This window comes from Neisseria sp. HMSC078C12 (assembly GCF_001838065.1).
GTDB lineage: Bacteria > Pseudomonadota > Gammaproteobacteria > Burkholderiales > Neisseriaceae > Neisseria.
Genome location: NZ_KV835608.1, coordinates 207455 through 265125 on the forward strand (window position 1 = coordinate 207455; position 57671 = coordinate 265125).

Annotated in this window: 54 protein-coding genes and 1 other RNA gene (1 of these 55 cut by a window edge); 38 read left to right on the plus strand and 17 right to left on the minus strand. The window is 51.1% G+C overall.

Features of this window, described 5'->3' with window-relative positions; translation table 11 throughout:
* Positions 1–317 precede the first annotated feature (317 nt).
* Entirely contained in the window at positions 318–1730 is a 1413-nt protein-coding gene (dacB, locus tag HMPREF2596_RS06050; RefSeq protein ID WP_070850253.1) for a D-alanyl-D-alanine carboxypeptidase/D-alanyl-D-alanine endopeptidase, read from the minus strand.
* A 70-nt stretch (positions 1731–1800) separates the two neighbouring features.
* Entirely contained in the window at positions 1801–3228 is a 1428-nt protein-coding gene (locus HMPREF2596_RS06055) for an MFS transporter (RefSeq protein WP_070850255.1), read from the minus strand.
* 136 nt (positions 3229–3364) lie between these two features.
* On the opposite strand from HMPREF2596_RS06055, the gene HMPREF2596_RS06060 reads away from it, so the two are divergent.
* From HMPREF2596_RS06060 to HMPREF2596_RS06070, 3 genes are all read left to right on the plus strand, one after another.
* Positions 3365–3931 carry an NADPH-dependent FMN reductase gene (locus HMPREF2596_RS06060; protein ID WP_070850257.1) on the plus strand — a complete coding sequence of 189 codons (567 nt, stop codon included), beginning with the start codon at positions 3365–3367 and terminating at the stop codon, positions 3929–3931.
* Positions 3932–4075: 144 nt separating this feature from the next.
* Entirely contained in the window at positions 4076–4753 is a 678-nt protein-coding gene (locus tag HMPREF2596_RS06065) for a response regulator (protein WP_070850259.1), read from the plus strand.
* A 29-nt stretch (positions 4754–4782) separates the two neighbouring features.
* Positions 4783–6096 carry a sensor histidine kinase gene (locus tag HMPREF2596_RS06070; protein ID WP_070850261.1) on the plus strand — a complete coding sequence of 438 codons (1314 nt, stop codon included), beginning with the start codon at positions 4783–4785 and terminating at the stop codon, positions 6094–6096.
* A 129-nt stretch (positions 6097–6225) separates the two neighbouring features.
* On the opposite strand, the gene aroB is transcribed toward HMPREF2596_RS06070, so the two are convergent.
* The 7 genes from aroB to pilM all read right to left on the minus strand — a co-directional run bounded on the left by aroB (position 6226) and on the right by pilM (position 13071).
* Positions 6226–7305, minus strand: coding sequence for a 3-dehydroquinate synthase (gene aroB, locus HMPREF2596_RS06075; protein ID WP_070850263.1), 1080 nt, complete (start codon positions 7303–7305; stop codon positions 6226–6228).
* Positions 7306–7326: 21 nt separating this feature from the next.
* Complete coding sequence (locus tag HMPREF2596_RS11615; RefSeq protein ID WP_070850423.1) at positions 7327–7839, minus strand: shikimate kinase; 513 nt, start codon at positions 7837–7839, stop codon at positions 7327–7329.
* A 130-nt stretch (positions 7840–7969) separates the two neighbouring features.
* Positions 7970–10102: a type IV pilus secretin PilQ gene (gene pilQ / locus HMPREF2596_RS06085; protein WP_070850265.1), complete on the minus strand. Its 2133-nt coding sequence runs from the start codon at positions 10100–10102 to the stop codon at positions 7970–7972.
* Between the two features lie 20 nt (positions 10103–10122).
* A complete protein-coding gene (locus tag HMPREF2596_RS06090) occupies positions 10123–10665 on the minus strand; it encodes a pilus assembly protein PilP (protein WP_070850266.1) in 543 nt (180 codons plus the stop codon).
* Between the two features lie 15 nt (positions 10666–10680).
* Positions 10681–11352: a type IV pilus inner membrane component PilO gene (gene pilO / locus HMPREF2596_RS06095; protein ID WP_070850268.1), complete on the minus strand. Its 672-nt coding sequence runs from the start codon at positions 11350–11352 to the stop codon at positions 10681–10683.
* Complete coding sequence (locus HMPREF2596_RS06100; RefSeq protein WP_036492821.1) at positions 11352–11975, minus strand: PilN domain-containing protein; 624 nt, start codon at positions 11973–11975, stop codon at positions 11352–11354. Before HMPREF2596_RS06100 ends, pilO begins: the two co-directional genes overlap by 1 nt.
* A 4-nt stretch (positions 11976–11979) precedes the next feature.
* Entirely contained in the window at positions 11980–13071 is a 1092-nt protein-coding gene (gene pilM, locus HMPREF2596_RS06105; RefSeq protein ID WP_070850270.1) for a type IV pilus assembly protein PilM, read from the minus strand.
* A gap of 152 nt (positions 13072–13223) precedes the next feature.
* Between pilM and HMPREF2596_RS06110 the strand changes: the two genes are divergently transcribed.
* The 30 genes from HMPREF2596_RS06110 to murU all read left to right on the plus strand — a co-directional run bounded on the left by HMPREF2596_RS06110 (position 13224) and on the right by murU (position 43220).
* Positions 13224–15620 carry a penicillin-binding protein 1A gene (locus HMPREF2596_RS06110; RefSeq protein WP_070850272.1) on the plus strand — a complete coding sequence of 799 codons (2397 nt, stop codon included), beginning with the start codon at positions 13224–13226 and terminating at the stop codon, positions 15618–15620.
* A 60-nt stretch (positions 15621–15680) separates the two neighbouring features.
* The gene (locus HMPREF2596_RS06115; protein ID WP_070850273.1) at positions 15681–16517 is read left to right on the plus strand and encodes a PHP domain-containing protein; all 837 of its coding nucleotides are present in this window, start codon (positions 15681–15683) and stop codon (positions 16515–16517) included.
* A 135-nt stretch (positions 16518–16652) separates the two neighbouring features.
* Positions 16653–17495: a class II glutamine amidotransferase gene (locus tag HMPREF2596_RS06120; RefSeq protein WP_036492810.1), complete on the plus strand. Its 843-nt coding sequence runs from the start codon at positions 16653–16655 to the stop codon at positions 17493–17495.
* Positions 17496–17694: 199 nt separating this feature from the next.
* On the plus strand, positions 17695–18147 hold the full coding sequence (nrdR, locus tag HMPREF2596_RS06125) for a transcriptional regulator NrdR (RefSeq protein WP_070607152.1): 453 nt from the start codon (positions 17695–17697) through the stop codon (positions 18145–18147).
* A 14-nt stretch (positions 18148–18161) separates the two neighbouring features.
* The gene (ribD, locus tag HMPREF2596_RS06130; protein WP_070850275.1) at positions 18162–19265 is read left to right on the plus strand and encodes a bifunctional diaminohydroxyphosphoribosylaminopyrimidine deaminase/5-amino-6-(5-phosphoribosylamino)uracil reductase RibD; all 1104 of its coding nucleotides are present in this window, start codon (positions 18162–18164) and stop codon (positions 19263–19265) included.
* Positions 19266–19816: 551 nt separating this feature from the next.
* The gene (locus tag HMPREF2596_RS06135; RefSeq protein WP_036492804.1) at positions 19817–21124 is read left to right on the plus strand and encodes a nucleotide sugar dehydrogenase; all 1308 of its coding nucleotides are present in this window, start codon (positions 19817–19819) and stop codon (positions 21122–21124) included.
* A gap of 167 nt (positions 21125–21291) precedes the next feature.
* Positions 21292–22719, plus strand: coding sequence for an oligosaccharide flippase family protein (locus HMPREF2596_RS06140; protein ID WP_070850277.1), 1428 nt, complete (start codon positions 21292–21294; stop codon positions 22717–22719).
* Positions 22720–22761: 42 nt separating this feature from the next.
* Positions 22762–24072: an O-antigen ligase family protein gene (locus HMPREF2596_RS06145; RefSeq protein ID WP_049322610.1), complete on the plus strand. Its 1311-nt coding sequence runs from the start codon at positions 22762–22764 to the stop codon at positions 24070–24072.
* On the plus strand, positions 24069–25139 hold the full coding sequence (locus HMPREF2596_RS06150) for a glycosyltransferase family 4 protein (RefSeq protein WP_070836776.1): 1071 nt from the start codon (positions 24069–24071) through the stop codon (positions 25137–25139). Before HMPREF2596_RS06145 ends, HMPREF2596_RS06150 begins: the two co-directional genes overlap by 4 nt.
* A 13-nt stretch (positions 25140–25152) precedes the next feature.
* Complete coding sequence (locus HMPREF2596_RS06155; protein ID WP_070850278.1) at positions 25153–26325, plus strand: glycosyltransferase; 1173 nt, start codon at positions 25153–25155, stop codon at positions 26323–26325.
* A complete protein-coding gene (locus HMPREF2596_RS06160; protein WP_036492790.1) occupies positions 26318–26935 on the plus strand; it encodes a sugar transferase in 618 nt (205 codons plus the stop codon). Before HMPREF2596_RS06155 ends, HMPREF2596_RS06160 begins: the two co-directional genes overlap by 8 nt.
* Positions 26922–27896, plus strand: a complete 975-nt coding sequence (locus HMPREF2596_RS06165) for an ATP-grasp domain-containing protein (RefSeq protein ID WP_070836774.1) — start codon at positions 26922–26924, stop codon at positions 27894–27896. Before HMPREF2596_RS06160 ends, HMPREF2596_RS06165 begins: the two co-directional genes overlap by 14 nt.
* Positions 27889–28581, plus strand: coding sequence for an HAD family hydrolase (locus HMPREF2596_RS06170; RefSeq protein ID WP_036492784.1), 693 nt, complete (start codon positions 27889–27891; stop codon positions 28579–28581). Before HMPREF2596_RS06165 ends, HMPREF2596_RS06170 begins: the two co-directional genes overlap by 8 nt.
* A 13-nt stretch (positions 28582–28594) precedes the next feature.
* Positions 28595–29374, plus strand: a complete 780-nt coding sequence (locus HMPREF2596_RS06175) for a methionyl-tRNA formyltransferase (protein ID WP_049333556.1) — start codon at positions 28595–28597, stop codon at positions 29372–29374.
* Positions 29367–30542 (plus strand): DegT/DnrJ/EryC1/StrS family aminotransferase, encoded by a 1176-nt coding sequence (locus HMPREF2596_RS06180; RefSeq protein ID WP_003748998.1) that lies wholly within the window; start codon positions 29367–29369, stop codon positions 30540–30542. The genes HMPREF2596_RS06175 and HMPREF2596_RS06180 overlap by 8 nt, the downstream gene beginning before the upstream one ends.
* Positions 30543–30653: 111 nt before the next feature.
* Complete coding sequence (locus HMPREF2596_RS06185; RefSeq protein ID WP_070850280.1) at positions 30654–32555, plus strand: polysaccharide biosynthesis protein; 1902 nt, start codon at positions 30654–30656, stop codon at positions 32553–32555.
* Positions 32556–32598: 43 nt separating this feature from the next.
* Complete coding sequence (locus HMPREF2596_RS06190) at positions 32599–33726, plus strand: polysaccharide export protein (RefSeq protein WP_049322616.1); 1128 nt, start codon at positions 32599–32601, stop codon at positions 33724–33726.
* A 169-nt stretch (positions 33727–33895) separates the two neighbouring features.
* The gene (locus HMPREF2596_RS06195; RefSeq protein WP_004520878.1) at positions 33896–34345 is read left to right on the plus strand and encodes a low molecular weight protein-tyrosine-phosphatase; all 450 of its coding nucleotides are present in this window, start codon (positions 33896–33898) and stop codon (positions 34343–34345) included.
* Between the two features lie 26 nt (positions 34346–34371).
* Positions 34372–36531: a polysaccharide biosynthesis tyrosine autokinase gene (locus tag HMPREF2596_RS06200; protein WP_070850282.1), complete on the plus strand. Its 2160-nt coding sequence runs from the start codon at positions 34372–34374 to the stop codon at positions 36529–36531.
* Positions 36532–36666: 135 nt separating this feature from the next.
* A complete protein-coding gene (locus HMPREF2596_RS06205) occupies positions 36667–37656 on the plus strand; it encodes an NAD(P)H-dependent glycerol-3-phosphate dehydrogenase (RefSeq protein ID WP_070850283.1) in 990 nt (329 codons plus the stop codon).
* Positions 37657–37730: 74 nt separating this feature from the next.
* The gene (locus HMPREF2596_RS06210) at positions 37731–38054 is read left to right on the plus strand and encodes a hypothetical protein (RefSeq protein WP_036492772.1); all 324 of its coding nucleotides are present in this window, start codon (positions 37731–37733) and stop codon (positions 38052–38054) included.
* Positions 38055–38065: 11 nt separating this feature from the next.
* Positions 38066–38368, plus strand: coding sequence for a cell division protein ZapA (gene zapA / locus HMPREF2596_RS06215; protein WP_003681511.1), 303 nt, complete (start codon positions 38066–38068; stop codon positions 38366–38368).
* A 7-nt stretch (positions 38369–38375) separates the two neighbouring features.
* Positions 38376–38556: non-coding RNA, 6S RNA (gene ssrS, locus HMPREF2596_RS06220), on the plus strand.
* A 178-nt stretch (positions 38557–38734) separates the two neighbouring features.
* Positions 38735–39166, plus strand: coding sequence for a 50S ribosomal protein L13 (rplM, locus tag HMPREF2596_RS06225; protein ID WP_003684605.1), 432 nt, complete (start codon positions 38735–38737; stop codon positions 39164–39166).
* Positions 39167–39178: 12 nt separating this feature from the next.
* A complete protein-coding gene (gene rpsI / locus HMPREF2596_RS06230; RefSeq protein WP_003681515.1) occupies positions 39179–39571 on the plus strand; it encodes a 30S ribosomal protein S9 in 393 nt (130 codons plus the stop codon).
* Positions 39572–39663: 92 nt separating this feature from the next.
* A complete protein-coding gene (locus tag HMPREF2596_RS06235; protein WP_070850285.1) occupies positions 39664–40173 on the plus strand; it encodes a protein disulfide oxidoreductase in 510 nt (169 codons plus the stop codon).
* A gap of 340 nt (positions 40174–40513) precedes the next feature.
* Positions 40514–40951 (plus strand): homoprotocatechuate degradation operon regulator HpaR, encoded by a 438-nt coding sequence (gene hpaR / locus HMPREF2596_RS06240; RefSeq protein ID WP_003681518.1) that lies wholly within the window; start codon positions 40514–40516, stop codon positions 40949–40951.
* Between the two features lie 10 nt (positions 40952–40961).
* Positions 40962–41462, plus strand: a complete 501-nt coding sequence (hpaC, locus tag HMPREF2596_RS06245; RefSeq protein WP_070850286.1) for a 4-hydroxyphenylacetate 3-monooxygenase, reductase component — start codon at positions 40962–40964, stop codon at positions 41460–41462.
* A gap of 18 nt (positions 41463–41480) precedes the next feature.
* Complete coding sequence (locus HMPREF2596_RS06250; RefSeq protein ID WP_003749018.1) at positions 41481–42431, plus strand: ketopantoate reductase family protein; 951 nt, start codon at positions 41481–41483, stop codon at positions 42429–42431.
* A 93-nt stretch (positions 42432–42524) separates the two neighbouring features.
* Positions 42525–43220: an N-acetylmuramate alpha-1-phosphate uridylyltransferase MurU gene (murU, locus tag HMPREF2596_RS06255; RefSeq protein ID WP_070850288.1), complete on the plus strand. Its 696-nt coding sequence runs from the start codon at positions 42525–42527 to the stop codon at positions 43218–43220.
* 89 nt (positions 43221–43309) lie between these two features.
* Here the strand turns inward: murU and rarD are convergent, their stop codons facing one another.
* The 5 genes from rarD to HMPREF2596_RS06280 form a co-directional block, all read right to left on the minus strand.
* Positions 43310–44215 (minus strand): EamA family transporter RarD, encoded by a 906-nt coding sequence (gene rarD, locus HMPREF2596_RS06260; protein WP_070850290.1) that lies wholly within the window; start codon positions 44213–44215, stop codon positions 43310–43312.
* 176 nt (positions 44216–44391) lie between these two features.
* Positions 44392–45462, minus strand: coding sequence for a tRNA (adenosine(37)-N6)-threonylcarbamoyltransferase complex transferase subunit TsaD (gene tsaD / locus HMPREF2596_RS06265; RefSeq protein WP_070850292.1), 1071 nt, complete (start codon positions 45460–45462; stop codon positions 44392–44394).
* 99 nt (positions 45463–45561) lie between these two features.
* Entirely contained in the window at positions 45562–46749 is a 1188-nt protein-coding gene (gene ccsB / locus HMPREF2596_RS06270; protein ID WP_070850294.1) for a c-type cytochrome biogenesis protein CcsB, read from the minus strand.
* The gene (locus HMPREF2596_RS06275) at positions 46742–48694 is read right to left on the minus strand and encodes a cytochrome c biogenesis protein ResB (RefSeq protein ID WP_070850296.1); all 1953 of its coding nucleotides are present in this window, start codon (positions 48692–48694) and stop codon (positions 46742–46744) included. The genes ccsB and HMPREF2596_RS06275 overlap by 8 nt, the downstream gene beginning before the upstream one ends.
* Before the next feature lie 268 nt (positions 48695–48962).
* A complete protein-coding gene (locus HMPREF2596_RS06280; protein WP_036492747.1) occupies positions 48963–49586 on the minus strand; it encodes a c-type cytochrome in 624 nt (207 codons plus the stop codon).
* 215 nt (positions 49587–49801) lie between these two features.
* Between HMPREF2596_RS06280 and yihA the strand changes: the two genes are divergently transcribed.
* Entirely contained in the window at positions 49802–50443 is a 642-nt protein-coding gene (gene yihA / locus HMPREF2596_RS06285; RefSeq protein ID WP_003749033.1) for a ribosome biogenesis GTP-binding protein YihA/YsxC, read from the plus strand.
* 344 nt (positions 50444–50787) lie between these two features.
* Entirely contained in the window at positions 50788–51267 is a 480-nt protein-coding gene (locus HMPREF2596_RS06290) for a PepSY domain-containing protein (RefSeq protein ID WP_283140409.1), read from the plus strand.
* A 104-nt stretch (positions 51268–51371) separates the two neighbouring features.
* On the opposite strand, the gene HMPREF2596_RS06295 is transcribed toward HMPREF2596_RS06290, so the two are convergent.
* Positions 51372–51590 (minus strand): hypothetical protein, encoded by a 219-nt coding sequence (locus HMPREF2596_RS06295; RefSeq protein WP_070850300.1) that lies wholly within the window; start codon positions 51588–51590, stop codon positions 51372–51374.
* Positions 51568–51801, minus strand: a complete 234-nt coding sequence (locus HMPREF2596_RS06300) for an RNA-binding S4 domain-containing protein (protein WP_002221492.1) — start codon at positions 51799–51801, stop codon at positions 51568–51570. The genes HMPREF2596_RS06295 and HMPREF2596_RS06300 overlap by 23 nt, the downstream gene beginning before the upstream one ends.
* Positions 51802–51967: 166 nt before the next feature.
* Between HMPREF2596_RS06300 and dnaE the strand changes: the two genes are divergently transcribed.
* Complete coding sequence (gene dnaE / locus HMPREF2596_RS06305) at positions 51968–55402, plus strand: DNA polymerase III subunit alpha (protein ID WP_070850303.1); 3435 nt, start codon at positions 51968–51970, stop codon at positions 55400–55402.
* Between the two features lie 351 nt (positions 55403–55753).
* On the opposite strand, the gene HMPREF2596_RS06310 is transcribed toward dnaE, so the two are convergent.
* On the minus strand, positions 55754–56089 hold the full coding sequence (locus HMPREF2596_RS06310) for a hypothetical protein (RefSeq protein ID WP_070850305.1): 336 nt from the start codon (positions 56087–56089) through the stop codon (positions 55754–55756).
* A 288-nt stretch (positions 56090–56377) separates the two neighbouring features.
* Here HMPREF2596_RS06310 and HMPREF2596_RS06315 point away from each other — a divergent pair, with 288 nt between their 5' ends.
* Together HMPREF2596_RS06315 and HMPREF2596_RS06320 are read left to right on the plus strand one after the other, a co-directional pair.
* Positions 56378–56872 carry a restriction endonuclease gene (locus HMPREF2596_RS06315; RefSeq protein ID WP_070850307.1) on the plus strand — a complete coding sequence of 165 codons (495 nt, stop codon included), beginning with the start codon at positions 56378–56380 and terminating at the stop codon, positions 56870–56872.
* Positions 56873–56893: 21 nt separating this feature from the next.
* Positions 56894–57671: the 5' portion of a mechanosensitive ion channel family protein gene (locus HMPREF2596_RS06320; protein ID WP_070850309.1), read on the plus strand. 86 nt of this gene lie beyond the right edge of the window; the window shows 778 of its 864 coding nt (coding positions 1–778); its start codon is at positions 56894–56896; its stop codon lies off the right edge, out of view.

Consider the following 57671-nt stretch of genomic DNA (forward strand, 5'->3'; position numbering starts at 1 on the left):
GTCGCGGGTTCGAGCCCCGTCCGCCGCGCCATCAAGTTAAAAATAAAAAATACTGGTTTTTACCGGTATTTTTTTCGTCTGTACCCTATGCCTTTTCGTAAAGAGCCTGATTATTTAGACAAGAGAAGCCGGAAATAAACTTAAAACATACGTCTTCAATACCAAAGATAAAACCATCCATCTCAAGCTGATTCACACCAAACGCTTATTCATCCAATCCCTGAATCATCCTTCAAAATAGACATAAATACTTGCCCCTCTTACACAAAGGCCGTCTGAAACGTCAATACATTTTCAGACGGCCTTTTTTTAGCTTATCAAGCCTGATACCTAATCATGCAGGAGGCTTTAGCATCAATCCAATGATCTCCGCCCGGCTGAACGATTTTAGACACCAGCTTATCCAAGTCGCGTAGATAATCGGTTGATTTCTGGCTATTGATAATGACGACAACCAACAACGGTTTTTCGCCCAACCAATACCCAGCCAGTGCGCGGACATCTTTGAGCGTACCGGTTTTGAGGCGCAGGTTTTCACCGGGCTGTTTCAAGCGCGTTTTAAGCGTGCCGTCTTTACCGGCAATCGGCAGCGTACTGATAAACTCGTTTTTAAACGGGCTGAAGTAGGCTTTTTCCAACATTTGCGCCATCATTCGCGCATTGAGCCGTTCTACGCGGGACAGGCCTGAGCCGTTTTCCAACACCAGCCCTTCCGTATTGATACCGGCAACCGCCAACTCGCTTTTTACGATAGAGGCAGCCTTGGCCTGCGCCTGCTGGTAATCAGATATATGTCCGGCAAATTTAAGGAAAACCGAACGGGCAATCAGATTATTGGAATGCTTGTTCATATCGGTGAGGATATCGGCAAGCGGTTTGGATAGATGGCTCGCCAACACATGCGCGTCATGAGGCGCGACACCTGTCGTCAGGCCGTCTGAAACCGTGCCGTCTTGTTGACGCCATTGGTTGACAAAACTTTTGCCGACAAATTCTTTCATGCTGTACATATTCAAATACAGCTCTTTGCCCAAGCAGCTTTCCGGCAGCTTGCCCGATACGGTCAGCGTATTGTTTTTATAGGAAGTCTTCATGTGGTTTTTTAAAACGCTGCACTTCCCTTCCTTATCTTCAAGCGTCAATTTATTTTGAATATTCAGATTCGGCAGCGGCGGATTGGTACGGATGACCAAGCGTCCGTCTGCTTCTTTTTCGGCGCTAAGTTCAACGGTTTTATACGCCAACATATTAGGGTCGGGCGGCGTCATAAAGCTTTCGGCAGAATCGGAAGCAAAATCATCCGGATTCTTCACATCGCCCCAGAGACTGCGGTCGAGTATCAGATGTCCGTCAATATGGCGTATGCCCTTATCGCGCATCTGTTGCTGCATTTGCACCAGATCATGCTGGTCAAACACAGGATCGCCGCTCCCCACCCAATACACATTGCCTTTCAGCGTATCGCCTTTGATTGCGCCGTTGGTTTTAAACTCGGTTTTCCAACGATAATCACCGCCCAGCATACGAAATGCGGTAAACGCCGTTACCAGCTTCATGGTTGAAGCAGGATTGCGCAACTCATCGGCACGGTGTTCCACAATCACTTTACCGCTGTCCAGTTCCTGCACATAAACGGAAATTTCATTTTCAGGAATACGGCCGAAATCCAAAGCCCATGACGGACACGCCGCCACCATCAGGCTGATTAATAAAATATTTTTTAACTTCATTGTGTTACGAAAAATTGATACATCTGTACGAGGTACTGAGGCCGTCTGAACGTTTCAGACGGCCTGTTATTTATTTCTGGTGCGCTTTCAAACGCAAAGCAAACATAACGACAACGACACCGACAACCAAGGCGCAACCCATCGCCAAATGGATACCGTCCAACATTGCCTGTTGCGGCATATTTGCACCGGAGAGCTTCTCGCCGATATTGGTTGCACCGACAAAAAACGCCGCGCCGATGGCACCGGCAATCGGATTGATGGTAGTCAAAATTGCTGCGCCGTGCGGATTGAGCGTTTTCGGTAATGAATTCAGACCATGGGTTTCACCGGTTACGCAGGCAGACACGGACACCGCCAACAGCGTAAACATCGCTGTCAGCATCATCACTTGCGTGTCAATCCGTAAAAACAGCCACAATACCGCCAATGACACCACCAGCATCACGGTTGCCGGCAAGACTACAAAGCGTCCGCCCTTTTTGTCCAACAATTTGCCGAACAAAGGCGCGGCAACCGCTTGGGCAATGCTGGCGGGCATCAGGATCAGGCCGGTTGCCGTACCGGTCAGCATCAGCACTTGCTGCGTGTACATCGGCACCATCAGTTCCAATCCCAAAAACAGGAATACCGCGCCGGCCAAAATCACAACGCAATATCTGAACTGCTTGTATTCAAACGCACGAAGGTTCAACAAAGGCGTCGCCAAACGGAACTGACGGTGTGCAAACCAACCCACCAGTAAAACGGAAGCGACAAAGAGCAGGATGAATTCCACCAGCGGCAAATGGGCGAAATTACTGCTCGCATACACCAGCCCGCCGAAGCCCGCAATCGACAGCACAGCCGACAACATATCGATTTTCGGACGGCTGATGTTGCTCAAATTAACCGTCAAATATTTGCCCACCAACAGCATCGCCGCCAACATAAACGGCGCGGTAAAACCGAACAGCACGCGCCAATGCGTGTGGTCGATGATGATGCCCGACAGCGTCGGCCCCATCGCGGGCGCGGCGGTGAACATCATGGTAATCACGCCCATCGCCGTTCCGCGCTTGTTGGGCGGGTAAATCGACAAAATGCCGTTAAACAGGAGCGGGACGAAAAACGCGGCAGACACCGCCTGCACCATCCTCCCCACAACCAAAATTCCGAAAGTCGGCGCAAACGCGCAAATCATCGAACCGGCCAAAAACGTTGCCTGCGTAAACAGCACCATTTTGCGCGTTTCAAACCATTGAATCACGCCTGCCGTAATCGGCGTAAACGCGCCCATCACCAGCAAAAAGCCCGTCGTCAGCCATTGAACCGTCGTCTTATCGACCCCGAAATCCTTCATAATCGGCGTAAGCGCGACATTCAGCAGAGTATCGTTGAGATAGCCGAAAAATGCACCGATAAACAGCGTCGCCACAATGGTTTTAGCAGGAAAATCAGGATTGTCGGCGTGGTATTCGTGCGCCGTATCATTTTCTTGAAAATCAGAAGCGTGCATAATAATTTGAAATATCAGCGAAACTGTTATTTTAGCATAAACTGTTTTGACAGGCCGTCTGAAACCTTGACCGCATCCATAGACAACACTAAAATCTAGAATAGTCTTCATTTTTATTATCAAACAGGAGAAAAACATGTCAAAAAAAGTCAGCATCTTGGTCGGCAGCCTGCGTAAAGGTTCGTTCGCACGAAAAATTGCACAAAACGTCATTTCCATGTTCCCCGAAGGCTACGAAGCGCAAATCGTCGAAATCGGCCATTTACCTTTGTATAACTTCAACTACGACGATCCTGCCGTTACCGACTTCCCCACTCCGCCCAGCTATACCGAGTTCCGCGAAACCATCAAAGCCTCTGCCGGCGTATTGTTCGTGACTTCCGAAAACAACCGTACCGTCCCTGCCTGCCTGAAAAACGCCATCGACATCGGCTCCAAACCCAATGCCGATGTTGCCTGGAAAAAAACACCGGCCGGCATCATCAGCCATTCCGTCGGCAAAATGGGCGGTTATAGCGCGCAAAAAAATCTGCGCCTTGCTCTCTCATATTTCGATATGCCGCTGACCGGCCAGCCGGAAGTGTTCCTCGGCAACTCGCCCACCCTGTTTGACGACAACGGCCGACTCATCGAATCCGCGCGCGGCTTTGTTCAAGGCTATATCGACCAACTGGTTGCCTTGATTGAGAAAAACCCTAAATAATCGGGATTGAAGCATACAGGCCGTCTGAAAACCGAATTTCAGACGGCCTCATCGTTTGCAAAAATCAGTTTTTCAACCCTTCCTAAATTTTTACTAATTGAGTGCGGTTATAATCACTGTCCGCCCATCCTTTGGAGAACTTCCATGCGCGTATTATTGATTGAAGACGATGCCATGATTGCCCAAGCCGTCAGCGCCAATCTGAAAGACGCCGGCTACGCTGTCGATTGGGTCAGCCGCGGTTCGGAAGTGGCCGCGGCAGTGGCGGCGCAGGCATACGATTTGCTGCTCTTGGGTTTGGGTTTGCCCGGCAAAGACGGTTTGGACGTATTGGCGCAAATCCGCAACGGCGGCTGTACCGTTCCCGTCTTAATCGTAACCGCGCGCGATGATTTGCACAGCCGCCTCAACGGCCTGGACGGCGGCGCAGACGACTACATCGTCAAACCCTTCGACATGGCGGAACTGCAAGCTCGTATGCGCGCCGTATTGCGCCGACACGGCGGACAGGCGCAAACGCTGCTGACCAACGGCATCATCACGCTCAACCCTTCCACCCATCAGGCGGAAGTAGTCGGACAGGAACAGGCCGTCATGCTCAGCAACAAAGAATTTGCCGTCCTCCAAGCCCTGCTGCTGCGTCCGGGCATGATTCTGTCGCGCAGCGATTTGGAAGACAAAATCTACGGCTGGGGTGAAGAAGTCGAAAGCAACGCCGTTGACTTCCTGATTCACGCCTTACGCAAAAAACTCGGCAAAGAAGCGATTCAAAACGTCCGCGGGGTCGGCTGGCTGGTTGCACAAAACAACCAGGCCGTCTGAAAAACCACAACTATATCAATACACAAACCATGCAACGCCTTATCCACACCATCAAACAATCCCTGCAAGTCCGAATCAGCCTTGCCCTGATCTGCATGCTCCTGCCCCTCTCCATCCTTGCAGGCATATTTTCTTATTACGATACTTATCACGAGACCCAAGAGGTTCAAGACGACCTGTTGCGCCAAGTCGCTAATTATCTCGACCCGAGCGATGCCGATGACGAGAAACACTCGCTCGACAACGACAACAAGATTTCCGTTCAATTTCCCAATACGCCCAACCCCATTGTCAGCCTGCCTGAGAAGATTTCAGACGGCCTGCACACCATTCAGGCCGACGACGACGACGATTACTACCGCGTTTACACCCGCACCACCAAACAAGGCCGCATTGCCGTCATGCAGGAAAGCGACTACCGCGAAGAGCTGGCCGAAATGGCCGCCGTGCAGAGCATCCTCCCCATGCTCCTCGCCCTGCCCCTGATTATCCTACTCACCGTCTGGATTACCCACCGCACCATGCGTTCCGTCAAAACCCTGTCCAACGATTTGGAACAGCGCCAAATCAACGACCTCTCGCCGATAGACACGCAAGACATTCCCAGCGAAATCCAAGGCTTTGTCATCGCCATCAACAACCTGTTGCAACGTACCGACGAAAACGTCCGCCAACAGCAACGCTTTATCGCCGATGCCGCACACGAATTGCGCAGCCCCATGACCGCCCTTTCCCTTCAGGCAGAGCGGCTCAACAATATGCAGCTGTCCGCCGAAGCGCGCGAGCAGTCCGCCCTGTTGCAACAAAGCATACAGCGCAACCGCCACCTGCTCGAGCAACTCCTCTCCCTCGCACGCGCCCAAGCACCCGAAACCCAACGCCCCAAAACCTTGATCAGCCTGCAAAACCAGTTCCGCCGCGTCTTGCAGGAACTCATGCCGCTGGCGCTGGCCAAAGGTCAAGACATCGGCGTCGCCGTCGAAAACGACTGCCAAATCCACGCCGACGACACCGAAATCTACACCCTTATCAAAACCTTTACCGACAACGCCATCCGCTATACTCCCAAAGGCGGCCGCATCGATTTGGGCTTTGACGAAACCGCCGAATACCTCAACATCTGGGTGGAAGACAACGGCCCCGGCATTCCCCCAAGTGAACGCCAACGCGTTATCGACCCTTTCTACCGTATTCTCGGCACCGAACAACAAGGCACCGGTCTGGGGCTTTCCATCGCAGACACCATTGTCAAACGCCATCAAGGCCGTCTGAAACTGGCCGACAGCCGACGCTTTGACAGCGGCTTGCTGATCATTGCCGAGTTGGATAAAAAGACGCTTTAAATAATTGACCCGCTCAAATTGGTTTATCTAGCTTTAAGCCGATAAATGAAAACGCTTTAAAACCAAAGGCCGTCTGAAAATGACTTTCAGACGGCCTTTTTATCTTTTAAAGCAAACCTACTTCATTCCTCACAAATACGGCAGCAAGGTTTGGCGGAGGATTTCCATATCGGTAATTTCAGTGATATTGGCTTTGCCCAAGTATTCCAAGCCGACAAAACGCATGATGCCGCTGCTGACTTTTTTGTCGTGGCTCATGTGTTCAATCCATTTTTCAAATGAGAAAACAGGCGGCGCAGACGGGAGGGAGGCGGCTTTCATTAAAGCGGCAATGCGGTCGGTATCGGCCTGTTGGGTTTTGCCCAAAATTTGCGACAAACGGGAAGCAAGGACGCAACCGGCGGCAACGGCTTCACCGTGCAGCCATACGCCGTAGCCCATTTCGGCTTCGATGGCATGGCCGAAAGTGTGGCCGAGATTCAGCCATGCGCGGATGCCCTGCTCGGTTTCGTCTTGGGCAACAATATCGGCCTTCATTTTGCAGCAATGGTAAACGGCTTCCGCCATTTTTTCTTGATGTTGCGCCATCAGGTCGGCCATATTTTCTTCCAACCAAGCAAAAAATTCGGCATCGCCCAATGCGCCGTATTTGATGACTTCGGCCATGCCTGCGGAAAGTTCGCGCTGCGGCAGCGTTTGCAAGGCGGTCAAATCAGCCAAAACGGCTTGTGGCTGATAAAATGCGCCAATCATGTTTTTGCCGAGCGGATGGTTGATGGCGGTCTTACCGCCGACCGAGGAATCAACCTGGCTGAGCAATGTGGTCGGTACTTGGATAAAAGGTGCGCCACGCTGATAAGTTGCCGCGGCAAAACCGACCATGTCGCCTATCACGCCGCCGCCCAAAGCGATTAAAGTGGTTTTGCGCTCGGCACGGTTTTGCATCAAGCCATCGTAAATCAGGTTGAGCGTCTGCCAGTTTTTATATTCTTCGCCGTCGGGAAGGATAATGCTGAAATGCGGCACGCCCAGTCTGTCTAAGGCCGTCTGAAGTTGCTTGAGATAAAGCGGCGCAACGGTTTCGTTGGTAATGATGGCCGCTTTTTTGCCTAAATAGGGCTGAAGCAGCGTATCGACCTGCTCGATCAGTTTATACCCGATAAAGATGGGGTATTGATGGGACAGGGTTTGGACAGTCAGGGTGCGCATGGTGTTCCTTTGTAAAGCGTGTTATTCGCTCAATATTTCAATCAGCCGTTTGAGCGTTTTGTGGCAGCTGTCGGATTCGATAACGAAATGGGCGGTTTGACGGTACAGCGTATCGCGCTGGTCATACAGATCTTGCAGTTTGGCCAAAGGATCGGCAACTTGCAACAGCGGCCGGTTGCTGTCGTAACGGGTACGCTCCAGCAAGGTTTCAGGGCTGGCATGCAGATAAACAACCGTACCGTTTTGGCGCAGAATCTGTCTGTTTTCACTGCGTAACACGGAGCCGCCGCCGGTCGATAAAACGATGTTGCGCCGGGAAGCGAGCTTTTTCAGCATATTGGTTTCGCGGTTGCGGAAGCCTTCCTCCCCTTCCATCTCAAAAATGGTCGGAATGGATACGCCCGAAGAAGTGCAGATTTCGTAGTCGCTGTCGTAAAACGGGCATTCAAACATTTGGGCAAGCTGCTTGCCCAAAGTGGTTTTGCCCGCGCCCATCAGCCCGATTAAAATTAAATTGCCGTTGATTTTTTCCATGAGGGTCATTTTATACGATATGGCGGTTTCTTGGAAAAGTTCGTGGTTTTTCAGACGGCCTGAAACGAAAGGCCGTCTGAAAACGAAAACAGGCATACCTTTGCAGATATGCCTGTTTGTCATTCTAAAATCAATAACGCAGATTGTTACCTACATTATCCATAATGCGCGGCGTGATGAAAATCAACAGCTCACGGCGGTTTTCACGCTTGCCGCGTGATTTGAACAAATTGCCGACAACGGGAATATCGCCCAAAACGGGGACTTTGTTCACTGCATTGGTGCTTTCTTCTTCGTAAATACCGCCGACAATCAGCGTACCGCCATCTTCAACCATGGCTTGGGTATTCAAGTGTTTGGTGTTGATACACTTGGTTGTCAGAGAATCTACGGTACAGTCGATCGGGGTATCGCGATTAATCTTCACAGTCATGATGATTTGACCGTCAGGCGTAATGTTCGGCGTTACGGTCAAGCCCAAAACGGCTTTCTTGAAGGTAATCGAAGTCGCACCGCTGGAAGAAGCTTCTTGGTAAGGGATTTCCGTACCGGATTCAATTTTGGCTTCTTTACGGTCTTGTGTCAGCACGCGCGGATTGGAAATGGTTTTGCTCTTACCTTGTTCTTCAGACGCGCTGATTTCCAAACCCAATGCGCCGGACGAGAACGCACGCACCAGCGCAATGCTGTTGACTGCGGCTGCGGTCGGCAGGCTGACGTTCGGATCCAAAGACCATGTGCGGTAGCCTATGTCGCCACGGTTAAACGAGGCATTGGTATTGTAATTGGTTTGTGCATTGCTCCAGTTGCTGCCCCATGCCGTACGGCCGCTTGCGCCACCGGAACCGAATTTAACGCCCAAATTGCGGAAGAAGGTATCTTCTGCTTCGACAATGCGCGCTTCAACCATCACTTGACGGGTCGGAACATCCAATTCATCAATCAGTTTGCGGAATTTCTCAATCACGCCGCGGTTGTCGGTTACGATCAGCGTATTGGTGGCCGGATCGATTAAGGCGCTGCCTCGGTTGCTCAACAGAGTATTGCGGGTATTGGAATTATTGCTGTCGTATTCTTCCAAACGCAAAATTTTGCGGAATTCTTCCACGTTTTTGTATTTCAACTGGAAGGTTTGAGAATACAGCGGACCCAATTCGGCAATCTCTTTTTCAGCCTGCAAGAAGGCTTTGTCTTTTGCTAACAATTCATCGCGAGGTGCGATATTGATAATGTTGCCTTGACGGCGCATATCCAAATTACGCGCCTGCATGACCAAATCCAATGCCTGATCCCAAGGTACATCTTTCAGGGACAGGGTCATGGTGCCTTTGACAGTATCGCTGGCAACAATATTCAAGCCGGACTCTTTCGCCAAAATCTGCAAAATGGTACGGACTTCTACATCTTGGAAATCCAAGGAAATTTTACGGCCTTTAAACGATTTGTTTGCATTTTGGTTCAAGCCGCCGGATTCGGTATTGGCGGCTTTAGGCGATACTTCAAATACAAAACGGCCGGAAGAGGCTTTGGTATTGATGTCCCAATTCGCATTATTGTTGCGGATAATGAGCTGGGTAGAATTGCCGATACGTTTGAGCGTAACGTTTTGTACAGGCGTATTGAAGTCAGCCACATCTAAACTGCGTTGCGCTTGTGTCGGCAGCGTATGGTTTTTCAAGGTAACAACGACGCGGTCGCGTTGCTGTTTGATGTCCGGCTGTCCGCTGAAACCCGGAGCAGACAGTTCAATAATGCCGGAATTGCGTGCGCCTTTGCGGAAATCGATATTGGCGGCCGAAACGGCTTGATAAGCCTGAGTAGCGCGCGCGGTAGACGGTGTAGCTGCACGTTCATTTACAACGGCCGCATTGGTTTGGTCAGTAGATTCGTTTACGAATACCCAAACTTCGTTGCCGCGAATTTCAGTATTGTATTGGCTGATTTTGTTCAAACCCAAAACCACGCGTGCGCGGTCGTTGTTTTGTGCCGCAGTAATTTGATTCAGCAAGGGGTCGGCATATTCCAAAACAGGCTGGGGCAAACGGATATTGGTGTTAGCAAAATCCAATGCAATACGCGCCGGAGTAGATGTTACAAAACCATGAGGTGTGGTGACGTCTTTGTCGAAACGGATTTTGATGATTTTTTGGTTGTCAGGCAAAGTGGAAACGTTGATATCGGTAATATTGCCTGCAAAGGCCGTCTGAACAGCGAGGGCAACGCTGAAGCCGGCAAATAATTTTGTCATGTGCTTGGTTTTCATAATCGAGTGAGACCCCTAAATTAATTTGAATTCGAACTATCTGAGCTATCGGAAGAATCCGCGTCTTTGCTACTCAACGGCAATTCGGCCTTCCGGTACACCCAGTTGCCGTAGCTGTCTTCAACTTGCTCGGTCAGGATAATTTTATCTTCAGTAATACTTTGGATTCTGCCGTAATTCTGACCGATGTAGTTTCCGGGATAAACGGTATAAACATGGTCGTTGACTTTGATAAATCCGGAAACTTTACCACCGCTTTGAAGCGTTCCGACAAAAGTCATGTTTTCCAGACTGAAGGCTTCCAAGGTTTCTTTCGGACGGTTTACATCCGGCGCATTACCGCCTTTGGGGGCAGTATCCAAACGGCGTGAATCAAACGCATTCAAGCCTTTAAAATTTGGAGGGTTATACGGCTTGGGCAATGTAACAGTCGGCTCTTCAAACGGAATAATCTTGGATTTCGCTTCCTGACGGGTTTGCGTCATCCATTGAGTCAAATCTTCATAGCTTTGCGTGCAGGCTGCCAAGGGAAGAAGACTTAAGAGTAAGATGATTTTTTTCATGATTTCCCTATTCTTTTATTTTTGCTCATTCTCGGCAGATTTGCCTTCTTCCTGCGCCTGTTGCGCAGCCAATTCAGCGGCAATCTCTTCGGCCGGACGGGCTTTGTAAGTCGTTGCAATCGCGCTCAATGTCAATTCGCCTTTATTGCCTTTGCCTTCTTTATCCTCGCCTGCGTTTACGAGCTTCAAAGAATCCAGCGTAATAATGCGCGATAAATCGCCTACGTCACGGGTAAATTGGCTGATCTGTGAGTATTTGCCTGTGATGGAAATCTGATACGGCAGTTTTTGGATCGGGCCATCGTTTTCAGGTTGGAGCGGTGCAACGCTGTCCAAACGCAAGCCGTTGGTCGAACCTGCCTGATGCAATTCTTGAATCAGGTTCGGAATTTCCGCGTCGGTCGGCAATTGTTTCAACAAAACGTCGAATGCAGAACGAATCGAAGCCAATTCGGCCTTCAGATTGTTCAAGCTTGCGGCCTGAATGCTTTTACGCGTAAAGGTTTCCTTCAGCTCATCTTCTTTAGCTTCCTGCGTATTCAAGGTTTCAATCTGATCTTTAAAGACGCTGACATAGCCCAAAGCCAACATGCCGACAATCAATAAACCTGCCAGCAAAAGTTTTGAAGGCATATTGAGCAGGTACAGGTTTTGTACGTCCAATTGTTTTAGGTTTTTAGATGCCATTATTGAGCCTCCGGAGCAGGTTCGGCCACAGGTTCGGCCATTTCACCGCTGCTTTGGGCAGTCGGTGCAGGAGCCGGCGTATTCACCTGGTTGATTGAAGATTTCAAAGTAAATTCTTGGTAATTATCTACTTTTTTAATGCTCAACAATTCAGGCTGCAAGAAAATACCTGTACTTGGCAGGGAGCGCATCATAACGGCAATTTTATTGTCACTGATGGCATGACCGCTGATTTTATAGCTGGTCGGGCTTTCGGCTTCCAACGCGGTCAAATAAGTATTATCGGGCGTAAGCGTATTCAAAGAATCAAGGATATAGGCCGCTTGATAGCGTTTTTCCTGCAATTCTTCCACTTTCAGCTTTTTAGCCAAGAAGGCTTCTTTTTCTTGCTGAAGTTTATCGATTTCGCCCAATTCCCTATCGAGTCTGTCGATTTCGGTTTGCAGGAAGTTGTTGCGCCCTTCTTGATTACTGATGGCGTTGTCAATACCGAGATAGGTTGCAGCCGCCAAGCCCAAACCCACTGCAAAGGCGCCAAGCATCAATACTTTGAATTGCTGCTGCTTGCGCTGTTTAATCTCTTCCCGATACGGGAGAAGGTTGATTCTGGTTAATTCAATCATGTTCTCAAAGTCCCCTTAATGCCAATCCGAACGCCAAGGTCAGTGACGGTGCATCAATTTGAAGCTGCGGCAATTCTACTTTTGCACTGCGTTCCACATATGAAATCGGATGCAGATATTCTGTTGCCGTATTGGTTTGCGAGAAAATACTTTCCGCCAAACCTGCCTGCTGCGCGGTAAAGCCGGTCAGCAGGATGTGTTTGATATTGGAGAAAGAATCAGTGGCTTGCGTGGTATAGTAAAATTGCAAAACACGCTGAACTTCTTGTGCAACCTGTACGTTAAAACGGTCGGCAATCTGAGATTGGTAGTCGGAAGGCTTGTTTTGAGAAGCCATCATTTGCGCGGCTTTTTCTTCCGTTACCTGATAAGTCCGCTGAATCAGCTGATTGAGCTGCTCTGTGCTGACCGGCGTTTCTTGTTTGTAAAGAATACGGCCGTTTTGCAGGATCAGGGCATACATTTGCGTCGCATGAATGCCGAACACGGCAACTTTTTCCTCTGCCATCTCGGGGGCATGCGTATTCATCCAATAGACGAAGGCATTGCGTTGCGCCAGCAAGTCCAAATCCAAAGCAGACAAAGGCAGGCCCGCATTCTCGAACATTTCAATGCGCGGCTCGACATCGTCTTTTTTGGCGGCAACCGCTAAAACATGCTGACCCGAACCGACTTCTTCGGCTTGAAAGTCGTAGTTCATTTCTTCAATCGGCGCAAATTGGCCGACTTCCGCTTCGACAAACTCTTCCAAGTCCAAATCGGTATCACGCGGGTTGTAAATAATTTGTTCGACTGTCGCCAAGTTTTGTGGCACGGCCGCAACAATATTTTTGCAAGAACTGCGTAATTGTGCGTAAGTATGCTGGATGTAGGTAGCAAGCTGATCGTAGTCTTGAATTTTGTTGCCTTTGACAATATTTTTAGGCAATTTGGTAATAACGTATTTTTCCAGCTGAATTTGGTTTAAACTACGGCCTGTCAGTTGTACCATCTTAATGGCATGTTGGCTGATATCGACGCCGATGGCAGAGCGGTTGTTCAATCCACTAGAAGCCTTGCCTGTTTTGGTATCTTTCGTGCTTTTAAATAAGCGCATGATTTGACTTCCCTGTATCATTTAGGAGTGAGTAACTGTTTCGTTATCCGTAAAGGACTTCTTATTCTTTGCACAGTATTGACTGTGGCTGATAGAAATCGTTTCCCATTTTACTTTATTTATCGCCATTAATGGCAAATTATTACTTAGTCATGATTAAAAAGATTATAACGACCTGCCTGGGTCTCTTATTGGGACTGGCTCTTTTCGGTGTGGGGCTGCTTGCAATTGCAATTTTGGTCACCTATCCGAAGCTGCCGTCTTTGGACACTTTACAACACTACAAACCCAAAATGCCGCTGACGATTTATTCTTCAGACGGCCAAGTGATTGGCGTTTACGGCGAGCAACGGCGTGAATTCACCAAAATCGGTGACTTTCCCAAAGTTTTGAAAAATGCCGTGATTGCCGCCGAAGACAAACGCTTCTACGACCACTGGGGCGTGGACGTTTGGGGTGTGGCGCGCGCCGCAATCGGCAACGTCATGGCCGGCGGCGTTCAATCCGGTGCCAGTACGATTACGCAACAGGTTGCCAAAAACTTCTACCTGAGCAGCGAGCGTTCGTTTACCCGTAAGTTCAACGAAGCCCTGTTGGCCTACAAAATCGAGCAGTCTTTGAGCAAAGACAAGATTTTGGAGCTGTACTTCAACCAAATCTATTTGGGTCAACGCGCTTATGGTTTTGCATCTGCCGCCCAAATTTATTTCAACAAAAATGTTAACGAGTTAACATTGGCCGAAGCCGCCATGTTGGCCGGCTTGCCCAAAGCCCCTTCCGCCTACAATCCGATTGTAAACCCTGAACGCGCCAAACTGCGCCAGGCTTATATTCTGAACAATATGCTGGAAGAAGGCATGATTACCCTGCAGCAACGCGATCAGGCTTTGAAAGAAGAGCTGCATTACGAGCGTTTTGTACAAAACATCGATCAAAGCGCCCTGTACGTTGCCGAAATGGTGCGCCAAGAGCTGTTTGAAAAATACGGTGAAGATGCCTACACGCAAGGCTTCAAGGTATACACCACCGTCGACACCGCACACCAGCGCGTGGCCACCGAAGCCCTGCGTAAAGTCCTGCGCAATTTCGACCGCGGCAGCAGCTACCGCGGTGCAGAAAATTACATCGACCTGAGCAAAAGCGACAACGTAGAAGAAACCGTCAGCCAATACCTTTCTACACTTTACACCGTCGATAAAATGATTCCGGCGGTTGTATTGGAAGCCTCCCGCAAAGGTGTACAGATTCAGTTGCCGAGCGGCCGTAAAGTGACGCTGAACAGCCACGCTTTAGGCTTTGCCGCCCGCGCCGTCAACAACGAAAAAATGGGCGAAGACCGCATCCGCCGCGGCTCCGTTATCCGCGTTAAAGGCAGTGGCGATACCTTTACCGTCGTTCAAGAGCCTTTGCTGCAAGGCGCATTGGTGTCTTTAGATGCGAAAACCGGCGCAGTCCGCGCATTGGTCGGTGGCTACGACTACCACAGCAAAACCTTCAACCGCGCAACTCAAGCCATGCGCCAACCCGGCTCGACGTTCAAACCGTTCGTTTATTCCGCCGCCTTGGCAAAAGGCATGACTGCTTCCACCATGATTAACGATGCGCCGATTTCCCTGCCGGGCAAAGGTGCAAACGGCAAAGCGTGGAACCCGAAAAATGCAGACGGCCGCTACTCCGGTTACATCACGCTGCGTCAGGCTTTGACCGCTTCGAAAAACATGGTGTCCATCCGCATCCTGATGTCTATCGGTATCGGTTACGCGCAACAATACATCCAACGCTTCGGCTTCAAGCCATCTGAAATTCCTGCCAGCCTGTCTATGGCTTTGGGTACAGGCGAAACCACACCGTTGCGTATTGCAGAAGGTTACAGCGTCTTTGCCAACGGCGGTTACAAAGTGTCCGCACACGTCATCGACAAAATCTACGACAGCCAAGGCCGTCTGAGAGCGCAAATGCAGCCTTTGGTAGCCGGTGAAAACGCGCCTCAGGCCATTGACCCGCGCAACGCCTACATCATGTACAAAATCATGCAAGACGTTGTCCGTGTCGGTACAGCACGCGGTGCAGCCGCACTCGGCCGCGCCGACATCGCCGGTAAAACCGGTACCACCAACGACAACAAAGACGCATGGTTTGTCGGCTTCAACCCTAGCGTTGTGACTGCCGTCTATATCGGCTTTGACAAACCGCGCAGCATGGGTCGTGCAGGTTACGGTGGTACAATCGCCGTACCGGTATGGGTAGAATACATGCGCTTCGCCCTGAAAGGCACCGGCGTCAAACCGATGAAAGCCCCTGAGGGCGTGGTTTCGAACGGCGGCGAAGTGTATATGCGCGAACGCATGACCACCAGCTCCGACCTGGCCTTGGACAACAGCGGCGTTGCACCGCGCCCCGCTCAACCTGCCCGTCGCGCGGTTCCGAATGAAAACCGCCGTCGCACCGAGAGCGGCAATGCGCCAGCCCGTGAAGAATTAGACGAAACCCCAGTTCTGCCAAGCAATACCGGCAACAATAACAAACAACAACTGGACTCTCTGTTCTAACAAATCAAGGCCGTCTGAAACGTTCAGACGGCCTTTTTTGAGAAAATTCAAAGCAAAACCATGATTGATTTACACTGCCATTCGACCGTTTCAGACGGCATGCTCTCCCCAACCGAAGTCGTCCGACTCGCCCGTCAAAACGGTTGCACCCTGCTCGCCCTGACCGACCACGACCACACCGGCGGACTGGCCGAAGCTCGCGCCGAAGCCGATACCCTCGGCCTCCCCTTCGTCAACGGCGTGGAAATATCCGTCACTTGGCGCGGCCGTACCATCCACGTTGTCGGCTTGGACTTTGACGAACACAACGAAACCCTGCAAAACCTGCTTGCCGAAGTCCGCAAAGGCCGTCTGAAACGATTGGAAGCCATCGCGGCCAAACTGGAGAAAAAAGGCATCACAGGCGCGTATGAAGGCGCACTGGCATTGGCCGCCAACAAAGAAATGGCCAGCCGCACCCACATTGCCGAATTCCTCATCCGTGCAGGCCATGTCAAAAACAAACAGCAAGCGTTTACCAAATACCTGGGCGACGGCAAATCCTGTTCCGTCAGACACGAATGGGCCACACTGGAAGACTGCGTAGCCGCGATTACAGGCGCAGGCGGCATGGCCATTATTGCCCACCCGATGCGCTATGAATTATCCGCCACCGCCAAACGAAACCTGTTTCAAGAATTCAAAAATCTCGGCGGCGCGGGGATTGAAGTACACAGCGGCAACTGCTGCAAAAACGACCGCCTCAACTATGCCCTGCTTGCCGACCGCTTCGACTTTCTCGCCAGTGCAGGCAGCGACTTCCACCGCCCCAACGACTTCAGCGGCGGCATACTCGGCGCCTGCCCCGACCTACCCGAACAATGCCGCCCGGTCTGGGAACACTTTAAGGCCGTCTGAATTTTTGACAGCAATTTTTCAGACGGCCCGCCAAGTATGAGACAGTTATAAACATATCACACTCTACATATTGAAACTGCCTGCCCGATACACCATAATAACCCTATAAATACCCCAAAAATAAAGGTTAACACCATGTGCCAACTGCTCGGCATGAATTGCAACACTCCCACAGACATCATGTTTTCTTTTGAAGGCTTCCGCCGTCGCGGCGGCATTACCGACCACCACGCCGACGGCTTCGGTATCGGCTTTTTCGAAGGCAAAGGCGTGCGCTTGTTTCACGACGACAAACCCAGCGCCAACTCGCCCGTTGCCGACTTGGTACGCGCCTACCAAATCAAATCTGAAAACGTTATCGCCCATATCCGCAAGGCCTCACAAGGCCAGACCTCATTGGCGAACACTCATCCCTTCATGCGCGAGATGTGGGGCGAATATTGGCTGTTTGCCCACAACGGCCATTTGATTGATTTTTTCCCCGAGCAGGGTGAGTACTACCATGCCGTCGGCTCAACCGATTCCGAACGCGCGTTCTGCTTTATTCTCAACCGCCTGCGCAGCCGCTTTGCCACCAAGCCAGAACCTGAAGTTTTGTTTGACGCCATTGCCGGCCTGACCCATGAAATCCGCCGCTACGGCTTGTTTAATTTCGTGATGTCCAACGGCGACTGCCTGTTTGCCCATGCCAGCACCTTGCTTCACTACATCGTGCGCAAAGCCCCGTTTGGCAAAGCGCGTTTGCTGGACGATGATGTCATGGTCGATTTTTCAGAAGTAACCACCCCGAACGATAAAGTCTCCGTTATCGCCACCCTGCCTCTGACGCGAGATGAGACCTGGTCGCAATTGGCAGTCAATGAATTGGTGATGTTTCAAGACGGCGACATTGTCCTCAGCGACCGCCCCGACAATCCGGTTTACATGAGCGCGGAAGAAGGTTTGGAAATCGCCCGTGCCGTCGGCGTATCGGTTTGACGTTTGATTGACTGAAAAACACAAGGCCGTCTGAAAGCCCGACTTCGCCAAAGTTGCCCTTTCAGACGGCCTTTTTATACCTAAATTCTACGCAAAAGCCTTTACTATACGAAAATAACGCAATCCGCTACAATAATAGTTCACAAACAATAAATTCAATTGCTTAGCGACCTTGCCGAGCGTATGACAAGGAAACCCGATGAAGTGCCCGTTTTGCCAACACCCCAACACTCAAGTAACCGACTCGCGATGGCTGGAAGACACCAACAGCATCCGCCGTCGCCGCAAATGCTTGGAATGCGGACAACGCTTCAGCACTTTTGAAACCGTTGAAATGCGGATGCCGCAAGTCATCAAATCCAACGGCACACGGGTTCCCTTCAATGCGCACAAACTGCAGACCAGCCTTGAGCGCGCGCTGCACAAACGCCCTGTCACGCAAGAACAAATCGATGAAACCGTTGCCCTGATCGAGCAGCGCCTCTACCGTTTGGGCAAAAAAGAAGTCGCTTCGCGCATCGTCGGCGAAATGGCGATGGAGGAGCTGGCAAAAATCGACCAAGTTGCCTATGTCCGCTTCGCGTCCGTCTATAAAAGCTTTAAAGACGTTTCCGAATTCACCCAAGTCATCGCCGAATGCAAAGCCAAATAAGGCCGTCTGAAACCATGTTTTCCGCACTTGATACCCAAATGATGCAAACCGCCCTCGAGCTGGCCAAGCTTGGGCGGTTTTCTACTTCCCCCAATCCCCGCGTCGGTTGCGTCATTGCACACGGCGCCCAAATCGTCGGACAAGGTTTCCACGTCAAAGCAGGTGAGCCGCACGCCGAAGTTCACGCCTTGAGGCAGGCCCAAGCGGCGGCAAAAGGCGCAACAGCCTATGTCACGCTGGAACCTTGCAGCCATTACGGCCGCACGCCGCCATGCGCCGAAGCGCTGATTCATTCCGGCGTAGCGCGCGTGGTCGCCGCCATGACCGACCCTAATCCATTGGTCGCAAGCAAAGGTTTGTCCATGCTGGAAGCCGCCGGAATCCGTACCGAAAGCGGTCTGCTGGAAGCGCAGGCGCGCGAGCTCAACCGCGGTTTCCTGTCGCGTATCGAACGCGGCAGACCGTTTATCCGCCTCAAATGCGCCGCCAGTTTGGACGGCAAAACCGCCCTTTTAGACGGCCGCAGCTTTTGGATTACCGGCGAAGCGGCGCGCGAAGACGTACAGATTCTCCGCGCCGAAAGTTGCGCCGTTTTGACCGGTATCGGTACCGTACTTGCCGACAACCCGAAACTCAACGTCCGCAGCTTCCCCACCTTGCGCCAACCTGCGCGCATCGTCTTAGACAGCCGGCTGCAAATCCCTTTGGACTGCCACCTCGTGACCGATACCGACAGCCCGACCGTTATCGTTACCCTTTCCTCAGACGAACAACGTTTGCAGGCGCTGGGTAAATTTGAACATATCCGCATCATCAGGCCGTCTGAACACATCAACGGCCGCATCAATCTTCTTTCGCTCATGCCGCAACTGGCAGAGCTTGGCTTTGGCGAAGTTCTGGTAGAAGCCGGCTCAACACTTGCTTCAGCCTTCCTGAAGGATGACTTGGTGGATGAAATCGTCCTCTACCAAGCACCGAAACTGTTAGGCGCAGGCAAACCTCTTTTCTCCCTTCCTGAAAATCCGGCCGCCCTACTTTCAGACGGCCCCTGGCTGAGTCAATCGGTAGAAATCATCGGGCAGGACATTAAATGGGTTCTACGGAAAAAATCCGTCTGATTGCTTGTCATAAATAATTTAATTATTTTCAATAGAGTTATTCTATTGTTTATATAGCAATAAATGTGATTTTTTCATCAATCTATTATAATGACTATAGCGTATTTCAATTTAAACCTTTGACTTAGGCTCATTATAATTAACCTAATTGTCAACAAAATTCTTTTTTTCTTCACGAAATAATAAACTTTTAAAATAAGTTAAGCCGAGAAAATTTATTAAAAGTTTTTATTCTAAAAGGGTTTTAAACGGCATAACCGACAGCTTGATTTCATGAACCAAGCATTTGACAGAAAATTATCCAAAATTAAAACATGTAGTTGCATAAAACCTTTTAAAATTAAATATTCAAAATTACCGTTTCCATACCTCAGAGGCCGTCTGAACGACCGTTAAACTTTTTTGATTGAGACGAATCTGATAAATGCTTATGATTTCGTCTGCTGGGATTATAAGTACGGTTTTGAGGCTTCACACGATACGGCAGCAGCAAACAACTCAGGCATCGGGCAAACACTCCCGATTTACTCATTCATTACACGAAAGACATCATGAAAAACATTACGATACAAAAATTTGCCGATAAGACCGCAAAAATCGGCATCGTCGGCTTAGGCTACGTTGGTTTACCACTGATGCTGCGCTATGTGGACATCGGTTACCAAGTTTTGGGTTTCGACATCGACAAAACCAAAGTCGACAAGCTCAACAAAGGCGAAAGCTACATCGAGCATATCCCTTCCGACAAAATTGCCGCTGCTTCCAACAGCCTGTTTGAAGCAACGACCGACTTCTCCCGCATCGGCGAAGTAGAAGCCGTGATTTTGTGCGTACCGACTCCGCTGAACAAATACCGCGAACCGGACATGAGCTTTGTGATCGACACTACCGACGCGGTCAAACCTTACCTGCGCGCCGGTCAAGTGCTGTCTTTGGAATCTACTACCTACCCCGGTACTACCGAAGAAGAATTGCTGCCACGCATGGAAGAAGGCGGCTTGAAAGTCGGTCAAGACGTGTTCTTGGTTTACTCTCCTGAGCGTGAAGACCCGGGTAACCCTAACTTTGAAACCCGTACCATTCCAAAAGTCATCGGCGGCCATACCCCTGCTTGTTTGGAAGTCGGCCTTGCGCTGTACCAACCTGCCATCGATAAAGTTGTTCCAGTAAGCTCCACCAAAGCTGCCGAACTGACCAAACTTCTGGAAAACATCCACCGCGCCGTAAACATCGGTTTGGTGAATGAGATGAAAATCGTTGCCGACAAAATGGGCATCGACATTCACGAAGTCATCAATGCCGCTGCAACCAAACCGTTCGGCTTCGTTGCTTATTACCCAGGCCCTGGCTTGGGCGGCCACTGTATCCCTATCGACCCGTTCTACCTGACTTGGAAAGCACGCGAATACGGTGTAAACACACGTTTCATCGAGCTGGCCGGCGAAGTGAACTCCCATATGCCCGACTACGTTATCGAAAAAGTCGGCCTGGCTTTGAACGACCACAACCGTTCCATCAAAGACAGCAAAATCTTGGTATTGGGTATCGCCTACAAGAAAAACGTGGACGATATGCGTGAAAGCCCGTCTGTGGAAGTGATGGACCGCCTGCACAAACTGGGCGCAGTGGTTTCCTACTCCGACCCGCACGTTCCAGAATTCCCACACATCCCCGGCCACCACTACTTCGACCTGAAGAGTGAAGCGCTGACCCCTGAAACTGTCGCCCAATACGACTGCGTGGTTCTGACCACCGATCACGACAAATTCGACTATGACATGATCACCGAACATGCCAAACTGATTGTCGATACGCGCGGCAAATTCCCAGTGAAAAATCCTAAAGTCATCAAAGCATAATCTTGCTTCAGACGCATCCGGCTGCCTCCGGTTTTCCGACCGGGACGGCGGCCGGTTTCCCAAGGCCATTTGTTTTTCAGACGGCCTTGGGAAACCGGCAACGGTAACAACGCATCTCTTACGAAAAACGCTCAGCTCGAACTTCCGGCCGTCTGAAAACAAATAATATGAACGCGAAAAAAATCCTCGGCTACGCATTGGGCCCGATAGGAAGCGCCGCTTTCGGCCTGCTTTCCCTGCCGCTCATCTCATGGTACTTCCCTGCGGAAGACATCGGCCGTATCGTACTCTTGCAGACCATTGCCGGACTGAGCATCCTGTTGCTGGGCCTGGGGTTGGATCAATCCTATATTCGCGACTATTACGCCGTTAAAGACAAGGCCGCGCTGTTCAAATCCGTTTTTTTATCGCCATTGATTCTGACGGTGGCGGTTGTGGTTTTAGTGTTGCTGATAAACGCATCATGGCCGTCTGAAATCATTTTCGACATCCCCAGTGCGAATTTGGGGATTCTCTTCCTGATTTTCTTGGCCACCACGCTGATTATCCGTTTTTCAGCCTTGATTTTGCGGATGAAAGAGCAGGCACTGGCTTTTTCACTCAGCCAGCTTGCGCCGAAATTTTTGATTTTGGTGTTGGTTTTTGCCGTGATTGCTTCCGGCCTGCCCGCCAATACCACTTCGCTGGTTTTTGCCTACACCGCCGCCCAAGTGCTGACCGTTGCGCTGTTGATCTATCAACTGCGCCAAGACCTGCAAGCCGTTTCCCATGCGAAATGGTCGCCTGAGCTGCACCGGGACGGCCTGCGCTACGGCCTACCGCTGGCATTCGGCAACTTGGCCTATTGGGGTTTGACTTCGATTGACCGTTTTGTCCTCAAGAATATCTCGGGCTTGGACGAGTTGGGTATTTATTCGATGGCAGTCAGCTTTGGCGCCGTCGCCTTGATTTTCCAAAGCGTGTTCTCCACCATTTGGGCGCCTTTGGTGTTCAAATGGGTAGAAGAAAAAACCAATCTGGACAAAATCGGCGACATCACGCTTTCCATGACCGTCCTTATCAGCGCAATGATTTGCCTTATCGGAATTTTCTCGCCGATGGCGACCTGGATACTGCCGGAAAAATACACGCAGGTTCAATTTATCCTGCTCTCGTGTATGCTCTTCCCCCTGTTTTACACGCTGACCGAAGTCAGCGGCATCGGTTTGAACGTCGTCCGCTCGACTTGGCTGATTACCGCCATCAACATCGTTGCCTTTATCGCCAATACCGCCCTGCTCTATCTGCTGGTACCGAAATTCGGTGCAAAAGGTGCGGCTATGGCCAGCGCAACGGCTTTTTGGCTGTTTTTCATCTTGAAAACCGAATTCTCTTCACGCCTGTGGCAACCTTTGCCGCGCCTGAAGATTTATACCAACTCAACGCTCTGCCTGATGATCTGCCTTGCCTACACTTGGCTGGGTAAACGCGACAACTATATTTGGTTTGCGCTGGCATGGGCAGTCGGACTGGGTTTCCTGTTCCTAAAATACAAACATGCATTATTTGCCGCGACCGAAAAAATCAAAGCCAAATTAAACCGTTCGGCAAAATAGCCAACCTGAGATTCATGTCTCTACGATAACAACAGCACGACTATGAAAATAAAACGTCTGAACTTATACACTTACATCCTATACATCATGCTCGCAGCCTATATGCTGGGACCCGCGCTGTCCTTCAAGGTCGGCGTGCCGCGTATCGACAACCCGCTGACCCTGATATTTGTACTGCTTGGTTTTGTCGTATTTTTTCTGGAAAGCAAGCATATTCCGCGCAAGATTTTTGCCATGCTCTGCGCTCTGACCGCCATGTGCATCTGGCCTGCCATCCACATGGGCATTACGTCGCTGACGCCGACGCAGTACATGGATATTTTGTTTTTTATGGCTGTTCCGGCTTTCTTCTACTTGTTTTACCAAGTATTGAAGCGCGCCGACGATCCTTTGAGGACAATTCAGAAGTTCCTCGTCGTATTTACGCTGTTTATCGCCGTGCCGCCGTTTGCAGAGCTGGCCACCGGTATTCAGTTTGTGAGTGCCAGCGATGAATTGGCCATTGACGAAGGCTCGCTCAAAGGCTTGTTCTTTAACCCGAACAACCTTGCCGCCACCGCAGTCTGCCTTGCGCCTGCCATTTTGTTTTTCTTCCAACTCCAAGGACGGAAACACAAAGAAAAACTGCTGGGCTGGGGCTTGTTCCTGCTGTTGGGCATGGCCATTTTCGCCAGCGTATCGCGTACCGCCATCGGCTGTTACCTGTTGATTTTGCTGGTTTATACGGCCTATCGCAAAAACGGTTTTATTACGGTCGGCGTAGCAGGCCTGCTGGCGTTGGTGTTGTCGATGATTCCGTCACGCGCGATTGCGGAATTTTTGCTCTCACTCAACGGCAACCAGTTTTTGGAACGCTTTTCCAGTCGCGTGTACCTCTTCCTGTACGACTTGGGCAGCGACAACTCCGTGTCCTACCGTCAGGAGATTTACAACTACTTTTGGAACAATCCGCCCCTACTGCTGACCGGCTACGGCCCTAAAAACTTCCGCGAATATTTCGGCGGCCATTTGAGCGGCAGCTTGGGCTTTGAAAACCCGCACAGCTTCATCATCGAGCTGTATCTGGGTTTCGGCATGATTTCCTTACTCGGCTTTATTGCCTTTGTGGCGTGTTATTTCCTCTACACCGCCTCAAACCGCGCAGTAACCGGCAAATCGCGCGTTTTGGCTTGGGTCGCCTTGGGCATTTTCCTGCTGGCCGGTTTTATTCCGTCCACTATTTTGCGTATGCCGTTTATCTGGCTGCCCTGCCTGCTGATTTTTATTTACAGCGTATTTGTCGCGCCCAAGCTGAAAGATATGGCCGCTTACGCATACAACGAAACACTATACGATACGAAGAAACCATCATGAAAATCATCCTGACTACCTCCATGTCCGGCCTCGGTGGCACTGAAAACGCCACTTTCCGCCTCGGCCGCCTGCTCAAACAACGCGGACACGATATCGTATTGGCCTCTTCAGACGGCCCTTTGATTCAGGAAGCGCAAGCATTGGGCATCCGTTGGCAGCCGATTGATTTTTACCAAGGCGGTCTTTTGGGTTACATCAAAGGCATGTTTGCCTACATGAAACTGCTGAAAAAAGAGAAACCCGATGTGATTCACTGCCAAATGGCGCGTATCGTTCCGGCCTGCGCCATTGCGGCCAAGTTTGCCTCGCCGAAAACCAAAGTGTTCTACCACGCACGCGGCCTTGATCCGGAAACTTATCCGAAAATTGCCAAGCTTTTCGACAAGCTGGGCGTGTACATCATCGGCAACTGCAAACACGAACGCGAAAAACTCATCCGTTACGGTTTCCCTGCCAACCGCATCACCTACACTTACAACGCCCTGCACAAAGCGGATTACGTTCCTGAAAAAACAGTCAAAGACTATGTCCAACTGGGCACGCTTTCCCGTTTGGACACCGTCCGCGCCGTGCATCTGATGTTGGACATTCTCAAGAAAATGGTTGACCGCGGTATGCCTGTACGCCTCAACGTTGCAGGCATCGGCGAAGAAATGGACAACCTCAAAGCCCAAGCCAAACGTTTGGGCATCGAAGACAAAGTTACCTTCCTCGGCGGCGTCCGCGACTTGACCGGCTACTTCAAAGAAGTCGATATTTTGGTGAACACGCCGCATTGCGTGGGCGACCACGGTGCAGGCGTCGGCAACAATATTTTGGAAGCCGGCCTCTACGACACACCTGTCGTGACCTACAACATGGCGGGCATTTCCGAAATGGTCATCACCGGCCAAACCGGCTACTGCATTCCTTTCGGCGATGAAGAAGCGTTTATCGAAGCCGTCGATACACTCATCAAGCATCCAGAGTTGCGCGGTCAAATGGGCAAAGCCCTGCACAAACACGTCGAAACTTTATGCTCCGACGACGAAATCTACCGCACCACCATGGCTGCGTACGAAATGTAAGGCCGTCTGAAACATGAACATTACCATCGTCGCCCCTTATTGCTCGCTGCCGTCCGAGCCGCATTTCAACCGCTTCTGGTATCTTGCCGAGCTGTTGTCGCGGTCGCATGACGTATTGCTGATTACTAGCAACTTCAAGCACTACGACAAATCTTTCAGACGGCCCGAAGATGCCGAGGCCGCCTCACAAGGCCGTCTGAAAGTCATGCTGTTGGAAGAAAGCGGATACAGCAAAAACGTGTCTTTAGGACGCGTGACCAGCCATCACCGCTTCGTCAAACATTTTGAAAAATGGTTGGAAAACTGCCGTCCGGGCGAACAAGACGTCGTCTTTTCCGCCTATCCGCTGATTGCCACCAACCTGCTGTTGGGCAAACACAAAGCACGTTTGGGCTACAAGCTGATTGTCGATGTGCAGGACGTATGGCCGGAGTCCTTCTCCTCGGTCGTACCGTTTTTGAAAAAAGTACCGCACAACCTGCTGCCCTTTGCTTCACGCGCCAACCAAGCCTACCGCTACGCCGACGCGCTGATTGCCGTATCGCAGACTTATCTCGACCGCGCCAAAGAAGCCAATCCGAACGTACCCGGCGAAGTCGTCTATATCGGCGCCGACTTTCCCAAACTCGATGCCGCGCCTGCCAAAGATTTCGGCGACGACAAAACCCGCTTTTTCTATTTGGGCACGCTCAGTTACAGCTATGACGTGGAAACTGTGTGCAAAGGCATTCGCAAGCTGTTGGACGCCGGCGAAAACGTCGAGTTGCACATCATGGGCGGCGGTCCCGATTTGGACAGGCTCAAACAATATGCCTGCGACGGCATCCAGTTTTACGGCTACATTCCTTACGCCGAAATGATGTCGGTTGCCAAGGGCTGCGACATTTCCGTCAACGCCATCCACTCTTACGCCATGCAGTCGATTACCAACAAACTGTCCGACTATATGGCTTTGCAAAAACCGATTCTGAACAGCCAGGTCAACGACGAAGTTGCCGAAGTCCTCACCCTGCTGCCGCATGCGGACTACCGTTCCGGCGATGTGGAAAGCTTCGTTAAAGCCGCCAAAGATATTTTGAAGCGCAAAGACGATCCTGTTCAGTCCGAAGAAATCGTCCGCCGCTTCAAGCGCGACGTTGCCTATCAAAAAATCGTCAACCTGATTGAAAGATTAGCTCATGAATAAATTTTTCAAACGCCTGTTTGACATTGTTGCCTCCGCCTCAGGGCTGATTATCCTGTCGCCTGTGTTTTTAATTTTGGTGTACCTCATCCGCAAAAACTTAGGCTCGCCCGTGTTCTTCATCCAAGAGCGGCCGGGTAAAGACGGCAAGCCGTTTAAAATGATTAAATTCCGCTCCATGCGCGATGCAATTGATAAAGACGGCAACCCGCTACCAGACAGCGAACGCCTGACCGATTTCGGCAAAAAATTACGTGCCACCAGCTTGGACGAACTTCCTGAATTATGGAATGTCTTAAAAGGCGAGATGAGTTTGGTTGGCCCTCGTCCGCTGCTGATGCACTACCTGCCGTTGTACAACGACTTCCAAAACCGCCGCCACGAAATGAAACCGGGCGTGACCGGTTGGGCGCAAGTCAATGGTCGCAACGCCATTTCATGGGACGAAAAGTTCGCCCACGATGTTTGGTACATCGACCACTTCAGCTTCTGGCTGGATATTAAAATTTTGTTCCTGACGGTTAAAAAAGTCTTCGTCAAAGAAGGCATCTCAGCCGAAGGTGAAGCCACTATGCCTTATTTCACGGGTAATAAAACTGATGAAAAAAAATAACATACTGATTCTGTCGGCAGGCCGCCGCGTCGAATTGGTGCAGGACTTCCAAACCGAAGCCGCACGTTTTTCAGACGGCATCGGCGTATTTGCCACTGACCTCAATCCCCACATGTCTTCAGCCTGTCATGTCGCCGACCGCGCTTTCAGCGTACCGCGCATCGACGCAGCCGAATACATCGACAGCATTTTCGAACTGGCCAAACAACACAACATCGGCCTGATTGTGCCGACCATCGATACCGAACTGCTCAAGCTGGCCGAAGCACGCGACCGTTTTGAAGCCGAAGGAATACACATCGTCATTTCCGACGCCAAACTGATTACCCTGTGTCGCGACAAGCGCCTGACCGCAGGCCTGTTTGCACAATACGGCATCCGTTCGCCTGAAATTTATGAACGGGACAGCCTGGCCTTCCCGTGTTTTGCCAAGCCTTACGACGGCAGCCGCGCCATCGGTGCGAAAAAAATCAACACACCGGCCGATCTGACCGCCGACATTGCCGAAGATCCGAAAATGATGTTCGCCCAATACATCGATATCGAAAATGCTTTTTCCGAGTTTACCGTCGATATGTATTACGACCGTCAAGGCCGTCTGAAATGCGCCATTCCTCGCGAGCGTTTGGAAGTGCGTACCGGCGAAGTCAGCAAAGGCGTAACCCGGCGCAATGCCCTGTATGAAGAGTTGGTTGAAAAAATGGCCGTATTGGAAGGCGCACGCGGCTGCATTACCGCGCAGTTCTTCGTCAGCAAAACTGACAATACGACCTACGGCGTGGAAATCAATCCGCGTTTCGGCGGCGGTTTTCCACTGACCTACGCCGCAGGTGGCAACTATCCGGGCTGGCTGATTCAAGAATATATCGGCGGACAAGACATTCCCTTCTCCGACGACTGGGAAAACAATTTAATCATGCTTCGTTATGATGCTAAGGTTTTGGTAAGAGAACATGATTAAGCCGGAAGAATCCGTCATCGTTTTTGACCTTGACGATACGCTTTACTCTGAACATGACTACAAATGCTCCGGAATACGGGCAGTTGTAGAGATGATTACGTCGCTTTATCCGCAATACAATGCCGGCGTACTATATGAAATTGCCGACAATAAAAGTAAAGACTGGCTCGACAATTTGTGCCATCATTGCAAATTAAACGAATCAGAGAAACAATCACTCTTGTGGCAATATCGGCTGCATCGGCCTGCCATCCGACCCTATGTCGAACCGTCTTTTTTACGGAAGCTGATGCGCCCTTTTGCCGCACGCGCCCTGATTACAGACGGCCGCAGCCTGACACAGCGGTTGAAAATACAGGCCTTGGGCCTGACCGATTTGTTTGACGACATTTTGATTTCGGAAGCCATGCAATCGGAAAAGCCCGACGACAAGCGTTTCGTTTTCCTGCAAAACAAATATCCGGCTGCAAAACGTTTTATTTACATCGGCGACAACATCAAAAAAGATTTTGTCGCACCCAACAAACTGGGTTGGCTCTCCATAGGCATCATGCCTAAGCCGCACAATATTCATCAAGCCGAGCCCGAGCAATACGGCCGTGAATACCAGCCCACCCTTTGGATAAACACCCTGGAAGAATTGACTACACTGACAACTTCCGCCACCGAAAAAGCAAATGCATAAGGGACATTTCTCCATGAAAATCTTATTTATGGGTCGTAAACAGGTTTCCGCCAACCTGCTTCGTTTTTTGACCAAACAAGACCATATCGAAATCGTCGGCGTCTTGACCGACAGCCATCTGCAAGGCTCGCCGACCACGGCTGCCGCGCAGGAATTGGGCCTGCCCCTGTACACCTTCGATACGGCTTTGGAAGCAATGCGTGAAGGCCGTCTGAAATACGATTTGGGCTTGTCCGTCCTTTACTGGCGCAAGCTGCGTGATGAATTCCTGAGCATTCCGACTTTGGGCACAATAAACTTCCACCCTGCGCTGTTGCCCGAATACAAAGGCACAGGCGGCTACAACCTGGCCATCATGGACGAACTGGACCAATGGGGCAACACCGCCCACTACGTCGATGCCTCCATCGACACCGGCGAAATCATCGAAGTGGACCGCTTCCCCATCGACGCCGAAACAGAAACCGCCCAATCGCTCGAACGCAAAACCATGCAGGCGCTGGAGCCGTTCGCACAACGCATCATCGCCCGCGCCATCGAGTCGAAAACCAAATTGCCGACCACGCCCAACATCGGCGGCCGCTACGTCAGCCGCGACGAAATGGAAGCCATGAAGCAAATCCTCGACGGCGACAATATCGAGAAGAAAATCCGCGCCTTCTGGTTCCCCCCTTACGACGGCGCATACGTCGAAATCAACGGTCAGAAATACACCCTGATCAACCGCCAACTGCTGGAAGAAATCGCCCCCAAAGGCTCAACCAGTCTTTTCGCAGGAAAAACAAATGCTTAATACATCACTCTCCCCATGGCCAAGCTTTACTCAAGAAGAAGCCGATGCCGTTTCCAAAGTCCTGCTGTCCAATAAAGTCAACTACTGGACAGGTACGGAATGTCGCGAATTTGAAAAAGAATTTGCTGCCTTTGTCGGCACACAATATGCCGTCGCCCTTTCCAACGGTACGTTGGCTTTGGACGTAGCCCTCAAAGCAATGGGCATCGGCCAAGGCGATGATGTGATTGTCACTTCGCGCACCTTCTTGGCTTCAGCGTCCTGTATCGTAACCGCCGGCGCCAATCCGGTTTTCGCCGATGTCGATTTAAACAGCCAAAACATCAGCGCCGAAACCATCAAAGCCGCTTTGACGCCAAACACTAAAGCCATCATCGTGGTTCACCTTGCCGGTATGCCTGCCGAAATGGACGACATCATGGCTTTGGCCAAAGAACATAACTTGTGGGTTATCGAAGACTGCGCCCAAGCGCACGGCGCGAAATACAAAGGCAAATCCGTCGGCTCTATCGGCCATGTCGGCGCATGGTCGTTCTGCCAAGACAAAATTATGACCACCGGCGGCGAAGGCGGCATGGTCACCACCAACGACAAAGAGCTGTGGAGCAAAATGTGGTCGTACAAAGACCACGGCAAAAGCTACGATGCCGTGTACCACCGCGAACACGCCCCCGGCTTCCGCTGGCTGCACGAAAGCTTCGGCACCAACTGGCGCATGTTGGAAATGCAGGCGGTCATCGGCCGCATCCAGCTCAAACGCATGCCCGAATGGACGGCGCGCCGCCAAGAAAACGCCGCCAAACTGGCTGAAAGCTTGGGCAAATTCGCCAGCATCCGTTTGGTTGAAGTAGCCGACTACATCGAACACGCGCAATACAAGTTCTACGTTTTCGTCAAACCCGAACACCTGAAAGACGGCTGGACGCGCGACCGCATCGTCAGCGAACTGAACGCGCGCAAAGTCCCCTGCTATCAAGGCAGCTGCTCCGAAGTGTATTTGGAAAAAGCCTTCGACAACACGCCTTGGCGTCCGAAAGAGCGGCTGAAAAACGCTGTCCAACTGGGCGACACCAGCCTGATGTTCTTGGTGCATCCGACCCTGACCGATGAAGAAATTGCGTTCTGCAAAGAAAACATAGAAGCCGTATTGACTGAAGCCACGGCATAATCATTTTCAGACGGCCTGCAACCTCAGGCCGTCTGAAAAAAGCAAAACAGCCTGCTTCAAACAATCCGTACCAAGCCACATTACAACACTCAGACACACGTAAAAAATAAAATGAACTTGGAAACCCTGCTGGCTCTGCCGCGCAATCTAAAAAAAACCTTCTTCGTCATTCACGATATCTTGATGATCTTCGTGGCGTTTTGGTTTGCCCAAAGCCTTAAAGTGCAATACTCCGACGAATGGTTGAGTATCGCCAACTGGCTGGCTTTCGGCAGCACCGCGTTGCTGACCATCATCCTTTTTATCCGTATCGGCCTCTACCGCGCCGTTACGCGCTTCGTCAGCGTCCGCGTCCTGACCGCCGCCGCATTCGGCAGCATTATTTCAGCGGTCTTGTTCTGCCTGACCACCCTGGTTTTTGAGCAAAAACTGCACCTTGCCCTGCCCATCGTCTATTTCTTGGTCTTGGTGGTCGGCGTAACCAGCTCGCGCATGATCCTGCGCGCGATTCTGACCGACCACCACCGCAAACAGATGACACCCGTCATCATCTACGGCGCAGGCCAATCCGGCCGCCAATTGCTGGAAGCCATCAAACAGGTTAACGAATATTCGGCCATCGCCTTTGTCGATGACAACCCGAAAATCCAACGCACCGTCATCTATGACCTTGCCGTTTACAACCCCAACGAAATCCCGATGCTGATCAGCCGCTACGGCGTACGCAAAATTCTGCTGGCGATTCCAAGTTCTACGCCTGAAGAACGCAAAGACATCATCCGCCGCCTCGAAGCCTACAAATGCGAAGTCCTGACTATTCCGGGCATGAAAGATTTGGTGGACGGCAAAATCAGCGTCAGCTCATTGAAAAAAATCTCCGTGGTCGATTTGCTCGGCCGTGCCCCTGTGGCACCGCGCCCTGAATTGATGAGTGCCGACATCAGCGACAAAGTCGTGATGGTGACCGGCGCAGGCGGCTCTATCGGCTCCGAGCTTTGCCGTCAAATTCTCAACTGCCGTCCGACCAAACTGTTGTTGTTTGAATTGTCCGAATTCGCCCTGTACAGCATAGACAAAGAATTGCGCGAAACCCAAGCCTCGCAAGGCAGCCAAGTCGAAGTCGTACCGCTTTTGGGTTCGGTTCAAAACAAAGAACGCCTCAGCAGCGTCATGAAGGCCTATCACGTCGATACCGTCTATCATGCCGCGGCCTACAAACATGTCCCTATGGTCGAGTTCAACACCATCGAAGGCATTCAAAACAACGTGTTCGGCACACTCTGCTGCGCGCAGGCTGCCGTAGATGCAGGCGTTTCCACCTTTGTTTTGATTTCCACCGACAAAGCCGTCCGCCCGACCAATACCATGGGCGCCAGCAAACGCATGGCCGAACTCTGCCTACAAGCCCTTGCCGCCGAGCCGGAACAAAAAACACGCTTCTGCATGGTGCGTTTCGGCAATGTATTGGGTTCGTCCGGCTCCGTTGTCCCGGTATTTGAAAAACAAATTGCCGAAGGCGGTCCGATTACCCTGACCCACCAAGACATTACCCGCTACTTCATGACCATTCCCGAAGCGGCGCAACTGGTTATCCAAGCCGGCGCAATGGGTAAAGGCGGCGATGTCTTCGTCCTCGACATGGGCGAATCCGTCAAAATCATCGACCTTGCCCGTCAAATGATTGTCCTCAGCGGCCTCAAAGTCAAAGACGAGCAACACCCGCACGGCGACATCGAAATCAAGATTACCGGCCTGCGCCCGGGCGAGAAACTTTATGAAGAACTGCTCATCGGCGACGAGGTGCAAAAAACCACTCATCCCCGGATTATGACCGCCAGTGAAGTAATGCTTCCATGGACGCAATTATCTGACATACTGTCGGAACTCCAAACCGCTTGTCTCCAAAGCGACCAAAACAGCCTGCGCCAGCTTCTGCTGCGCGCACCGACAGGCTTCGTACCCAAAGACGGCATCTGCGACTTGGTTTGGCAACAAAACAACAAGGCCGTCTGAACATTTTCAGACGGCCCGGACACCATACTGCAAGGACTACTACATGAAAAAAACGCTCTCCCTGCTTACTCTATTTGCACTGGCTGCCTGTAACAGCACGACAGTCATTCCCGGTTCGACCATCAAAACCCGAACCAAAACCATTGTTTACACCGACAACGACACCGCCGCCGATACCAACCTTGACAGCCGCGTTGCCGTTTACCCCATCACGCCCAACCTGATTGAAAAAATGCGTACGCCGCCCGTACTTTCCCAAGCCAACCAAGGCTTGGAGCAAAGCAAAAGCGCTTACCGCTACCGCATCGGCAGCGGCGACGTCCTCAATATCATGGTTTGGGCGCACTCCGACCTCAACTCCCCTATCCAGCAAAGCAACCCGCAAACCAACCAAGTCAGCCGCGGCGCCTGGGTGGATGAGGGCGGTTACATCACCTACCCATTGGCAGGCAAAATCCAAGCCAAAGGCAAAACTTTGGACGAATTGCAAAACATCTTGACCAACCTTTTAAGACGCTACATCAAAAACCCTCAAGTCGCCATCAACGTTACCGAGTTCCGCTCGCAACGCGTTTCCGTTTCCGGCGCCATCAACCAAGCCGGCCAATTGCCGATTACCAATATCCCGATGACCATTTTGGATGCCATCAACCAAGCCGGCGGTGTTACCCAAAGCGCCGACACCCAGCACATCAAATGGACGCACAACGGCGTCGACCGCACCATCTCCCTGCAAAACATGCTGCAATACGGCGATATGTCGCAAAATCACCTCCTCAGCCATGGCGACATCGTTTACGTTCCTAACAGCAGCAACAACAAAATCTACATCATGGGCGAAGTCGGCAAACAAGCGACCCTGCCGATCGGCAACCACGGCCTCAACCTGACCCAAGCGCTCGGCGAAGTGGGCGGCATGAACCAAGCCTATGCGGATGCAACCGGCGTATTCGTGATCCGCCGCGTACCTGAAGATGCGGCCAAACCTATCCACATCTACCAGCTCAACCTGAAAGATGCAACCTCTTACGCAATGGGCAGCGAATTCAAACTGCGTTCCGAAGACACCGTTTACGTTACCTCCGCCCCGGTTACCCGTTGGAACCGCGTAATGTCACAAATTACCAACTCCATCAGCAACGTCAACACCCTCGACAATACGTTTAAATAAGCAGTGGTTCCTGCTGTCAGACCCCGTTTGACAGCAGGATACAAAATCACGCACAATCCGATCAAATTACATAAACGGCATATAAAAGCCGTACACACCGCACAAACGGAAAAGCAGTACCTTATAGTCTGACTCACGCTTTTTTCAGACCATAAACCGAAACAATATCATGTACCACAACATACTCATCGTCTGCCTAGGCAACATCTGCCGCTCCCCCACCGCAGAGCGGATTATGCAGAAAAAACTACCCGGCCACCGCATCAGCAGCGCCGGCATAAAAGCACTGGCAGGTAAGGATGCCGATTTCCAAGCCATCAAAACCGCACTCAAACACGGCGTTATCGTTGCAGGCCATACGGCACGCCAACTAACTGCCCAAATGTGCGAACAGGCCGATTTGATTCTCGTCATGGAACCCTGTCAAATCGACATGGTGGCCGACATCCATCCGCCGGCACGCAGCAAAACCATGCTGTTTGCCCAATGGTTGCCGAAGAAAACCGTACCTGACCCATACAAACAAAGCAGCGAAATGTTTGAAGCCGTTTTCGAACAGCTCAATGCTGCCGCAGACACTTGGAAAACCAAACTAAACGGAAAAACTCAACCGGTATAAAACCGGCATGAACAAGAAAGCAAGCAATGAAAAAAACGACCTACACACCTTATAGCGCAGACAACGACGAAATCGACTTCGGCCAACAGCTCCGCGTCATTTGGATGCACAAATACAAAATCCTCGCCGCCCTGCTTGCAGGCGGCATACTCGGCGCGGCCTTCAGCCTGGCATCCACCCCGCAATACCGTGCCGACGCCATGCTGGAAATCGAAACGCGGCAAAACCAAATCCTGACCGAAATCAACAGCATCTTCAACAACCAAACCACGCCGTCTGAAGCAGAAGTCGAGCTGGTTCAATCACGCCTGGTGCTGGGTAAAACCGTTGACGACCTCCAACTCGACCAAGAAGTCAAAGCCAAATACACGCCTGTTATCGGCAGCCTGATGCACAACATCAGCGGCGACCCCGATCCCAAACTGACCGTCGGCAACTTTACCGTACAAGAAGAATGGTTCAACAAAACCTTCACGCTGACCGCCAAGAGCAACAAAGCCTATACTCTTACCCTGCCTGACAAACGCGTCGTCGAAGGCAAGGTCGGCGTGCCTCTGAAAATCAACAACCAAACCATCCTCAAAATCGATCAAATCCTGGCCGATCCGGGCCAAGAGTTTGCGTTGACCAAATTCTCACGTATCAGCGCCATTGAAAACATTCAAAGCAAACTGGCGGTCATCAGCAAAGGTAAAACCAGCCCCATCATCAACCTTACCTTTACCGGCACCGACCCTAAACGCACCAGCGTCATCCTCAACAGCATTGCCGACAACTACGTTGCGCAAAACCGCGAACGCGACGTCCAAGTCGCATCCAGCGGCTTGGCTTTCATCAGCGAAGAATTGCCGCGCCTGAAAGAAACCTTGCAGGACGCTGAAAACAAACTCAATGCCTACCGCCAACAATCAGGCTCCCTCGACATTCCGCTCGAGTCCAAAGGCGCATTGGAAAGCCTGACCGGCATCGAAACCCAAATTACCCTGCTTAAAACCGAAGAAGCAGGTTTGGCCGAGCTGTACACACCGGAACACCCTTCCTATAAAGCCGTATTGGACAAACTCTCCGTCCTCGAGCGCGCTAAAAACAAAATCAACCAACAAATCGCCGAATTGCCCAATACCCAACAAGAAGTCATCCGCCTGACCCGCGACGTAGAAACCAACCAAGCAACCTACGTCCAACTGTTGAGCAAACAACAAGAGCTCAACATCATGAAAGCCAGTGCGCAAGGCAATGTCCGCATCGTCGATTATGCTTACGTCCCTGAAAACCCGGTTGCACCGCGCAAAGCCGTCATCACGCTCCTGAGCGCACTTGCCGCAGGCTCGTTGACCGCTTTGTGGCTGATGATCCGCAACCGCATGAAAAACGGCATTACTTCTTCCGAAGAAATCGAAAACCTCAATTTGGAAGTCGTCGCTCTTGTTCCACATTCCAAAACCCAGCAAAAACGTGACTTCTTCAAAAACAAATTCAAGAAGACCGGCGGCCGTTCCAACTATCTGCTGGCCAGCGAAGACCGTACCGACACGGCCGTCGAAGCCATCCGCGCCCTGCGCACCAATATCTACTTCTCCATGCTGGACGCGCCCAACAACGTCCTCATGATTACTGGTGCCGCGCCTGAAGCAGGTAAATCCTTTATCTCCGCCAACCTCGCCGCCGTAATGGCGCAGTCGGGCAAACGCGTCCTGCTTATCGATACCGATATGCGCAAAGGCTATCTTGACCGACTCTTCGGCCTTACCCCCGAGTTCGGCTTGTCCGACATCCTAAGCGGCAAAGCGGCTCCGGCCAAAGCCGTACAAGAGACCGGCATTGAAAACCTCCACCTCATCAGCAGCGGCAGCTATCCCAGCAATCCGTCCGAACTTTTGATGGACAACCGCTTCAACGAGTTGCTCGCCCACGCGCGCCAACGCTACGATTACGTCATCTTGGACACGCCGCCCGTATTGGCCGTGACCGACGCCGTCATCATCGGCCAACATGCCGGCACCGTCCTGATGATCAGCCGTTATGCGCACACCCGTGCACGAGAGCTTGAAGCCAGCGTCGAACGCCTCAAACAAAACCACATCAATATCAAAGGTGTCGTCCTCAATGGCATGAAGCGCGAAGCCAACAACAGCTACGACTACTACGCCTACGATGCCTACCATTCCAGCAACAATAAATCATAAACCGAAACAGGCCGTCTGAACTTTCAGACGGCCTGAGGCTTTTTAAACAGCACAAAATGTTTTTCACAAACGCCGCCCTTGCACCCCAAAGCCGTTTGTTTTAAAGTAAGCCCCGTTCCCATATGGAAGAGAAACATGAAAATTACCGTCATCGGCGCAGGTTCGTGGGGTACAGCTCTCGCGTTGCACTTTGCGCACCACAACAATGAAGTCGCCCTTTGGACACGCAATCCCGACCAAATCCGCACCCTGCAAGCAGACCGCGAAAACAAACGCGGCCTGCCCGGCTTCCCTTTCCCCGAGTCCCTGACCGTTTATGCCGATTTGGGCGAAGCGCTGAAAGACAGCCAACTTGCCCTGATCGTTACCTCCGTAGCCGGCCTCAGAAGCAGCGCCGAGCTGCTCAAACAACATAACGCCGCCGACATTCCCGTTCTCGCCGCCTGCAAAGGTTTTGAACAAGATACCGGCCTTTTGACTTTCCAAGTACTGAAAGAAGTCCTGCCAAACAATAAAAAAATCGGCGTTCTCTCAGGCCCGAGCTTTGCCCAAGAACTGGCTGCCCAACTGCCTTGCGCCGTCGTACTTGCCTCCGAAAACAAAGAATGGGTGGAAGAAACCACTGCCCAACTGAACACCAACGTAATGCGCCTGTACGGCAGCACCGACGTCATCGGCGTTGCCGTGGGCGGTGCCGTTAAAAACGTCATGGCAATTGCCACCGGCCTTTCAGACGGCCTCGAATACGGCCTCAACGCACGCGCAGCCTTAGTAACACGCGGCCTCGCCGAAATTACCCGCCTTGCCATCGCCATGGGCGCGCAACCCAAAACCATGATGGGTTTGGCCGGCATCGGCGACCTTATCCTGACCTGTACCGGCGCACTCTCGCGCAACCGCCGCGTCGGCCTCGGCCTTGCAGAAGGCAAAGAATTGCATCAAGTACTTGTCGAAATCGGCCGCGTTTCCGAAGGCGTCAGCACCATCGAAGAAGTCTTCAATACCGCCGCCAAATACCAAATCGATATGCCCATCACCCAAACCCTGCTGCAACTCATCCGCAAAGAAATGACCCCGCAGCAAGTCGTTGAACGACTGATGGAACGAAGCGCGCGCTTCGAATAAACGGTCGCGCCGTCTGCCATTCAGACGGCCTGACGCACAATATGACGGCCATCAGGCCGTCTGAAGGGAAACACATGAACCAATCACTGAACAATCTGGAAATCAACGTTTACCAACTTGTCCAAAAATTTGAAACGCTGGTTTCAGAAAACCGCCGTCTTAACGAAGAAATCGACAGACTCAAACTCGAGCAAGAGCAACAAAAACGCCAACACGACGCGGCCATTGACGAACTCAGCGAAGCCTTGCTGGTTCAAGTCGGCAAACTCAAAGAAGACCTGCAAAGCAAAATTGACAGCCTGACCGTCGAAAAAGAAAACTACCGCAACGCACTGGCCCAAAGCGCAGACCAAATCCGCAGCCTCATTGCCCGACTGCCCCAAGAAACACAACAATAAAAGGACGCCCCGTGAGTATCGAACAAGTCAATCTCGACATCATGAATGTCAACTTCACCATCAACACGCCGAGTGAAGAAAAAGCCACCCTCCTGCAAGCCGTTGAAATGCTCAACAAAAAAAGCGACGCGATTAAAGAAAGCGGCCGCATCGTCGGCACGGACAAAATCGTCGTTATGGCAGCCCTCAACGTCGTACACGACCTCTTAAAAACCACCCTCAACGACGATTTGGCAATCGGTGAATTTGAGCGTAAAATAACCGACATGAACAACGCGTGCCAAAAAGCACTGGCGCGCTTGGAGCAAAACTAATTTCCCCTTTTCCCTGCGGTGTTCGCGAAGGCATATATTCCTTTGAACCAATACGTTCGCTTTAGGTTACCGGGAGCTGTAGTGGGCGCGAGCGTCCGTTTGCCGGACGCACCCGAAACTACCCGAGGTGACCGCCTTGTCAGCAAGGTTCAAGCGGATTCAGCCTAAACGGCACTCGTGGGGATTCCCTAAAAAAGCCATACCGAAAGGTGTGGCTTTCTCCTTTCCAAGTAAAGACTTTCGTAAAGATTTTCGGCCGTCTGAAAAAACCGCATATTCATGCATCAAACACGCTCAATTAAGATTGACAAAAACCAATCTCCTCTTTAAAATCCATAACTTTCTATATATATCTGGATTCCAACCATGAAAACCTTCTCTGCAAAACCCCATGAGGTGAAGCGCGAATGGTTCGTCATTGACGCAGAAGACAAAGTTCTGGGTCGTGTCGCAGCCGAAGTCGCACACCGTCTGCGCGGCAAACACAAACCCGAATACACCCCTCACGTTGATACCGGCGACTACATCATCGTCATCAATGCAGACAAACTGCGCGTGACCGGTGCTAAATTCGAAGACAAAAAATACTTCCGTCACTCTGGTTTCCCAGGCGGCATCTACGAGCGCACTTTCCGCGAAATGCAAGAGCAATTCCCGGGCCGCGCTTTGGAACAAGCCGTAAAAGGCATGTTGCCTAAAGGTCCTCTGGGCTACGCCATGATCAAAAAACTGAAAGTGTACGCCGGTGCCGAACACGGCCACGCTGCACAACAACCTAAAGTTTTGGAACTGAAATAATAAGGACACGACATGAACGGTAAATACTACTACGGCACAGGCCGCCGCAAAAGTTCAGTGGCTCGTGTATTCTTGACTAAAGGTACCGGCCAAATCATCGTAAACGGCCGTCCCGTTGACGAATTCTTCGCACGTGAAACCAGCCGCATGGTTGTACGTCAACCCCTGGTTCTGACTGAAAATGCCGAATCTTTCGACATCAAAGTTAACGTAACCGGCGGCGGCGAAACCGGTCAATCCGGCGCTATCCGTCACGGCATTACCCGCGCCCTGATCGACTTCGACGCAGCCCTGAAACCAGCTCTGTCTCAAGCAGGCTTCGTTACTCGCGATGCTCGTGAAGTTGAACGTAAAAAACCAGGTTTGCGCAAAGCACGTCGTGCAAAACAATTCTCCAAACGTTAATACGTTTTCAGAATCGAATCAAAAGCCTTGCTCTGCAAGGCTTTTTTCATTTATCAAACAAACAATCATTCAATCTTTTTCACGGCAAATACATGACGAAAACCCTGCTCCACTACGCCAAATCATTGCTTCAGGCCGTGATTATTTTCATTTTTCTCTCCTTGATTGTCGACTGGGTACGCAAACCCGACCAACCCTTGCAATCAGCAGCGCAAACCCTCACTTTAACCGATGGGCAAACTACTTCCCTTCAATCCTTCAGCCAAAATCGGGTTGCCGTCGTTTATTTTTGGGGCAGCTGGTGTCGTATTTGTTCATACACATCATCAACCATAGAAAAGCTGCACCAAGACAATATCCCAACACTGGGCGTAGCCTTGCGCTCCGGAAGCAACGCAGACATTGCCCACCATATGCAACAAAACAATCTATCCTTTCCAAACTTCAATGATTCAGACGGCCTGATGGCTCAAAAATGGAACATAGCCGTCACACCAACCATTATCATATTAAAAGATGGAAAAATGATTCATCACACATCCGGACTTTCCAGCTACATCGGCTTAAAAATCAGAATTTACTTAGCAGACATCTTCGGCTAAATTCATTGAAAATCCACCAAAAATAGAAAATCCAAAGAATCATCTCCGCCGAATATATTTACCCTATTCCACTTCATAAATAAATAAACTATCTCTTTCCCAATAACATATGATTTTGTTGAGATTATAAAGAAAATAGACTAAGATATAACCATAAGAACAATTGGAAACATTATTATCAAAACAAACTGTTAGAGACCTTCATCTAATATTGTGGCCGTGATGCTTTTGTTCCCATAGACCCGGTTGCCGACGGCAGCCTTAAAACAGCAATATTCGCCTTTATTAATTTACCTCACGCTTCAACGGTTTGATTTTTGATAACCCCGGAGACTTAGTAATGCCCAACCAATCTAAACATGCATCTATCAATATCGGTCTGATTCAGGCAAGGGAAGCATTGATGACCCAATTCCGCCCTATTCTGAACCAAGCCAATATTACTGACCAGCAATGGCGTATCATCCGGCTCTTAGCGGAAAACGGCACACTCGACTTTCAAGATTTGGCCAATCAGGCCTGCATCCTCCGTCCCAGCCTGACCGGCATTCTGACCCGCTTGGAAAAAGCAGGTTTGGCCGTGCGCCTAAAACCTTCCAACGACCAACGCCGCGTTTATCTGAAACTGACGCCCGAAGGCGAGAAACTCTATGAGTCCACCGGCGCATTGGTTGACGAGCGCTATGACGCAATTGAAAAAGTCCTTTCCAAAGAAAAAATGGCACAACTCAAAGAACTCTTGGCAGAGCTGGCAAAAATCGAACAGGCATTAAAATAAAGCGAGCCGGATGACAGATTCAACACACACACTCAAGAGATCCTTCCGAGATGCCATGGCCTCCTGTGCCGCCGGTGTACACGTTATCACGACAGACGGTGAAGCAGGGCGCTATGGCATTACCATGACTGCCGTCACTGCCGTTACCGACGAGCCGCCGACGGTCATGCTGTGCATCAACCGCCAATCCGCCATCATCCCCATCCTGCAGGGCAACCGCGATTTGTGTATCAACACGCTCAACGACAGCCAGCAGGATGTCGCCGAACACTTTGCCGGACTGACCGACCTCTCGCCCGAAGAACGCTTCGAATACCATATTTGGCATAGAGGGCAAACCGGACAGCTCGAAGTCGAAGGCGCGCTGGCGCACCTGCACGGCAGTATTGTCGATCAACGCGAAATCGGCACGCATTACGTCTTTTTCGTTCAGATCAACGAAATCCGCAATACCGACGTGCAAGCGCCGGCATTGCTGTATTTCCGCAGGCAATTCAAATCTTTGGCATAAAAAGGAATTAATTTTTAGGTGAGAATAGCAATCCTAGGACTCGGAGTTATCGGAACAACTTATGCCTATGCTTTTCAAAAAGCAGGCCATCAAGTAAAACACATACTTAGAAACAGTAGGCGGAACAATGCTCCAAAATCTATCTCGGTTAATTTGCTAGATGGTCGCTGTAATTCCAAAGGGGAAAGCAAACATGATACCTATGAGGTTCAAGTGGCTGAAGCTCATTCAGAATATGATTTTATTTTTCTGAGTGTGCGTTATGGTTTTGTTAAAGAAGCCGTGAAAACCTTGCAAGAAAATAATATCAAAGGAACTCTAGTTTTCTTCTGCAATTTCTGGAATACTCGAAAAGAGATCCAGGAGTGGGCAGGAGAGTACGACTATATTTTAGCTTTTCCGACAGCTGGTGGACATATGACCGAGGATCATTTGGACGGTGTTCTGTTCGACCATTTAATGCTAGAAGGTGAGCAAAAAGCAAAAATTCTTAATTATGTCAATCTGACGACTTTACTGACCTCTGTAGATTTGAAGTGGGAAGTTCCTCATGATATGGTCGAGTGGATTTGGATTCATATGGCGATTAATGCGGGTGTTACTTCAACAGCTGCACGTTCGGGAAAACTGGAAAACCCGGAAGAGTTAGCCCTAAACTTGATGAATAGTTCTTCAGAATTATCATTAGCTATCAAAGCCATTCGAGAGGCTTTGAAAGTCGTTGAAGCACGTGGCGTAAATTTGAAGCTTTATAAAGCTGAGCTCTTACCTTACAAAATTCCCGCTTGGCTTGCCGGAAGAGCTATGAAAGTCATGTTTGCTAAAAATGAAATGACCCGAAAGATTATGACATTACACAATGACAAACAAGATATCTTCTATTGTTGTCAAAGTGTCTTTCAGACAGGTCAAGAGTTAGGTATTGAGATGCCCATTCTGGAAGCAAATATGAAGGGGATTTCGATCTAGAAGGTTTTAAGGGTCTCAGGCCGTCTGAAACATCGGTTTCATTTTTTCAGACGGCCTGAGACTTTTTCTGTTTCACACATTATAGGCACACCCATGAAAGCAATGATATTGGCCGCCGGTCGCGGCGAGCGTATGCGCCCGCTGACCGACCACACGCCCAAACCTTTACTCGAAGTAGCAGGCACGCCGCTTATCGGCTGGCACTTGCTCCGCCTGCAGCAGGCCGGATTTACTGAAATCGTCATCAACCATGCCTGGCTTGGCCAACAAATTGAAGACACCTTGAAAAACGGTGCGGACTACGGCGTGTGCATTGCCTATTCTCCCGAGCGTGCCGGAGGCCTGGAAACCGCCGGCGGCATTGCCACCGCCCTGCCGCTTTTGGGCAACGATCCGTTTTTGGTCGTCAATGGCGACGTGTTGACCGACATTGATTTCCAAGCTGCACGACTGGCTGCACAGCGCATACAGGAACACAACCTTCTCGCCCATTTGTGGCTGGTGGACAATCCGCCCCATCATCCCGAAGGCGACTTCGGCCTGCTTTCAGACGGCCTGGTATCCGCATCATCCGCAGACGGCCAAGCCCTAACTTTCAGCGGCGTGGGCGTTTATCATCCCGCGCTTTTCAAAGACACTCCGGCACACCAGGCTGCCAAGCTTGCCCCTCTGTTGCGTCAAGCCATGAGCCAAAACCAAATCAGCGGCGGACACCACAACGGCCTTTGGTTGGACGTCGGCACAGTCGAACGCCTGCAAGAAGCCGACCGTATCGCCCAAAGCTGGTAAAACAAAAGGGACATATCCGATACGCCCCTTTTAATACTCAAAGCCGTCTGAAAACATTGATCAAATCATTTTCAGACGGCCTCAATCCATCAATCAAATTTTGCCCATTTCTTTTCTTTCTTCATTCCCAACAGGCCATTGGTAATCATCACGCACAATCCCGACCAAATCAGTCCGTAGCCGATCAATGCGCCGCCCTGTACCGGCTCGCCCAGCCACACAATCGACACAATAAAAAGCAATACAGGCTCCAAATAGCTCAACATGCCGAACACTGCTACCGGCAGCAACTGATTCGCCTTCAAATTCAAATGCATGGATATTGCACTATTAAAACCCAGCAACACAATAAAAAAGATTAAAACCGGTTTGGCCGCAATCATCGCCGGCGTATCCGTTGCCAGCAGAATATACGCCAACGCAAACGGCGTAATCATCATCAAATCAAAGGTCAGCCCGATTAAGGAAGGCACGCCCAACTTACGGCGCAGCAGATAATAAAACGGATAAGTACCGAATACCCATACAGTCGTCCACGAAAACGCGCCCGACCGCACCAATTCACATGCCACGCCTGCACACGCCAAGATTACAGCCACCCTCTGCAACCGGTTCAAACGCTCTTTAAACCAAATCCGTCCGCCCAGCATCATCGCCAAAGGAAACAAGAAATAACCCATGGCAATGTTTACCCCTTCCCCATTGACCGGCCCCCAGACAAACAGCCACAACTGGCTGGCAAATATCGGCGTCGGCAATACAATCAGCAGCCACCGTTTCCAATCCCGGCCGACGCCATAAGCAAAACGCATTGCCGCCTGCCAACCGTTGACCATGGTCATCAGCACGCACAAGGCCGACAGCATGGCAACCATGCGCCAGGCAAACACCTCCGTCCCCGTCATCGGCCGCATCCACATACCGTACAGAAACAGCATGGAAAACAACAAATTGGACGCTACCGCAGCCAGCAAACCTTTGGATAAATTCGTCATTTCAGACGGCCTTTTGCAATCAATCAAAGTTAATATTGTAAAAAAACGGATGAAAAAAATTACTCATCTTTTTGAATGAAGTTTTACCGCAAACATCTATTTCATTAAAGGCCGTCTGAAAATCCTGTCTTCAGGTTTTCAGACGGCCTTTCATTACATCGAAGCAGTCTAATGCATCAACCCTGCTTCACAATATCCGACAGCGGCCAGCGCGGCTTGACATTGAATGCACCGACAGCCTGACGCTCGGCAAGACGCATCGCGCCGGCAAAGGCAATCATTGCGCCGTTGTCGGTGCAATAGGCCATCGGTGGGAAATAGACGTTGATTTTTTCTTCCTGCGGCTTGGGTTTGCCTTTTTCAGACGGCATCTTGACGGTCAAGCGCGAAAATTCATCGCGCAGTTTCCAGTTTGCACCCACACCACCGGCAACCACCAAAGTTCTGAAGCCGGTATCCAACAACGCTTTTTTGGCTTTGGCCGCCAATACGTCAACCACCGCATCTTGGAAAGCGCGGCAAATGTCGTTACGCGTCTGCTCGGGAATTTCATCGCAACCCGTTTCGGTACGGACTTTTTCGACAGCGGTCAAAACGGCGGTTTTCAAACCGGAAAAGCTCATTTGCAAATCGTGCGAATGGAGCATGGGGCGTGGGAACGTGAAGGCATCAGGCGTGCCGAGTTTGGCCAGCTCGGACAATTTGGCACCGCCGGGATAAGGCAAACCCAACAGCTTGGCCGTTTTATCAAACGCCTCTCCTGCCGCATCGTCCACGCTTTCACCCAGCAAGGTGTAATCGCCGATACCGCGTACAGCCATAAATTGCGTATGTCCGCCAGACACCAGCAAAGCGACAAATGGAAATTCAGGCTTGTCGTCTGCCAACAAAGGCGAGAGCAAATGGCCTTCAAGATGGTGGACAGGGATAACGGGCTTGCCGATGGCAAATGCCAAGGCGTTGGCGAAGCCCGAACCGGCCAGCAATGCGCCGCCCAAGCCCGGGCCTTGCGTAAAGGCAACCGCGTCGATGTTGGCATAGCCTACGCCTGCTTCCTTCAAGCAACCTTGCGTCAACGGCACCACACGGCGGATATGGTCGCGGCTGGCCAATTCGGGGACAACTCCGCCGTATTCGGCGTGCATCGCCATTTGTGTGTGCAAATGATGCGCCAACAGGCCGCGCTCGGTATCGTAGAGCGCAACGCCGGTTTCGTCGCAAGATGATTCAATTCCTAATACCAACATGGTTTAAGGCCGTCTGAAAAAATGATTAAAAACGATTCAGACGGCGTTTTCTCCGAAAACGGAAAAAGGCCGTCTGAAATAAAGTGCGGAATAAGCGGTTTACAAAGTGCCGTAAGAGTGCAGGCCGCTCAAGAACATATTCACGCCGATAAAGGCAAAGGCGGTAATGACCAGGCCGATAACCGCCCACCAAGCCAACACTTTGCCGCGCCAGCCTGCCACCAGCCGCAAATGCAACCAGACCGCGTAATTCAGCCAAACGATGAATGCCCAAGTCTCTTTCGGGTCCCAGCTCCAATAGCGGCCCCACGCGTCGGCCGCCCACAATGCGCCGAGAATGGTGGCAATCGTGAAGAACAGGAAACCGACGGCAATCGCTTTGTACATGACTTCTTCAATGACTTGAGATTGCGGCAGCCATGATTTTTTGCCCGCATCTTCTTTTCTGAGCGCCAACAGTTCGGCAATACCCAGCATGGCGGCGATACAGAATGCGCCGTAGCCGATAAAGTTGGCCGGAACGTGGATTTTCATCCACCAAGACTGCAAAGCAGGAATCAGCGGCTGAATGGTATGCGCCTCGCGCGAAACGCTGTACCACAAGACAAATCCGACTACGATCGCCATAAAGCTGAAGACAAATCCGCCCAGTTTTTGTACGGCAAAACGGCCTTCGTAATAGAGGTACATCAGCGCCGTAATGACCAAGAACAAGATGAATACTTCGTAAAGGTTGGAAACCGGAATATGGCCGGCATCGGGACGCAGCAGATAGCTTTCATGCCAGCGCACCAGCAGGCCGACAAAGCCCGCCATCGCGGAAACCCAGGCAAACACGCTCCCCATGCCCAAAAGCGTATTGGTCGGCACATTCTTGCGCACCGCCGCTATCGCGCCGACGATATAGGCAAACAAGGCAAAGAACACAAACGCGCATTGCCACATAATCGCCGACTGGCTGCTTAACAGGTATTTGAGCAGGAAGCCGTCTGCGCGTTTGATGTCGCCGCCATACAAATCAACGGCCAAATACGCCAAGCACACGCCCACAGGGATAAACCAGCGCATCGGTTTGAAAAACCAACCCAGAAAAACGGCAATACCGGCACTCGCCCACAAAATCACCATTTCATAGATGTCCATGTGCAGACCGACCTGGGTTTGGGCAATAAACGCACCGATGGCAATCAGCAGTGCGAATGCCCAGTCGAAGAGGTTGAGATTTCGGATAAATGATTTGTGTGTCAGAAGCTCATGCTCGGGCAAGGCCTGATGTTTGTTATTCATGGTTCAAATCCTTGGCAAGCTGCTGCAATTGCCGTGTGTGTTGCGGAAATTCTTTCTGCAAGTCGCGTTCGTTGCGGCTGGAAGACATGGCAAAACGGATACGGCCGTCTGAAAACAGCAGCCAAGCGCGTTTTTCACGAATATAGAACATAAACACCGTACCCAACACCAGCAATACTGAACCCAGATACACCAAGAATGCGCCCGGCGAACGGGTCATCTGCAATCCGGAAGAACGCACTTCGGAATAGCCGTCCAATTGCAGCAACATCGGCGCAGGATACTCGGTCAAACCGGTGTACGCGTCCATTGCATGCAGCAGGAATCGGTTGCGCTTTTCGTCTTGCGACCAAGCCGGCAGGTTGTATGTACTGATCGTGTCTTCCAAAGCGGCGTTCATCACGCCATAGAGCATCTCGTAGAAATAGCCCTGCATTTTTTCCTGCTGGTCTTTGGGAATATTGGTGGTAACAAATTTGTCCAAAGCCAAATAGCCGCCTTTGGCAAAAATCGACAAAGTATTTTCCGCCGCCGCCATGAATTGCTCGCGGATTTCGGCGGGTGCGCCTTTAACGGCATTGGCAACGGTTTTACGGCGTGCCGCATCGTCTTTCAAATATTGGCGCAAAGCCATAAAGGTATCGATTTTACCGTTTTTATCCATCGGAATGCGCAACCAGCGGTATTGCTGCGCCAAGCCGCTGCGCGTGCCGGTAATGAAGAAATAGTCTTCATCTTGTTTCAGCGGCAACATATAGTTTTTATATTCGACCGCCTGCCCCGCTTTGTCGCGGATACGGTAAACGATAGACGGGCCGATATTGGTGTATTTTTTGTCTTCCTGACGGACGGAGCGAACATCATTAAGGGCGGATTTCAGGTTTTGCTCTTTTTCAGATGGCTCGCTCATGTCTTCGACGTTCATCGAAGTAAACTGGTCGAATTCCAGTTTATAAGAGGTCTTGCCCAAATCCAGCGGAAACTCGCGCATGGAAGTCGCTTTGAGTTTGACCGGAGTGCGGTCGGCATCGGCCAGATTCCACGCTTTAAACGTCAAGTCCGAGCCGCCGTCGGCAAAACTTGCCTGATAAACCGTAATACCGTGTAACGTCAAAGGATGGTTGACGCGGATGGTGTGTTCGCTGACTTTGCCGGTCGCCTTGTCCGTGACTTCCAAGTCGCTGGCGAAATCGCGCGGCATACCGGTATCGTAAAAGTCGATATGGAATTTCTTCAATTTGACGGAAAACGGCAAGTCTTGCACCAGCATGCCGTTATCCGCATTCAGAAATACCACGTCCGCGCTCTGCCCTTCCGAAATATTGACATTGCCCCTAAACGACAAATTGGACGCCCCCAACACGCTTTCAGGCTTAAAGTCTTTGGCGTAAACCGCCGTATTGTCCGGCACGACCCGGCCGGTGAGCATACCGATTTTCAGTAGGATATTGCTGTCTATCAAACCGCCCAAACAAATCACAATCAGCGCGGCATGGGCAAAGATATAGCCCCATTTGTTCATCGCGCCTTTTTTCGCCGCCACCAAAACCGAACCGTCTTCACGCGTAACGGTTTTGCAGCCGTAGCCCTGCACTTCCAAATAACGTTGCGCGACTTCGGGCGTTACCTGTCCGTCTAAAACGATGGAATGGCGCATTGCCGCCAGCGATTTTTCCTTGGCGTTTTCACGGAAGGAACGAATCTCGCGCAAAAACGGCGGAACATTGCGAATCAGGCACAATCCGGTAGAAATCACCAAAAACATCATGATGACAATGAACCACGCCGAGGCGTACACGTCGTACAGGCCCAAAAAGCCGAAAATCTGCGACCAAAACGGGCCGAATTTCACCAAATAATCGACTTGCGGCTGGTTTTGTTGCAAGACCGTACCGATAATCGAAGCCACGCCCAACAGGCTGAGCAGGGCGACGGCAAAACGCATGGAGCTGAAAAAGGCAAACCATGGTCTGCGGATGAGTGGGACGGATGATGAAGATTTACTCATGTCTCAAATGTCGGCTTGGGGCAACCCGATTGATGGAACGGGCTGCTATGACGTGTGATGCGAAAGGAAGAATACTGCATATTGCAGTAAAAATCTTGCCGTCGCTATTTGAAAAAACCAATCAGGCTTATCGGTTTATATTGGCTAAGGCCGTCTGAAGGTTTTTCAGACGGCCTGTATCAATAAACTCGTTTCAAAACGAAATTTAGTGCAAACCTTGAATGAAGTTGGCTACTGCGTTCAACTCTTCTTCGCTCAGGCGGTTGGCAATATCGGCCATGATGGCGTTTTTACGTTGGCCGGATTGGTAAGCTTTCATTTGCTCGACAACGTACGCTTTGTGTTGACCGCCCAAACGAGGGTAGGCTTGGATTTCAGTACCGCCGCCCGGGATACCTGCGCCGCTAGGACCGTGGCAAGACATACATGCCGGCAGTTTTTTAGCGCTCAGGCCGCCGCGATAGATTTTTGCGCCCAGCTCCGGGTTTTCTTTAGGATTGGCTTCGCCCGGTTTGCCTTGTTGTTTGGCGTAGTAGGCGGCAGCGTCGCGGATGTCTTGTTCGGACAAGTTCATCACCATCGGTTTCATCACGCCGGCGGCGCCATGCGAACGTGTACCGTCTTTGATGGCCATGGTTTGGCCGTAGACGTAGGCCGCAGCCTGACCTGCCAGTTTAGGATAAGTTGCGATACCACTGTTACCATCGGCTGCGTGACACGCCGCACAGATAGTAGTCGCTACCTGTTTGCCTTTTTCAGCATCTGCTTTAGGGGCAGCGGAAACCGCACCGGCAGCCAATACCAAGGCCAATAAAGTCAATCGTTTCATGGAGTGCTCCTGATTACAGCATTGCGTACCGCGTCAATGCCTTTTTTATACTCAAATACCGGGGAATTTTCCCGATTAAAACCGATAATTCTATAAACGTGCTATTCTATACCAAGTTTACATTAAATTACTACTCAAATTACCAAACTGCTGCAACATAAATGCCCGATACAAATTATGATGTTGCAGTTTTGTTTCCATGTAAGGAAATACTGATGAACCTTTTTCAAAACGCCAAATTCTTTACAACGGTCAACCATCTGAAAGACCTGCCCGACACGCCGGCCGAGATTGCCTTTGTCGGCCGAAGCAATGCCGGCAAATCCAGCGCCATCAACACGTTAACTAATCACGTGCGCCTTGCCTATGTTTCCAAAACACCGGGCCGCACCCAACACATCAATTTCTTTGAGCTGGAAAACGGTAATTTCATGGTCGACTTGCCCGGCTACGGCTACGCGCAAGTACCTGAAGCCATCCGTGCGCACTGGGTCAAACTCTTGGGCGACTACCTGCAACAACGCCGCCAGCTGATCGGCCTGATTCTGATTATGGACTCGCGCCATCCGCTCAAGGCTTTAGACATTCAAATGCTGGACTTTTTCCACATTACCGGCCGTCCTGTGCATATCCTGCTGTCAAAAGCAGACAAGCTGTCTAAAAACGACCAGATTAAAACTTTGGCGGCGGTAAAAAAATCACTCAAACCCTACACCGACCGCCAAAAAATCAGCGTTCAACTGTTTTCCAGCCTGAAAAAACAAGGCATGGACGAAGTCAATCAAGTGGTCGGCTCATGGTTTGACGCGCATCGCGAAGAAATCGAGAATTTTGCAGGAGAAACATCGCCTGAATGATTGTAAAACAAGGAGGAATAAGATAAGTTGACCAACCGCAAATCTTATTCCGTCATTTAGTTTCTCAACATCGCGTTTACCATTTAATTCGGGGCATGTCTCACACATGCCCTTTTTTTCATCACGCTTTTTTGTTTTCACACGCAAGCCACAATCTCCACCAAATATACCATCACAATATATCAGCAAGACCGTCTGAAAGCGCGGCTTCAATCTCCATTATTATTAAAGTGTTAATTTTAGTATTGCAACTAATTACACATCTTAGCATTTTGCTCATATTCAGCTAATTGTTGAGGCATAGAATGCATTCATCGTTCAACAACACAGTAGGAAAGAAAATCATGAAACGCATTAATGCTTTTATTTCAAAAAAACTCATCATTGCCGGTATTATTGCTTCAAGTTTGGGCGTTGCCGGTGCTGCGGGTGCCGTGGCTTTTAAAGAAGGCATGTTTGCGCAGGTTTCCGGTCAGCAAGCGGCAGCAACGGCAGTAGCGCAAGTTGGCGGCGTGGCCAAAGATGTTGATTATAAATACAAACAGCATTTGGGTGGCCGTTATAAGGTGGAAATTTTAAAAGACGGGGTCGAATATGAGGCTCTGGTTGATGCTCAAAGCGGCAAAGTATTGGCGGTAGCGCAAGATAACGATCAAGACAAACGACACTTTGATAAGTATGATAAGCATGATAAGTATGATAAGCATCATAAACATGACAATGCTGAGCCCTCTTCATCGCAAAATACAGATTATCAGGCTCCTGCCGATGCTGTACCTGGCACACCTGAAAATGCAACCGCTTCCGAGGTAACAAAATCTTAATTTATTTAAACTTTAAAAAAGCCAATGCCGTCTGAAACTTTCAGACGGCATTGGCTTTAATGCAGCATTGTTTGAAACACAGCTCCTATCAAGCCCAATCGTTTTCAGACGGCCTTTGCCTCATCTTCGCCATCAGTCCAACCCGCTTCTTTCAATTTCCGCTGTTGCGCATCATATCGGGATTTTTCCGCCCAATACATTGTCTGAATACAGGCATCGCCGCACTCGCTGCCACAACATTCCCACGACTCGGGGCGGACAGGCTCGTCTAAAATCGGCTCGCCCAAGATGGCTTCGGCTTTATTCTTCAGGGTCGTATCCATCGGCGATTTCCAAGCGCGCACCGTCAAATTCAATCACTTCGCCGCCGCGTATTTTGGCGGTTTTACGGGTTTCGGTTTCGCCGTTGCGCAACACCAGCCCTTCGGCGATAAACGCTTTTGCCTGTCCGCCACTTTCGGCAAGGCCGGCCAATTTCAACAGGTCGCATAAGGCGATGTATTCGTTGTCTTCAAGATAGACGGTGGCTTCCATAATTCAATCCTTTTCAATAATGGCGATATTTTAACATGGCCGTCTGAAAGAAAATCCTCCTCCTGTTTTATTTGCTTTATCCAACCTCATTACATTTGGTTTTCAGACGGCCTTTCGCTGCCAACCCTGCTACAATACGCCTTTTATTGTTCACGCCGATTTTGCCATGACCGAGCCGACCTATATCCCCCTGCGCCTGCATACCGAGTTTTCGATTACCGACGGTATGGTGCGGATTAAAAAACTGATTGCCAAAGCGCAGGAATACGGTTTGCCTGCTTTGGGCATCAGCGATTTGATGAACGAATTCGGTTTGGTGAAATTCTATAAAGCCTGCCGCGGCGCGGGGATTAAGCCCATCGGCGCGGCGGACGTGTGGATAGGCAATCCGAATGCGCCCGACAAGCCGTTCCGCGCCATGCTGATTATCCGCAACGATGCGGGCTATCTGCGCCTGAGCGAGCTTTTGACGGCGGCTTATGTCGGCAAAGACCGCAATATCCATCATGCGGAACTCAATCCCGAATGGCTGGAAAACGGCGACAACAGCGGCTTGATTTGTTTGAGCGGCGCGCATTACGGCGAAGTGGGCGTGAATCTGTTGAACGGCAATGAAGACGCGGCGCGTGCGGCGGCGTTGAAGTATGCGGCTTGGTTTCCCGATGCGTTTTATCTGGAGCTGCAACGCCTGCCCGAACGTCCCGAATGGGAGGCTTGCGTTTCGGGCAGCGTGAAGCTGGCGGAGGAATTGGGTTTGCCGGTGGTGGCGACGCATCCGACGCAGTTTATGAGCCGCGACGATTTCAACGCGCACGAGGCACGGGTGTGCATCGCGGGCGGCTGGGTGCTGACGGACAAGAAACGTCCGCGCGATTTTACGCCGAGCCAGTTTTTCATTCCGCCGGAAACGATGCTGGAGCGTTTCGCCGACTTGCCCGAAGCCTTGGAAAACACGGTAGAAATCGCCAAACGCTGCAATATCCATATCACGCTGGGCAAAAACTTCCTGCCCCTGTTCCCGACGCCCGACGGCCTGTCGCTGGATGATTATTTGGTGAAACTGTCCAACGAGGGCTTGCAGGAACGCATGGTTCAGCTTTATCCCGACGAGGCGGAGCGGGCGGCGAAAATGCCAGAATATCAGGAGCGGCTGGATTTTGAGCTGAACATCATCATCCAGATGAAATTCCCCGGCTATTTCCTTATCGTACAAGACTTTATCAACTGGGCAAAAACGCACGGTTGTCCGGTGGGGCCGGGACGCGGTTCGGGCGCGGGTTCGCTGGTGGCGTATTCGCTGAAGATTACCGACCTCGACCCTCTGAAATACGCGCTGCTGTTCGAGCGTTTCTTGAACCCCGAACGCGTTTCCATGCCCGACTTCGACGTGGACTTTTGCCAAAGCAACCGCGGCCGCGTGATTGAGTATGTGCGCGACAAATACGGTGCAGAGGCGGTGAGCCAAATTGTGACCTTCGGCACGATGTCGTCCAAAGCGGTGATTCGCGACGTGGGGCGCGTACTGGAGCTGCCGTTTACCCTGTGCGACAAACTGTCGAAGCTGATTCCGCTGGAAGCCAACAAACCTTTGGGTTTGGACGACGCGATGAAGGCGGAGCCGCAGATTCAGGAATTGATCGAAGCGGAAGAAGCGGACGAACTGATTACGCTGGCGAAAAAGCTGGAAGACCTGACGCGCGGTCTGGGTATGCACGCGGGCGGCGTGTTGATTGCGCCGGGCAAGATTTCCGATTACAGCCCCGTGTATCAGGCAGACGAATCCGCCTCGCCCGTATCCATGTACGACAAGGGCGACGTGGAAGACGTGGGTTTGGTGAAGTTCGACTTTTTGGGCCTGCGCAACCTGACCATTATCGAAATGGCGCAGAACAACATCAAAAACACCACCGGCGATATTGTCGATGTCGGCAAAATCCCGCTTGACGACCAGGCCGCCTACAAAATCTTCCGCGATGCGAACACCACCGCCGTCTTCCAGTTCGAATCGACCGGCATGAAAAAAATGCTGAAAACAGCGCACACCACCAAGTTTGAAGAACTCATCGCCTTCGTGTCGCTCTACCGCCCCGGCCCGATGGACAACATTCCCGACTTCGTCGCGCGCATGAAGGGACAGGAATTCCAATACATCCACCCGCTGCTCGAAGGCATCCTCGCGCCGACTTACGGGATTATGGTGTATCAGGAACAAGTGATGCAGGCGGCGCAGATTATCGGCGGCTACTCGCTCGGCGGCGCGGACTTACTGCGCCGCGCCATGGGTAAGAAAAAGCCCGAAGAAATGGTGAAACACCGCGAAATCTTCGCCGAAGGCGCGGCAAAACAAGGCATTTCGCGCGAAAAATCCGACGAAATCTTCAACTACATGGAAAAATTCGCTGGCTACGGTTTCAACAAATCCCACGCCGCCGCCTACGCCCTGATTTCCTACCAGACCGCATGGCTCAAAGCCCATTACCCCGCCGAATTTATGGCGGCGACCATGTCGTCTGAATTGGACAACACCGACCAGCTCAAACATTTCTACGACGACTGCCGCGCCAACGGCATCGAGTTCCTGCCGCCCGACATCAACGAATCCGACTACCGCTTTACGCCATATCCGAATATGAAAATCCGCTACGCACTCGGCGCGATTAAAGGCACGGGCGAAGCCGCCGTCGAATCCATCATCGCCGCGCGGCAAAGCGGCGGCAAGTTTACCGGTCTGTTGGACTTCTGCGAACGCGTCGGCAAAGAACACATGAACCGCCGCACCCTCGAAGCCCTGATACGCGGCGGCGCGTTCGACAGCATCGAACCCAACCGCGCCATGCTCTTGGCAAACATCGACCTCGCCATGAACAACGCCGACCAAAAAGCCGCCAACGCCAATCAGGGCGGGCTCTTCGACATGATGGAAGACGCCATCGAACCGGTGCAGCTCATCGACGCGCCCATGTGGAGCGAATCGGAAAAACTCGCCGAAGAAAAAACCGTCATCGGCTTTTACCTGTCCGGCCACCCGTTCGGCCCGTATGCCCAAGAAGTCCGCCAAATCGCCCCGACCAAATTGGGCCGTCTGAAACCGCAAGACAGCGTGCGCCTCGCCGGATTCGTAACCGCCGTGCGCACCATGATGGGCAAGCGCGGCAAAATCGCCTTCGTCAGCCTCGAAGATTTGAGCGGACAGGTTGAAATCATGGTCAGCGGCCAGACGCTGGAAAACTGCGCCGACTACCTCAAGTCCGACCAAGTGCTGATTATCGAATCCAAAGTCAGCCGCGACGACTACGGCGGCGGTGACGGGCTGCGCATCATGGCCAACCAAGTCATGACCCTGCAAATGGCGCGCGAACGCTACGCCCGCAGCCTCAGCCTTGCCCTCGCCCCCGGCCACGACATCACGCGCCTCGCCGCCATCCTCACCGCCCACCGCCTGCCTGATACGGCGCACATCCCGTTGCAACTGTCGTACAGCAACGGTAAAGCATCAGGCAAATTGAAAATTGCGCCCAAATGGATGGTAACGCCAAGCACCGCCTTGTTTGACGAACTGGAAACATTGCTCGGCAGCAGGGCCGTCCGCGTGAATTGGTAAAACTAAAGGCCGTCTGAAACTACACGTTCAGACGGCCTTTAGTTTAAAAAGCGCTTTTAAAACATAAATCGGATAAAGATTCAGGCTTTCAGACGGCCTTATTGAATAGAGCAATCATCTGAAAAGTTTATTGCAAAAAGCCTTTGACTAATAAGGAAAGATAGCCAACAACAAAGAGGAGCGACAATGCCGAAACAATGCCAAGCATCCAGTAGATACATTGGTTCAGTACAGATTTTGCAGCGGTAAGCCGCAGCAGTTTTAAATACAGGGCAAACGAAGCAAAGGGGGTGAAAATACACCCCCTTTCCCTACAGATGCCCCATATCAAAGGCCGTCTGAAAAACAGTTTTATTTAACGATTTCAACCGGACCGTGGTCGTCGCAGTGGTCGCCGTGTTGGTGATGCAGGCGGCCGTTGACGATGTAGTCAACGTGATCGCCGTGCGGTACGGCTTCGTGGCCGCAACCTTCGCCGTGAACGTGGCCGTGGCAGGTGTCAACCGGATGGCAGCCGTCAGGATTGGTTTCATTGACGCTCAGGGCGTGCTCGTCGTAGTGGCCGTTGTGTTCATGGTGCAGGTGGCCGTCGTGCAGATAATCGACGTGGCCTTCATGTTTGATGGCAGTGTGGCCGCAGTGTGCGCCGTGAACGTGGTCATGATGTTCGTGGGTTTTACAGGTCATTTTTCTCTCCTAATGTTCAGTGAATAGCAATCTTTCTCGATTGATTATTCCATCTTATCTTTTTTTGATGCAAGCGTAAAAAAATTTACAGTTATTAATATATTGTTACGATATATCATCTATTGATATATCAGCCTATTTTGTTTTTCAGACGGCCTTTTATTTATCATTCATTTATTTTCAGCGGGTAATTTAACCCTTTCCGCCTATGCTGAATATCGAATTTTTCAGCCGTAACGGGTAATATTGAAACCAAGGGATGAATCCTTCAAACAAACAGGTACTGCAATGGGAAAACAAGCCAGACTTTATATGGTCCGCAGCACGCAAGGTGCGCTTTATGATGTATTTTTTGAACGCGGCGTGGCGGCATTGGCCTGGCCTATGCTGGCCGAAGCGGCGGCCAAGGGTTTTGGCCGTGAGGAGCTGACGGATATTTACCGTTCGGCCGTGCCGGATGTGAAGTTGAGAACGGCGCAATCGGGTGCGGCTCAGATGTGGCGGTTTGTCAACGAGTTGGCCGATGGAGATGCCGTACTGACCTACTCGCCCGCCCTGCGCCGTTATCGGGTCGGCAGGATTACGGGCGGCGCAGTGCATTGTCCGCAATGGGACGATGAAAAAATGTCGCTGGTGCGGCCGGTTGAGTGGCTGGGCGAAGTGTGCCGTGATGATTTGAGTACGGCAGCACAACGGGCTTTGGGCAGCGTGGCAACTTTGTTTGCGGTATCGGAAACGTGCGCGGCAGAAATTTTTGAACGCGTGGGTTTTCAGACGGCCTAAGAAGGGAAAGGAAACAGGATTATGTGGAACACCATGCATGAATGGCTGAACGCTTTGCCTGTCAGTGAAGAAATCATTAAATCGGCATTGATGTCAGTATTGATGATTGTGGCCGTCATTGCCGGGCGCAGCATCTTGCTCTCGGCGCATTTTCGCAGCCATCCGAATTTGAGCATTGAAAACAAACGCCGCTCGCTGGTGTTCAGCCGCAACGTAACCATGTTGCTGATCCTACTCGGGCTGGCGATGATTTGGGCGGCGCAGATTCAAACTTTAGCCTTGTCGATGTTTGCAGTGGCCGCGGCGATTGTGGTGGCAACCAAAGAGCTGATTATGTGTTTGTCCGGCAGTATCCTGCGCTCGGTAACCAAACAATATTCCATAGGCGACTACATCGAAATCAACGGCCTGCGCGGACGGGTGGTCGATATCAATATGCTGAACACGCTGATGATGCAAATCGGCCCTAATCCGTTAATCGGCCAGCTTTCCGGCAAAACGCTCTCGTTTCCCAACAGCCTGCTTTTGAGCCATACCGTGCGCCGCGACAATATTTTGGGCAATTATGTGATTCATACGGTGGAAATCCCCGTGCCGATTCATTTGGATTCGGACGAAATCATAGGCCGTCTGAAAGCTGTGCTTGAGCCGTTGTGCGCGGCCTATGTTCCCGTTATCCAACAATATTTGGAAAACGTTCAAGCGCAAAAACTCTTTATTACCCCCGCCGCCCAGCCGCGCGTGTCCCGCGTGCCGCACGATGACAAGGTGTACCACATCATCGTACGCTTCGCCTCCC

Coding starts and splice junctions, on each gene's coding strand:
- pilO (WP_070850268.1), bottom strand. CDS start 11,352: ATGGCATCTAAAAACCTAAAACAATTGGACGTACAAAACCTGTACCTG.
- HMPREF2596_RS06140 (WP_070850277.1), top strand. CDS start 21,292: ATGAACGCGAAAAAAATCCTCGGCTACGCATTGGGCCCGATAGGAAGC.
- pilQ (WP_070850265.1), bottom strand. CDS start 10,102: ATGAAAACCAAGCACATGACAAAATTATTTGCCGGCTTCAGCGTTGCC.
- pilM (WP_070850270.1), bottom strand. CDS start 13,071: ATGCGCTTATTTAAAAGCACGAAAGATACCAAAACAGGCAAGGCTTCT.
- rplM (WP_003684605.1), top strand. CDS start 38,735: ATGAAAACCTTCTCTGCAAAACCCCATGAGGTGAAGCGCGAATGGTTC.
- HMPREF2596_RS06310 (WP_070850305.1), bottom strand. CDS start 56,089: ATGACCTGTAAAACCCACGAACATCATGACCACGTTCACGGCGCACAC.
- HMPREF2596_RS06165 (WP_070836774.1), top strand. CDS start 26,922: ATGAAAAAAAATAACATACTGATTCTGTCGGCAGGCCGCCGCGTCGAA.
- HMPREF2596_RS06090 (WP_070850266.1), bottom strand. CDS start 10,665: ATGAAAAAAATCATCTTACTCTTAAGTCTTCTTCCCTTGGCAGCCTGC.
- HMPREF2596_RS06135 (WP_036492804.1), top strand. CDS start 19,817: ATGAAAAACATTACGATACAAAAATTTGCCGATAAGACCGCAAAAATC.
- aroB (WP_070850263.1), bottom strand. CDS start 7,305: ATGCGCACCCTGACTGTCCAAACCCTGTCCCATCAATACCCCATCTTT.
- HMPREF2596_RS06120 (WP_036492810.1), top strand. CDS start 16,653: ATGTGCCAACTGCTCGGCATGAATTGCAACACTCCCACAGACATCATG.
- HMPREF2596_RS06195 (WP_004520878.1), top strand. CDS start 33,896: ATGTACCACAACATACTCATCGTCTGCCTAGGCAACATCTGCCGCTCC.
- dnaE (WP_070850303.1), top strand. CDS start 51,968: ATGACCGAGCCGACCTATATCCCCCTGCGCCTGCATACCGAGTTTTCG.
- HMPREF2596_RS06055 (WP_070850255.1), bottom strand. CDS start 3,228: ATGCACGCTTCTGATTTTCAAGAAAATGATACGGCGCACGAATACCAC.
- hpaC (WP_070850286.1), top strand. CDS start 40,962: ATGACAGATTCAACACACACACTCAAGAGATCCTTCCGAGATGCCATG.
- HMPREF2596_RS06175 (WP_049333556.1), top strand. CDS start 28,595: ATGAAAATCTTATTTATGGGTCGTAAACAGGTTTCCGCCAACCTGCTT.
- HMPREF2596_RS06185 (WP_070850280.1), top strand. CDS start 30,654: ATGAACTTGGAAACCCTGCTGGCTCTGCCGCGCAATCTAAAAAAAACC.
- HMPREF2596_RS06300 (WP_002221492.1), bottom strand. CDS start 51,801: ATGGAAGCCACCGTCTATCTTGAAGACAACGAATACATCGCCTTATGC.
- HMPREF2596_RS06290 (WP_283140409.1), top strand. CDS start 50,788: ATGAAACGCATTAATGCTTTTATTTCAAAAAAACTCATCATTGCCGGT.
- HMPREF2596_RS11615 (WP_070850423.1), bottom strand. CDS start 7,839: ATGGAAAAAATCAACGGCAATTTAATTTTAATCGGGCTGATGGGCGCG.
- HMPREF2596_RS06205 (WP_070850283.1), top strand. CDS start 36,667: ATGAAAATTACCGTCATCGGCGCAGGTTCGTGGGGTACAGCTCTCGCG.
- HMPREF2596_RS06160 (WP_036492790.1), top strand. CDS start 26,318: ATGAATAAATTTTTCAAACGCCTGTTTGACATTGTTGCCTCCGCCTCA.
- HMPREF2596_RS06145 (WP_049322610.1), top strand. CDS start 22,762: ATGAAAATAAAACGTCTGAACTTATACACTTACATCCTATACATCATG.
- tsaD (WP_070850292.1), bottom strand. CDS start 45,462: ATGTTGGTATTAGGAATTGAATCATCTTGCGACGAAACCGGCGTTGCG.
- nrdR (WP_070607152.1), top strand. CDS start 17,695: ATGAAGTGCCCGTTTTGCCAACACCCCAACACTCAAGTAACCGACTCG.
- HMPREF2596_RS06235 (WP_070850285.1), top strand. CDS start 39,664: ATGACGAAAACCCTGCTCCACTACGCCAAATCATTGCTTCAGGCCGTG.
- HMPREF2596_RS06065 (WP_070850259.1), top strand. CDS start 4,076: ATGCGCGTATTATTGATTGAAGACGATGCCATGATTGCCCAAGCCGTC.
- HMPREF2596_RS06150 (WP_070836776.1), top strand. CDS start 24,069: ATGAAAATCATCCTGACTACCTCCATGTCCGGCCTCGGTGGCACTGAA.
- rarD (WP_070850290.1), bottom strand. CDS start 44,215: ATGACGAATTTATCCAAAGGTTTGCTGGCTGCGGTAGCGTCCAATTTG.
- hpaR (WP_003681518.1), top strand. CDS start 40,514: ATGCCCAACCAATCTAAACATGCATCTATCAATATCGGTCTGATTCAG.
- HMPREF2596_RS06315 (WP_070850307.1), top strand. CDS start 56,378: ATGGGAAAACAAGCCAGACTTTATATGGTCCGCAGCACGCAAGGTGCG.
- HMPREF2596_RS06200 (WP_070850282.1), top strand. CDS start 34,372: ATGAAAAAAACGACCTACACACCTTATAGCGCAGACAACGACGAAATC.
- HMPREF2596_RS06275 (WP_070850296.1), bottom strand. CDS start 48,694: ATGCGTTTTGCCGTCGCCCTGCTCAGCCTGTTGGGCGTGGCTTCGATT.
- murU (WP_070850288.1), top strand. CDS start 42,525: ATGAAAGCAATGATATTGGCCGCCGGTCGCGGCGAGCGTATGCGCCCG.
- HMPREF2596_RS06190 (WP_049322616.1), top strand. CDS start 32,599: ATGAAAAAAACGCTCTCCCTGCTTACTCTATTTGCACTGGCTGCCTGT.
- dacB (WP_070850253.1), bottom strand. CDS start 1,730: ATGAAGTTAAAAAATATTTTATTAATCAGCCTGATGGTGGCGGCGTGT.
- HMPREF2596_RS06280 (WP_036492747.1), bottom strand. CDS start 49,586: ATGAAACGATTGACTTTATTGGCCTTGGTATTGGCTGCCGGTGCGGTT.
- rpsI (WP_003681515.1), top strand. CDS start 39,179: ATGAACGGTAAATACTACTACGGCACAGGCCGCCGCAAAAGTTCAGTG.
- HMPREF2596_RS06170 (WP_036492784.1), top strand. CDS start 27,889: ATGATTAAGCCGGAAGAATCCGTCATCGTTTTTGACCTTGACGATACG.
- ribD (WP_070850275.1), top strand. CDS start 18,162: ATGTTTTCCGCACTTGATACCCAAATGATGCAAACCGCCCTCGAGCTG.
- HMPREF2596_RS06070 (WP_070850261.1), top strand. CDS start 4,783: ATGCAACGCCTTATCCACACCATCAAACAATCCCTGCAAGTCCGAATC.
- HMPREF2596_RS06210 (WP_036492772.1), top strand. CDS start 37,731: ATGAACCAATCACTGAACAATCTGGAAATCAACGTTTACCAACTTGTC.
- HMPREF2596_RS06060 (WP_070850257.1), top strand. CDS start 3,365: ATGTCAAAAAAAGTCAGCATCTTGGTCGGCAGCCTGCGTAAAGGTTCG.
- HMPREF2596_RS06115 (WP_070850273.1), top strand. CDS start 15,681: ATGATTGATTTACACTGCCATTCGACCGTTTCAGACGGCATGCTCTCC.
- HMPREF2596_RS06100 (WP_036492821.1), bottom strand. CDS start 11,975: ATGATTGAATTAACCAGAATCAACCTTCTCCCGTATCGGGAAGAGATT.
- ccsB (WP_070850294.1), bottom strand. CDS start 46,749: ATGAATAACAAACATCAGGCCTTGCCCGAGCATGAGCTTCTGACACAC.
- HMPREF2596_RS06180 (WP_003748998.1), top strand. CDS start 29,367: ATGCTTAATACATCACTCTCCCCATGGCCAAGCTTTACTCAAGAAGAA.
- HMPREF2596_RS06295 (WP_070850300.1), bottom strand. CDS start 51,590: ATGGATACGACCCTGAAGAATAAAGCCGAAGCCATCTTGGGCGAGCCG.
- yihA (WP_003749033.1), top strand. CDS start 49,802: ATGAACCTTTTTCAAAACGCCAAATTCTTTACAACGGTCAACCATCTG.
- HMPREF2596_RS06155 (WP_070850278.1), top strand. CDS start 25,153: ATGAACATTACCATCGTCGCCCCTTATTGCTCGCTGCCGTCCGAGCCG.
- HMPREF2596_RS06110 (WP_070850272.1), top strand. CDS start 13,224: ATGATTAAAAAGATTATAACGACCTGCCTGGGTCTCTTATTGGGACTG.